The sequence below is a fragment of the Rathayibacter sp. AY1A5 genome (assembly GCF_002930875.1).
Classification (GTDB): domain Bacteria; phylum Actinomycetota; class Actinomycetes; order Actinomycetales; family Microbacteriaceae; genus Rathayibacter.
Map to the genome: position 1 here is coordinate 167,338 of NZ_PSTM01000002.1, position 57,671 is coordinate 225,008.

Below are 57,671 nucleotides of genomic sequence, written 5' to 3' on the forward strand. Positions count from 1 at the left end.
CCGCCCGCGCCGGAGTGGGGCGCGATGCTCTCGGCGGGCCGCACCTACCTCGCGAGCGCGTGGTGGCTGGCCGTGTTCCCGGGGCTGGCGATCGTGCTGACGACGATCGCGACGACGGTCCTCGGCGGGCGTCTGCGGGGTGCGCGGTGAGCGCGGTCGTCGTCGAGGGGCTCCGGGTCGCCTTCGACGGAGTCGAGGTGGTGCACGGGGTCTCGTTCCGCGTGGAGCCGGGGGAGTGCGTCGCGATCGTCGGCGAGTCCGGGTCCGGCAAGAGCGTCACCGCGCGAGCGCTGCTGGGGCTGAGCGGAGGCGCCGTGACCGGGAGCGTCCGCGTCGGCGGGACCGAGGTGGTCGGAGCGGGCGAGCGGGAGCTGCGGCGGCTGCGCGGCGGATCCGTCGGCTTCGTCCCGCAGGACGCGCTGCTCTCGCTCGACCCGCTGCGCCCGATCGGCCGCGAGATCGGCGACGTGCTCCGCCTCCACGGCCGCCTCCCCGCGGCCGAGCGCGCGCAGCGGACGGTCGAGGCCCTGGCGAGCGTCGGCATGCCGGAGCCGGCCGAGCGGATGCGGGAGCGCTCCGGCGACCTCTCCGGCGGGCTCCGCCAGCGCGCCCTCCTCGCGGCGGCCGTGGCGCTCGATCCGCCGCTGCTCGTCGCCGACGAGCCGACCACCGCGCTCGACGTCACCGTCCAGGCCCGCGTGCTCGAGCTCTTCGCCGAGCAGAAGGCGCGCGGCCGGGCGCTCGTCCTGGTCTCGCACGACCTCGCGGTGGTGGCGGGCCTCGCGGACCGCATCCTCGTGCTCGCCGACGGCCGCGTGGTGGAGGAGGGGACCGCGGCCGAGGTGCTGCGCGCGCCCCGCAGCCCCGAGGCCCGCGCGCTCGTGGCCGCTGTCCCCGCCGGGCGCCCGCGCGGCTCCCGGCTCACCGACCCGACCGCACCGGCGACCCCGCCCGAGACCCCCGGCGAGGTCGTGGTCGCGGCCCGCGGACTCGCCGCCCGCTTCCCGCTGCCCGGCGGAGGAGTGCGGGTCGCGGTCGACGACGTCGACCTCCGGCTGCGGCGCGGCGAGACCGTCGGGCTCGTCGGCGAGTCCGGGTCGGGCAAGAGCACGGTGGCCCGGCTCGTGCTGGCGCTGCGGCGTCCGGACGCGGGCGCCGTCGAGCTGTTCGGCGAGCCGTGGTCGGCAGCGACCGAGCGCTCCCGCCGTCCCCGCCGCCCGCGGATCGGCGCCGTCTACCAGGACAGCCTCTCCTCGTTCGACCCGCGCTGGAACGTCGGCCGCCTCCTCCGCGACGCCGGCGCCGCCTCCGTGCCCGCGCTGCTCGAGAGCGTGGGGCTCGACCCCGCCCTGGAGCGGCGCTCGCCGCGGACCCTCTCCGGCGGTCAGCGCCAGCGCGTCTCGATCGCCCGGGCGCTGGCGACGCGCCCCGACGTGCTGATCTGCGACGAGCCCGTCTCGGCCCTCGACGTGTCGGTGCAGGCGCAGATCCTCGACCTGCTCGACGACCTGCAGCGCCGTCACGGCCTCGCCCTCCTCCTCATCTCGCACGACCTCGGCGTGATCGCCCACATGAGCGATCGCATCGCCGTGATGCGCGAGGGTCGGATCGTCGAGGCGGGGCCGGCCGCGTCGCTCCTCGCCGCGCCGCAGGAGGAGTACACGCGCCGCCTGCTCGCCGCCGCCCCGCGCCTCGAGCGCTGAGCCGTCCGCGGCGCGCCCCCCGCGCAAGCCCGCGCCGCGAATCCGCCGCACCTCCACCACGTGTCGGACCTGCGGCGTAGCGTTGCCGAGGTGATGCGCCCGACGACCCAGACCCTCGGCCAGCTCCGTGCCTCCGGGCACGTGCAGAAGAGCCTCCGCACCGAGATCCGCGACAACCTGCTCGACGCCCTGCGCGAGGGCCGCGACCCCTGGCCGGGCCTGCACGGCTTCGCCGAGACGGTCATCCCGCAGGTCGAGCGCGCCGTCATCGCCGGCCACGACATCGTCCTGCTGGGCGAGCGCGGCCAGGGCAAGACCCGCCTCCTGCGCACCCTCGTCGGCCTGCTCGACGAGTGGACGCCCGTCATCGAGGGGTCCGAGCTCGGCGAGCACCCCTACGAGCCGATCACCACGGAGAGCCGCCGCCGCGCGGAGGAGCTGGGCGAGGACCTGCCCGTCGCGTGGAAGCCCCGCGAGGAGCGCTACGTCGAGAAGCTGGCCACCCCCGACACCAGCGTCGCCGACCTCATCGGCGACGTCGACCCGATGAAGGTGGCCGAGGGCCGCAGCCTGGGCGACCCGGAGACCATCCACTTCGGCCTCATCCCGCGCAGCCACCGCGGCATCGTCGCGATCAACGAGCTGCCGGACCTGGCCGAGCGGATCCAGGTCGCCATGCTCAACGTGATGGAGGAGCGCGACATCCAGATCCGCGGCTACGTCCTCCGCCTCCCCCTCGACGTCCTCGTCGTCGCGAGCGCGAACCCGGAGGACTACACGAACCGCGGCCGGATCATCACGCCGCTGAAGGACCGCTTCGGCGCCGAGATCCGCACCCACTACCCGACGGCTCTCGTCGACGAGGTCGCCGTCATCCGGCAGGAGGCGGACCTCGTCGCGACCGTGCCCGATGCGCTCATCGAGATCCTCGCCCGCTTCACGCGGGCCCTGCGCGAGTCGAGCTCCGTCGACCAGCGCAGCGGCGTCAGCGCCCGCTTCGCCATCGCCGGCGCCGAGACGATCGCCGCCGCCGCCCTGCACCGCGCCACCCGCCGCGGCGAGGAGGAGGCGGTCGCCCGCCCCATCGACCTCGAGACCGCCGTCGACGTGCTCGGCGGCAAGATCGAGTTCGAGTCGGGGGAGGAGGGCCGCGAGGACGAGATCCTCGACCACCTGCTCCGTCAGGCCACCGCCGAGACCGTCCGCGCCCACCTGCGCGGCGTCGACCTCGGGCCGCTCGTCGAGGCGGTCGAGAACGGCGCGATGATCACGACCGGCGAGCAGGTGACCGCCCGCGAGTTCCTGGCCGGCCTGCCGTTGCTGGGCGAGGCCCGCGTGTACGACGAGGTCGCCGAGCGCCTCGACGCCGTGGGGGAGGGGCGCCGCGCCGGAGCGGTCGAGCTCGCCCTCGAGGGCCTCTACCTCTCGCGCAAGCTGAGCAAGGAGACGGGCGGGGGCGAGGCCGTCTATGGCTGATGCTCCGCGCGGCAACCGGCGGCTGAAGCGCGACGCGCGCTACGCGAAGTACAACGGGGGACCCGATCCGCTCGCTCCTCCGGTCGACCTGAAGGAGGCCCTCGACGCGATCGGCGAGGACGTGATGGGCGGCACCTCGCCCGAGCGCGCCCTGCGCGAGTTCCTCCGCCGGGGCACCCGCGACCGCGAGGGCCTGGACGACCTGGCCGCCCGCGTCGCCGAGCGGCGTCGCGAGCTCACGCAGAGGAACAACCTCGACGGCACGCTCCGCGAGATCCGCGAGCTCCTCGACAAGGCCGTCCTCGCCGAGCGCAAGCAGCTCGCCCGCGACACGCAGATGGACGACGGCGACCGCGCGCTCGCAGAGATCCAGCTCGACAGCCTCCCGCCCTCGCCGGCCGCGGCCGTCTCGGAGCTCCGCGACTACCGCTGGCAGAGCCCCGAGGCGCGCGCCGACTTCGAGCGGATCCGCGAGCTCCTGGGCCGCGAGATGCTCGATCAGCGCTTCGAGGGGATGAAGCAGGCCCTCGAGAACGCGAGCGACGAGGACCGCGCCGCGATCGACGCGATGCTCCGCGACCTGAACGAGCTGCTCGAGGCGCACGCGCGCGGGGAGGACACCACCGAGCAGTTCGACGCCTTCATGGAGCAGCACGGCGAGTACTTCCCCGAGGGCCCGGAGTCGGTGGACGAGCTGATCGACGCGCTCGCCGCCCGCGCGGCGGCGGCTCAGCGGATGCGCAACTCGATGACCGCCGAGCAGCGCGCCGAGCTCGACGCCCTCGCCCAGGAGGCCTTCGGCACGCCGGAGCTCATGCAGTCCCTCGGCCGCCTCGACGAGACCCTGCGGGGGCTCCGTCCCGGCGAGGACTGGGGCGGCTCCGAGCGGATGGACGGCGAGCAGGGGCTCGGCCTCGGCGACGGGACGGGCGTGTTCCAGGAGCTGGCCGACCTCGACGCCCTCGCCGACCAGCTCGCGCAGACGGACCGCTCCTCCCTCGACGACCTCGACCTCGACCTGCTGGCGAAGCGCCTCGGCGAGGACGCCTCCGTCGACGCGCAGACGCTGAAGCGCCTGGAGCGGGCCCTGCGCGACTCCGGGACTTTGCGCCGCGGCTCCGACGGCCGCCTCGCCCTCAGCCCGAAGGCCATGCGCCAGCTCGGCAAAGCGCTCCTGCGCGACATCGCCGAGACCGTCTCCGGCCGTCAGGGCGCCCGCGACGTCCGGCGCGCGGGCGCGGCGGGCGAGCGCTCCGGAGCGACGCGCTCGTGGGAGTTCGGCGACACCGAGGCCTGGGACATCCCCCGCACGGTGACCAACGCCCTCACCCGCACCGCCGGCGAGGGCCGGCCGGTCGGCTCGGGGGTGCGCATCCTGATCGACGACGTCGAGGTGCAGGAGACGGAGGCGCGCACGCAGGCCTGTGTCGCGCTCCTCGTCGACACGTCGTTCTCGATGGCGATGGACGGCCGCTGGGTGCCGATGAAGCGCACCGCCCTCGCCCTGCACACCCTGATCAGCAGCCGGTTCCGCGGAGACGCGCTGCAGCTCGTCGCCTTCGGCCGACGCGCCGAGGTGATGGACGTCGAGCAGCTGGTGGGCCTGGACGCGGAGTGGGACAAGGGCACGAACCTGCACCACGCGCTGCTGCTGGCCAACCGGCACTTCCGCAAGCACCCGAACGCGCAGCCCGTGCTGCTCATCGTCACCGACGGCGAGCCGACCGCGCACCTCGAGCCCGACGGCGGCGTCTTCTTCGACTACCCGCCGGACCCGCTGACGGTCGCCGTCTCGGTCCGCGAGCTCGACGCGTCGCTCCGCCTCGGCGCGCACACCACGTTCTTCCGCCTGGGCGACGACCCGGGCCTCGCGCGCTTCATCGACTCGCTCGCCCGCCGGGTCGGCGGCTCGGTGGTGAACCCGGAGGCGGAGGACCTGGGAGCGGCCGTCGTCTCCTCCTACCTCGGCGCTCGCGGCGCGGGTCCGGGAGGCGGCGGAGCGCCCGGCGAGGAGCTGTTCGGCCGCGGCTGGAGCTTCTGAGCCGTTCAGGATGCAGGAGGGATCCGCTCCCGCGCCTGAGGATCAGCGCGTCTCCGCCGCTCCGGAGGCGTTCGTCCTGAGTTCCGACCGCGCCCGGCTCAGAACAGCGGCCAGGGCACCGCGGGCATCCCGCCCCGCGGGCCCGGGAAGCGGCCGAAGGAGCCGAGCCGCTCGCAGCGCTTCGCGAACGCGGCGACCTCGTCCTCGGTGAGCAGCTCCGAGAGCGCCTCGCCGAGCGGTCCGTCGATCTGCGCGCGCAGGAGCGCCAGCGCCGTCAGCTCCTCCTCGAGCAGCGGTTCGCCGATCCAGCCCCAGAGGACCGTGCGCAGCTTGTGCTCGGAGTGGAAGGTGAGGCCGTGGTCGACCCCGTAGCGGTGGCCGTCGGGCAGCGCGAGCACGTGCCCGCCCTTCCGGTCCGCGTTGTTGGCGACCACGTCGAACACGGCCATCCGGCGCAGCGCCGTCGAGTCCTCGTGCACGAGGGAGATATCGCGGTCCTCCTCGTCGCTGCCGTCGAGGACGTGCCGCCATCCGTCGGGCACGGCGTCGGCGGGCACCAGGTCGACCGCGTCCTGGTCCGGATCGATGTCCTGCCAGAGCTGGACCATGCCCGGCCCGAGCGGACCGTCGCGGAGCCACGTGCGCGGCACCACGTTCCAGCCGAGCGCCTCCGAGACGAGGTAGGCGGCGACCTCGCGGCCCGCGAGCACGCCGTCCGGGAAGTCCCACAGCGGCTTCTCGCCCGAGATCGGCTTGTAGACGACGGACGTCTCGCCGAGCTGCGCGAGGAACGTCGCGTTCGAGGCGATCGTGATCCGGCCGGCCAGCTCCAGCTCGCCGTCGAGCCCGCCCGGGTCGCTCATGCGAGCGGGCAGTCGTGCCCGTCGGGATCCATCGGCTCGCCGCAGCGGGGGCAGAGCGGACGTCCGGCGCCGACGACCTCGAGGGTTCGCTTCGCGAAGGCGCGCGCCGTGCCGACCGGGATCTTCACCTGCAGCATCTCGGTGGGCTCGGGCTCCTCCTCGGAGTCGTCCTCCGCCTCGGTCAGCGGGTAGGCCTCGATCACGATCTGCGCGGTGGACGGGTCCCAGCCGAGGCTGAGACCGCCGACGCGGAACTCGGGCTCCACGGGCTGGTCGAGCGGGTCGTTGTCGACGAGCTCCGGGGGAGTGCCGGCGGGGACGCTGACCGGGTTGCCCTGGGCGGTCATCAGCTGGTCGAGGATCTCGTCGATCTTCTCGGCGAGGAGGGCCGACTGCTGCTTCTCGAGGCCGACGCTGACCACGCGGGGCCCGGTCTTGGCCTGGAGGTAGAAGGAGCGCGAGCCGGGTGAGCCGACGGTCCCCACGACGACGCGATCGGGCCAGTCGAATCCGTGCACGATCGGAGGCATGCCCCCAGTCTACGAGCGCCCGCCTCCGCAGTGGCTGCGCGCGTCGGGCTCGGGCGGCCTGCTGATCGAGCAGCCGTCTCTTCTGCTGGCCGAGCCCCCCGCGGAGCGGGCGCATCGAGATCCATCGTCGGCGAGCACCCGCATCCCTGCCGCTCGATCGAGCCCTGAAGCGGCCCTCCCGAACCGCGCCTACTCGTGCCCCGCCCCGCCCCCCACGGCGGCGTCCGCCACGGGGGCCGCCTTCCGCAGCCAGCCCAGGTCCCCGGCGTCCGTGTTCATCGAGACGACCTCGGGCCGCCCCGCGCCGTAGCGGATGATCGACACCGACGCCGGTCCGACGCTGAGCCTCTGGAAGAGGTCGAGGTGCATGCCGAGCGCGTCCGCGAGGATCGCCTTGATCGTGTCTCCGTGGCTGACCGCCGCCCACACCGCGCCGGCCCCGTGCTCCTCCGCCACCGCCGCGTCGTGGCGGCGGATCGCCGACACGGCCCGGGCCTGCATCGCGAGCATCCCCTCGCCGCCGGGGAACACCACCGCGGAGGGCTGGTTCTGCACCGTCGCCCAGAGCGGCTCCGTCGCGAGATCCCGCAGCGAGCGCCCCGACCAGTCGCCGTAGTCGCACTCGGTGATGCCCTTGTCGATCACCGTCGCCGGCGATCCCGTCTGCCGCTCGAGGACGAAGCGCGTGGTCTGCCGGCACCGCTCGAGCGGGCTCGACACCACGGTCGCGAGCTCGACCGCCGCCAGCCGCTCCCCGGTGCGCGCCGCCTGCGTGCGTCCGACGTCGTCGAGCCGCACTCCGGCGGTGCGTCCGGCGAGGATCCCCGCGGTGTTCGCGGTGGTGCGTCCGTGCCGGACGAGGAGGAGCGTGGGCATGGGGCCAGCGTAGGCGGCCGCGCTCCCGCCCCGCCCCGCCGAGGGGCCGGGGTCGCGCCGGCGCGTTCCGCGCGACTCCATCGCGGGACGGATGCCCCGACCGCAGCGCCTGCCTAGGGTGGAGGAGCGGCCGCCCACCGCGGCCCGGAAGGGACACACATGGACGGGACGACGCCCCCCGGCATTCCCCAGGACGGCACGGACACCGAGAGCCCCGCCGCGCGCACCGCCGCCGACGGCACCGCTGCCGAGCACACCGACTCCGCGCACACCGACTCCGCGACCCCCGCGTGGGCCGCCCCCGAGGCCTCCGGCCGCCATGGCGAGGTCGCTCTGCGGATCCGCGGCCTCCGCAAGCGCTTCGGCGACAAGGAGGCCGTGAAGGACATCGACCTCGACGTCCCCGCCGGCTCCTTCTTCGGGCTCGTCGGCCCCAACGGCGCGGGCAAGACGACGACCCTCTCGATGGCCACGGCCCTGCTCCGCCCCGACAGCGGCGTCGTCACGATCCACGAGGTCGACGTCTGGAAGGACACTCTCGAGGCGAAGCGGTTGATCGGCGTCCTCGCCGACGGCGTCAAGCTGTTCGACCGCCTCACCGGTCTGCAGCTCGTCACCTACTACGGCCTGCTCTGCGGGCTCGAGCGCTCCGTCGTCGTCGAGCGGACCGACGACCTCCTCGCCCTGCTCGGCCTCGATCCGGCCGACCGCACGCTCGTCGTGGACTACTCCGCGGGCATGACCAAGAAGATCGCGCTCGCCTGCGCGCTCGTGCGCGCCCCGCGCCTCCTGGTGCTCGACGAGCCGTTCGAGTCGGTCGACCCGGTCTCGGCGGCGAACATCCGCGACATCCTGACCGGCTTCGTCGCGTCGGGCGGCACGGTCATCGTCTCGTCCCACTCCATGGACCTCGTCGAGCGGATGTGCGACCGCGTCGCCGTCATCGCCGACGGCCGCGTGCTCGCCTCCGGCACCCTCGAGGAGGTCCGCGCCGGCTCCAGCCTCGAGGAGCGCTTCGTCGAGCTGGTCGGCGGCCGCACCCACCAGGAGGGACCGGCATGGTTGCGCATCTCCTGAGGCTGCGGCTGCTCCTGCTCCGCAACTCGCTGACGCGGAACGTGTGGCAGCTGATCGGCGTGATCCTCGGCGGTCTCTACGCGATCGCAGTGCTCGGCCTGGTCGCGGCCGGCCTGGTCGCGCTCGGAGGCACGGACCCGGCGTTCGCGAACGTCGCGATCGTCCTCGGCGGCTCCGCTCTGATCCTCGGCTGGGTGCTCGGGCCGATCTTCCTGTCCGGCTCCGACCAGAGCCTCGACCTGCCCACCCTCGCGACCTTCCCGATCCCGCTGCGGACCCTCCTCCTCGGGCTCGCCGCCGCGGGCCTCGCGGGCATCCCCGGCGTGGTGACCACGCTCGGGGCGCTCGCCTCCGCGGCCGCCTGGTGGAGCCGTCCGATCGGCATCCTGCCCGGCCTCGTCGCCGCGGTGATCGGCGTCGCGACCTGCGTGGTCGCGTCCCGCCTGATCGGCGCGCTCACCACGGGCCTGGGCTCGAGCCGCCGCTACCGCGAGGTGATCGGCGGCGTCGTGCTCGTCGTCGTCATCCTGCTCGGACCGCTCTTCTTCGGCCTGACCAACGTGATCCGCGACGGCCTGGACGTCCTGCCCGTGATCGCGGGCGCCCTCGGCTGGTCGCCGCTCGGCGCGATCTGGGCCGTCCCCGGATCCGTCGTCGCGGGCGACTGGGTCGCGGCGATCGCGCGCCTGCTGATCGGGCTCGCGACGCTGGCCGTCCTCGTCTGGGCGTGGGCCCGGGCGCTGCGGCACGCGCTCGCGGAGCCCGCCGCGTCCGGCGCGCACTCCGCCTCCGGATCCGCGGGCCTCGGCCTGTTCGGGCGCTTCCCCGGCACCCCGACCGGCGCCGTCGCCGCGCGTGCCCTCGGCTACTGGTGGCGGGACCCGCGCTACAGCCGCGGGCTCCTCGTCATCCCCGCCGTCGTCGTCCTCGCGGTGTTCTACTCCGCGATCGGCAGCGGGGGCGACACCTTCGTGCTGCTCTCGGCCGTGCTCGTCGGCCTGATCTTCGGCGTGACCCTCTGCGCCGACGTGTCGTACGACGGCACCGCCTGGGCGGCGCACGTCAGCTCCGGAGTGACGGGGTCGGCCGACCGCGCCGGTCGCGTCGTCGCCGCCGCGATCATCGGCATCCCTGCGGTCGTCGTCGTGGCGGTGGGCACCGCGCTGTACGCGGGACGCGCCGACGCGATCCCGGCCGTGCTGGGCATGGCGCTGGCCCTCGTGCTCAGCGGGTTCGGAGTGTCGAGCGTCGCCTCGTCGCTCGTCGTCTACCCCGTGCCCGGGCCGGGGGACAGCCCGCTGAAGACGCCGCCGGGCTCCGGGATGATCTCGAGCGTCGTGATGCTGGGAAGCATGGCCGCGACCGGTCTGCTGGCGCTCCCGTCCATCGTCCTCGGCGCGATCTCGCTCATCGGCGGCGACCCGGCCTTCGGCCTGATCGGACTGGCGGCCGCCCTCGTGCTGGGCACCGTCTTCGCGCTGGTGGGCATCCGCGCCGGCGGTCGGATCGTCGACCGCCGAGCGCCGGAGCTGTTCGCCGCCCTCGTGACGATCGGCTGACGCGGGTGGCGGGGCGCGGGTGGGCGGTGCCCGCCCGCTCCCCGTCTCCGCCCCGCTCCCCGCCCCCGCGAGTGCGCGAAAGTCGTCGCACTCGAGCTCGAGTGCGACAACTCCTGCGTGCTTGCGAGTGCGACGACTCCTGCGCACTCGCGGGAGCCGACGAGGACCGCGCGCCCGCGAGTGGCCGCGCGCCCGCGAAGGCCCGCACACGGGAGCCGCGGCAGAATGTGGACATGCGCAGCCTCGAAGTCCTCCTCGATCCGGAGTCGGAGGCTCGCGTCCGCAGCCAGTGGGAGGCGCTCGAGGCGGCCGGCATCCCGAGCCTCGCACTGCACACGTCCGCCAGCAATCGCCCGCACCTCACCCTGGTCGCCGGGCCCGAGCTGACCGCTCCGGAGCCGGGCGCGCTCGGTCCGCTGCCGGCGACGGCCGACCTCGGTGCCGTCCTCCTCTTCCCGCACGCCGGGCGCTTCGTCCTCGCCTGGGGAGTGGTCCGCTCGCCCGCCCTCGACGCTCTGCACGATCGGGCCACGCGCCTCGTGCCGGGCGGCGTCGACACCTCGCTGCCGGACGCCTGGACGCCGCACATCAGCGTCTCTCGCCGCCTCCGCGCCGAGCAGCTCGGCGACGCCGTCCCCCTCCTCGGCGAGCCGTTCACCGTCGGCCTCGCGGGCGTCCGCTTCTGGGACGGCGACACCCGCACCCTCACCGACCTCTGATCCGGGCGCCGCAGAAGACCCCCGACCTCCCCGCAGCCGCCTCCCCAGCTCCCTCCCTGCAGCCCTTCTCCACAGTTCCCCGCACCCCCGGGGCGGCGTCGGAGGCGGCGGGTAGAGTTCCCCGGGTGACAGAGCCCACCGCGACAGCCCTCCCCGCCCCGCCGCTCGCCGACCCCTCGGCGGAGTCCCGCGGCGGCGTCCGGAGCGATGCGGCGAGCGGCGCCCCGGGATCCGGATCCTCCGAGGCGCAGGCGATCCTCGAGAAGGTCTTCGGCTACGGCTCCTTCCGCGGCGAGCAGCAGGCCATCGTCGAGCAGGTCATCGGAGGCGGTGACGCCGTCGTCCTCATGCCCACCGGCGGCGGCAAGTCGCTCTGCTACCAGATCCCCGCCATCGTGCGCCCCGGCACCGGCGTGGTCGTGTCCCCGCTCATCGCGCTGATGCAGGACCAGGTCGACGCCCTCCGCGCGAACGGCGTCCGCGCCGAGTTCCTCAACTCCACCCAGGACGCGGGCGAGCGCAGCCGCGTCGAGCGCGCCTACCTCGACGGCGAGCTCGACCTGCTCTACGTCGCCCCGGAGCGCCTGGGCAACGAGGGCATGAAGCAGTTCCTCGCCCGCGGCCGGATCGCCCTCTTCGCGATCGACGAGGCCCACTGCGTCAGCCAGTGGGGCCACGACTTCCGCCCCGACTACCTCGCACTGGGCGAGCTCGCCGAGCGCTGGCCCGACGTCCCGCGCATCGCCCTCACCGCGACCGCCACCGAGGCGACGCACCGCGAGATCACCTCGCGCCTGCACCTCGGCGCCGCCCGCCACTTCGTCTCGAGCTTCGACCGCCCGAACATCCAGTACCGGATCGTCAACAAGGTCGAGCCGCGCAAGCAGCTGATCGACTTCCTGCGGCGCGAGCACGCGCACGACGCGGGCATCGTCTACGCCCTCTCCCGCAAGAGCGTCGAGGCGACGGCCGAGGCGCTGCGCTCGGCGGGCTTCGACGCCGTCGCGTACCACGCGGGCCTCGACTCGCGGGTACGCGCCGCCGCCCAGTCGCGGTTCCTGCGCGAGGAGGGCGTCATCGTCTGCGCGACCATCGCCTTCGGCATGGGGATCGACAAGCCGGACGTGCGGTTCGTCGCACACATCGACCTGCCCAAGTCGGTCGAGGGCTACTACCAGGAGACGGGTCGCGCCGGCCGCGACGGACTGCCGTCCACCGCCTGGCTCGCCTACGGCCTGCAGGACGTGGTGCAGCAGCGCCGGATGATCGACGAGTCGCCGGGAGACCTGGCGCACCGTCGGCGGATGTCCGCGCACCTGGACGCGATGCTCGCGCTCTCCGAGACGGTCCAGTGCCGCCGGGTGAACCTGCTCGCCTACTTCGGCCAGGAGAGCACCGCCTGCGGCAACTGCGACACCTGCCTCGAGCCGCCCGCCTCCTGGGACGGCACGGTCGCGGCGCAGAAGTTCCTGTCGACGGTCGTCCGCCTCAAGCGCGAGCGCAACCAGCAGTTCGGCGCCGGTCACATCATCGACGTCCTCCGCGGCAAGACCACGCCGCGCACCACCCAGCACCAGCACGACGGCCTCGCCACCTGGGGCATCGGCGCCGAGCTCAGCGACACCCAGTGGCGCGGAGTCGCCCGCCAGCTCCTCGCCCAGGGCCTGCTCGGCGTCAACGACGACGGCTTCGGCACGCTCGTGCTCACGCCCGCGTCCGGCTCCGTCCTCAGCGGCGAGCGGAAGGTCGAGCTGCGGCAGGAGCCGGAGAAGCCGGCCCGCTCCAGCGGATCCTCCCGCTCCGGACGGTCCACCGTGGCCGAGCTGTCGGGCGAGGCTCAGCCGTTGTTCGAGCGGCTCCGGGAGTGGCGCGCCGCGCAGGCCCGCGCGCAGGCGGTCCCGGCCTACATCGTCTTCAACGACGCGACCCTCCGCGAGATCGCGACCGCCGAGCCGGCGACGATGGACGCGCTCAGCATCATCGGCGGCGTCGGCCAGAAGAAGCTGCTCACCTACGGCGAGGCCGTTCTCGCCGTCGTCGCGGGGGAGAGCCCCCAGATCGCCGTCCCGGAACCCGGTGAGGAGGCTCCCGCTCCCCGCCGCGCGCCGGCCGCCCGTGGCGGGTCGTCCCGCTCGCAAGGGGCGAAGCCCTCGTTCGGCCGCGAGTCGTCCGGTCCGCCGGTGTCCGCCGCTCAGCCGCCGGAGGACGACTGGGTGCCGCCGGACGAGCCCGACTGGGAGCCCGGCTGGGACAGCTACTGATCCGTCGCTGAGGCGCGCGGTTCACCACCCGCGACGGAGGTGGGCGCCGGCGCGGGCGGCCGTGTTCCGGGCTCCGCGTCGGCGATCGTGCCCATCTCGTCACCGACGCGAGCGTCCTCGGTCCGAGGCGTCGGCGAGCGCCCTCAGCCGCCCGCGCCCGTCGACGCCATCCACCCGCCGAGCAGCGTGCAGCAGAACGACACCGCGAGACCCGCCACCGGCACCCAGAACGCGATGCGCCGCCGCACCAGCAGCACGATCGAGACGACCAGCGCCGCGACGAACGGGACCCACACTCCTCCTGCGGCGAGGACCATCCCGCCCTCGATCAGGCCGATGTCGCAGGCGTTCGATCCGCCGCACGAGTCGCTGGCCATCGCGAAGAACAGCCCGAAGAACGACAGCAGCAGCGTCACCGCGGAGGCCACGAGGATCAGCACGATCGTCAGCACCAGGTCCCAGACGCGGACCGGGCGCCGATGCGGCACCCCGGATCCCGGCGCGGCCGGAGGCGCGGGAGGCGCGGCCGCGACGTCCACGGGCGGCGCACCCGGAGTCCCGGGAGGCGCGGGCGAGCCGACCACGGGCGGCCCGGCCGCCGGCTGTCGGGCGGGCGGAGGGGGAGGCAGCGGCGGCTCGCTCATGCCGAGAGACTAGCGAGGCGTCCTCCGGTGCGGCGTCCCTCCTCCGCAGAAGCAGCCCGCAGGGACAGTCCGTTCAGCACACGCACGAGCCGCCCCCTCCTCCGCTCCCGTCGCAGGGACAGCCCGTCCAGCGCACAGACGAGGCGCCCCGCCCCCGCCTGGTCGGTTCCGACAACGCGCTTCCGCCTCCGCCCGGCGCCGTTTGTGCCCGGGCGACGGAACGTTTCCGCCGCGCCGCCGCGCGACCTACCGTGCGAGGACCGCCTCCGCTGCCGCGCCCGTCGGCGCACGACGCACCGGGAGCGGCCCGAACCGCAGACGGTCGAAGGGACACGAACACCATGGTCAGCACCGCTCCCCACCCCCGCTCCGCCGCCGACGCCGCCGACCGGGCGGCCACCGGACGCACGCGGGCCCGGCGCTCCCGCTCGGGCTCCATCGCGCCCACGCCGCCGGTGGACTCCCTCGGCTCCGAGGTCGACGCGCGCCTGGACGAGGACGGCGCCCCCTCCGTCGACGTCGCCGCCCTCGGCGAGACCCTGCTCGGCGCCTGGCGCGAGCAGCGCCTCGCCAGCCGCGCCCTGACCGCCCGCCCCGAGCTGCACCGCACCGACGGCCTCCCGATGAAGGAGCACCGCCTCCGCGTCTCGGAGCAGATGCGCGTGCTCGCGGCCGAGGGCGGCGTGCACCGCGCCTTCCCGGTCGACCTCGGCGGCGAGGCCGACCACGGCGGCAACATCGCCGGCTTCGAGGAGCTGGTCACCGCCGACCCGTCGCTGCAGATCAAGTCCGGCGTGCAGTGGGGGCTCTTCGGCGCCGCGGTCCTGCACCTGGGCACCCGCCCGCACCACGAGAAGTGGCTGCCGGGGATCATGAGCCTCGAGATCCCGGGCGCCTTCGCGATGACCGAGACCGGGCACGGCTCCGACGTCGCGTCGATCGCCACGACCGCCACCTACGAGGACGGCGAGTTCGTGCTGCGGACGCCGTTCCGCGCGGCCTGGAAGGACTACCTCGGCAACGCGGCGGTGGACGGGCGCGCGGCGGTCGTCTTCGCGCAGCTGGTCACCCGCGGCGTGAACCACGGCGTTCACGCCTTCTTCGTCCCGATCCGCGACGAGCAGGGCGCGTTCCTGCCCGGCGTCGGCGGGGAGGACGACGGCCTCAAGGGCGGTCTGAACGGGATCGACAACGGCCGCCTCCACTTCGACGGGGTCCGCGTCCCGCGCGAGAACCTGCTGAACCGCTACGGCGACGTCGCCGCCGACGGCACCTACTCCTCGCCGATCGCGAGCCCGGGCCGCCGCTTCTTCACCATGCTCGGCACGCTGGTGCAGGGCCGCGTCTCGCTCGACGGAGCCTCGGTCGCCGCGGCGAAGATCGCGCTGACGGTCGCCGTCACCTACGGCGACCAGCGCCGCCAGTTCACCGGCGGCGGCGAGCGGGAGGAGGTGCTGCTCGACTACCAGCGGCACCAGCGCCGCCTCCTGCCGCGCCTGGCCACCACCTACGCCGCCGCCTTCGCGCACGAGAAGCTGCTGACGGCGTTCGACGAGGTCTTCTCCGGCGCGAACGACACCGAGCAGTCGCGGCAGGACCTCGAGACCCTCGCCGCGGGGCTGAAGGCGCTCTCGACCTGGCACGCTCTCGACACGCTGCAGGAGGCGCGCGAGGCCTGCGGAGGCGCGGGCTTCCTCGCGGAGAACCGGCTCACGCAGCTGCGCGCCGACCTCGACGTGTACGCGACCTTCGAGGGCGACAACACCGTGCTCCTCCAGCTGGTCGCCAAGCGCCTGCTGACCGACGTCGGACGCCGCTTCAAGGGCGCCCAGCCCGCGGAGCTGGCGCGGTACGCCGCCTCGCAGGTCGCGGGGGCGACCGTCGACAACTCGGGTCTGCGCCGTCTGGCCCAGGTCGTCGCCGATCGCGGATCGACGGCCCGCTCGGTCGGCCAGCTGCGGGAGGACGAGCGCGAGCTGCTCACCGGCCGCGTCGAGAGCATGGTCGCGGGGATCGCCTCACGGCTGCGCCCGGCGTCGAAGCTGCCCTCCGACGAGGCGGCCCGCCTGTTCAACGCGCACCAGAGCGAGCTCATCGAGGCGGCGCGCGCGCACGCCGAGCTGTTGCAGTGGGAGGCGTTCACGGAGGCGCTCGCCGGCGTCGAGGACGCGGGCACGCGCACCGTCCTCACCTGGCTCCGCGACCTGTTCGGCCTGGGCCTGATCGAGAAGCACCTCGACTGGTACCTCATCCACGGGCGCCTGTCGTCGCAGCGAGCGGTCGCGGTGACGTCCTACATCGACCGGCTGCTCGCCCGCATCCGCCCGCACGCCGCCGACCTGGTCGCGTCGTTCGGCTACGGGCCCGAGCACGTGCGCGCGGCGATCGCGACCGGCGCCGAGGCGGAGCGCCAGGAGGAGGCGCACGCCTGGTACGAGGCCGCCCGCGCCTCCGGCACCCTCCCCACTCCGGAGAAGCGCCGCTGAGCCCCTCCTCGAGATGCCGCTCCGGTAAGGGACACGTCGCGCGAGGCGCACCGGAGTGGCATCCCGTGGCGACAGGACGGGGAGGGGCGCGTCAGGACGCGAGGAACGCCAGCGCCTGGTCGCGCTCGGCGCGCAGCTCGAGCACGGACTCGTCGATCCGAGCGCGGGAGTGCGCGTCGATCTCGAGCCCCTCGATGATCCGCCACTCGCCGTCGACGGAGCGGACCGGGAACGAGGAGATCAGCCCCTCCTCCACCCCGTAGGAGCCGTCCGACTCGACGGCGGCCGAGGTCCAGGACGTGCCGTCGACCCAGTCGCGCACGTGGTCGATCGCGGCGGAGGCGGCGGACGCGGCCGAGGAGGCTCCGCGGACCTCGATGATCTCGGCGCCGCGCTTGGCGACCCGCGGCTCGAACTCCGTGTGCAGCCACTCGGCGTCGACCAGCTCGGGCACCGGACGTCCGCCGACGGTGGCGTGCGTCGCGTCGGGGTACTGCGAGGCGGAGTGGTTGCCCCAGATCGCGACGCCCTCGATCGCGTCGACGGGGGCGTCGAGCTTCGCGGCGAGCTGCGCGACCGCCCGGTTGTGGTCGAGTCGCGTCATCGCGGTGAAGCGGCCGGCAGGGATGTCCGGGGCGCTGCGCCGCGCGATCCAGGCGTTGGTGTTGGCCGGGTTGCCGACGACCAGCACGCGGATGTCGGAGGCGGCGTGCGCGTTCAGCGCGGCGCCCTGGGGTCCGAAGATGCCCGCGTTCGCGGCGAGCAGGTCGGCGCGCTCCATGCCCGCGCTGCGCGGCCGGGCGCCCACGAGGAGGGCGACGCTCGCGCCGTCGAACGCGGCGGCCGGGTCGTCCGTCGCCTCGATCCCGCGGAGGAGGGGGAAGGCGCCGTCCTGCAGCTCGAGCGCCGTGCCCGCGGCCGCGCGGAGGCCGGAGGGGATCTCGAGCAGGTTCAGGCGGACGGGGACGTCCGGCCCGAGGAGCTGACCCGAGGCGATGCGGAACAGGAGCGCGTAGCCGATGGCGCCTCCCGCTCCCGTGACCGTGACCGTGACCGGAGTGCGCTGCTGGTTCATGCGCCGAGCGTATTCCCGCCGGCTGGGGGAGGGGGAGGAATCAGCCGGACGGCGGGCCCTCGGCGGGAGGCGCCGTCGACCCGCGGAGCACGAGCTTGTTGCGCAGCCGCACGTGCTGCTCGGCCACGCTCCCGCCGTCGATCAGCGTCAGGAGCGCCCGGGCGGCCGCGCGCCCCACGCGGTGCAGCGGCTGCCTCACCGTCGTGAGCGCGGGGACCACCCGGGAGGCGTCGGGCACGTCGTCGTAGCCCACGACCGAAAGCTGCCCCGGCACCGAGAGGCCCAGCGCCCGGGCCGCCTCGATCACGGCGATGGCGGAGGCGTCGTTCGCGGCGAGGACCGCCGTCGGGCGGTCGGGCAGCAGCAGCAGCTCGTGGGCGGCGGCGAGGGAGGGGTCGTGCCGGTAGTAGCCGACCCGTACGAGCGCGGGGTCGTAGGGGAGGCCGGCGTCCGCGAGCGCCCGCTGGTAGCCGGCGCCGCGCCGGTGCGACGACTCCAGGTCGGGGCGGCCCGCGACGAAGCCGATGCGGCGGTGGCCGAGCCCGATCAGGTGGCTGGTCGCCAGCTGCGCTCCGCCGAAGTCGTCGGTCGCCACCGAATGCAGCTCGGTCTGCGCGGTCAGCGGATCCACGACGACGAGCGGCAGGTCCGACGAGGGGATCACGCCGGAGGGAGTCACCAGGATCGCCCCCGCTACGTGCGCCTCGGTGAGGCGCCGCAGGGACTCCTGCTCCCAGCCCGCCCGGCCCCGGCGGCTCGCCCCGCTGCCGGCGAGGAGATCGAACCGGGTCCCCCGCAGCGCCGTCGCCACTCCCTGCAGCACCTCCGTGCCGAACGGCTCGAAATCGCCCAGGAGCACGCCGATGACACCCGAGCGCTCCGCGCACTCCGTCGTCACGACCTCCTGCTCGGCCTCCGCCGTCGCCGCCCCTGCGGACATCCTCGTCCCCTCCCGCCGTCCCCGCCCGGCCGCGGCGGAACGCGGTGATCGCCTCGCTGCGCTGCTCCGGACGGTTGAGAACACGTCCTTGCAATCGGGAATGTTCCCGGTAACATTGCCCGCAAGACTAGCTGAGGGAAAGCTCAGCAGTCGAGAGAGACGAGTATCGGGCAGCCTTTCTCCCCTCAGTGCTGAGGGGGTCGAGAGCTGGAGCTCGCGTGGCCACGCTGTGGAAGCCGCCGCGCACGAGCCGTCCGCCGCTCTCCGCGCGTCCTGCGCTCCAGGCGCGGCCGAACGCCCCTCGGGCTGCGCCGCGCTCCGTCCTCTCGCGGCCTCGGGCCGCGCCACCACTCCGCGCCGTCCGGCGCTCGACCTGATCGGCGACGATGCCGATCGAGTGAGGAACACCATGTCCACGCGACGCACCCCCCGACCCCTCTGGCTCGTCCGCTCGGGCGCCGCTCTCGCCGGCTGCCTGCTCCTGTCCGGCGTCGCCGCCGCGGCCGCGGCCGCCGACACCGAGTACGGCTCCGACGACGTCGACGTGAACGTCAGCATCGAGGAGCTGGAGCAGCCCGGCGCCCTCTCGATGTCGATCGACGGCACCTCCGCCACGCTCACAGAGGAGGGCTCCACCCCGACCGTGCGCGCGTTCACCGGGCAGCTGCCCGACGTGACCGTGACGGACACCCGGACCGTCGACGAGATCCCGGCCGGAGCCGGCTGGTACGTCCTCGGCTCGGCGAGCGCCTTCACCGGCGACGCGGACCAGGAGGACATCTCCTCCGACCACCTCGGCTGGACGCCCGTCCTCGTGGACGGCGGCGAGTCGGGCCTCGTGTCCGAGGGCGACCCGGTCGACACGATCCTCGACGAGGGCGCCGACGCCGTGGGGCTGTTCGACCAGGAGCTGCTCGCGCTGTCGCTCGACTCGCAGGAGACCGCGACGGACGGGTCCTGGACCGTGTCCGCGGGCCTCACCCTGAAGACCGAGGCCGACGTCGCCCCCGGCGACTACTCCTCCGTCCTGACGCTGTCGCTGTTCGAATGACCCCGATGCGCGCAGTCGCCTCCACGGCGATCGGCGCCCTCCTCGCGGCGGGCCTGCTCGCCTCCGGCGCGGCTCCGGCGACCGCGGCCGGCGCGTGGTCGCCGAAGGCCTCCTACACGTCGACGGACCGCGGCGACGGCACCTACTCCGTGCCGCTGCTGAACGCCGACGTGCCCGACGTCAGCGTCGAGCGCGTGCCCGCGTCCGAGAACGACGAGGGCCGCGACATCTACTACATGATCAGCACCACGATGCACCTCAGCCCGGGCGCCCCGATCATGAAGTCCTACGACCTCGTCAACTGGGAGATCGTCAACTACGTCTTCGACCGGCTCGAGATCGGCGACCGCTTCTCGCTCCGCAACGGGCAGAACTCCTACGGCAACGGCCAGTGGGCCTCGTCGCTGCGGTACCACGACGGCCGCTACTACGCGGTCTTCAACACCAACAACCTCGGCGGCTCCTACCTCTACTCGACCGACGACATCGAGGACGGAGCCTGGACCCGCACAGCCCTCGGCCGCGCCTTCCACGACCCGTCGCTCTTCTTCGACGACGCGGACGGCGGCACGCCGTACATCTTCTACGGCTCCGGATCCACCAGCGCCGTGAAGCTGAGCGAGGACCTGACGACCGTCGTCGCCGAGTACCCGAACATCCTCCGCACCTCGGACTACCCGGGAGCCGGCTACCTCGGCGGCCTGTTCGAGGGCGCGCAGGTGCAGTACATCGACGGGCAGTACTACATCGTCATCATCACCTGGCCCTCGGGCCAGGGCCGCCAGGTGGCGCTGTTCCGCTCGTCCGAGCTGCTGGGCCGCTACGCGACCGCCGACGGCAGCAACCCCTACGAGGGCAGGGGCGTGCTGAACTCCAGCGGGTTCGCCCAGGGGAGCCTCGTGCCGATCGCGAAGGAGGACGGCTCGACCGCCTGGCACGGCATGTTCTTCCGCGACAGCTTCCCGACCGGCCGCATCCCCGGGCTCATCCCGGCGACGTGGAAGGACGGCTGGCCGACGTTCGGGACGAACGGCTCGGTGCCGGTGGGCGGGAGCTTCCCGAAGCCGATCCGCCTCAGCCCCGAGGAGGAGCTGTTCGAGCGGCAGAAGAGCATCGTCGTCTCGGACGACTTCGACAACGACGCCCCGGCGAAGGCCTACCAGGACGAGTCGTGGACGATCCCGCCCGCGCCCGCCTACGACGCGTCGCTGCTCGGCGTGCAGCTGCTCCAGAACCCGGGAGCGGAGTCGGGGACGGCGCCGTGGGCAGGCCAGTTCGGCGCGACGCTGTCGGCCGACACGACCGACCCGGCGTCCGGCACCGCCGCGCTCCGCGTGGGCACCCGCACGCTCAACGGCTCCGGCCCGAGCCAGGTGCTGGCGAACAAGCTGCAGCGCGGCGTGACCTACACCGTGTCCGCGAAGGTGAAGTACACGACCGGCCCCGCGTCGGTCCGCTTCAACCTCTGCGCCGACTTCGGCGCGGGACCCGTGACGATGGCCTCCGCCGCCGTCACGCAGGGGCAGTGGACGACGATCACGGGGACCTACACGGTGCCCGAGACCGCGAACGTCGGCAGCGTGAAGTTCGCCGTCGAGACGCCGTGGGGCAACCCGCAGCCGGCGTCCTCGAGCACCGAGTACCTGCTCGACGACGTCTCGCTCGTCGGCGCCGCCCCCACCCTCGAGCGCCCGACGGCCGCCGAGATCCAGCCGAACGGCTCGACCCTCGCCCTCCCCTGGCAGTGGAACCACGCCCCCGACAACCGCTACTGGTCGCTGACCGAGCGCGAGGGCTGGCTCCGCCTCACCAACGGGAAGGTGCTCAGCGGAACGGCCGCGCACACGCGTCTCTCGGGCTCGCCCGAGATGACGTACCTGGAGGAGGCGCGCAACACGCTCTCCCAGCGCATCGTGGCTCCGAAGCAGTCGGCGGAGGCGGCGTTCGACGTCTCCGGGATGAAGGACGGCGACGTCGCCGGCCTCGCGGCCTACAACCGCGGCTTCTCGTACGTCGCGGTCAAGCGCGTGGACGGCGTCACCACCGTCGGCGTCGTGAACCGCAGCCAGCCGTTCGCGACCACGTTCGATCAGGCGGCCGTCGAGTCCTTCCTCCCCGGCACCACCGCCGCCCTCGGCGACGCCTCGCAGGTGCGCCTGAAGGCCGATCTCGAGCTCTCGGCTCCGGCCGGACAGCTCTGGACGACCTTCTCGTACAGCCTCGACGGGACGAGCTGGACGAAGCTCGGCAGCCGCGTCGGCCCGCAGACCCTCGACGGTCAGCTCACGCACTTCATGGGCCACCGCCTCGGGCTGTTCAGCTACGCGACGAAGACCGCCGGCGGCCACGTCGACGTCGACGAGTTCCTCCTGAGCGACACCCTCTCCTCGGAGGGGAAGGCGCTCGACCGCTCGCAGCTCGACGCGGCCGTCGCCCACGCGGCGACGCTCCGCTCCGACGACTACCCGGCCGACGCCTGGTCCGACCTCCAGTCGGTCCTCGCGAAGGCGCAGGCGGTCGGCACCGCGGGATCGCAGAACCAGATCGACGCCCCGGAGCGCGCGCTCAGCTACCAGCTGGCGCGCCTCGGGACGCTGAAGGAGGCGTCGCTCGACGTGACCGCCGCCGCCGCGACCCGCTGCATCGCGGGGAAGGTCGTCGTGACCGTGCGGGCGACCAACGCCGACGACGTGCCCGTCGCCCTCCGGATGGAGAGCGCCTCCGGCACGAAGACGGTCGCCGCGCTCGCACCCGGCGCCACGACGAGCCACGCCTTCACCACGCGGGCGGCCTCGGTCCCCGCCGCCGAGGTGGTCGTGACCGCGACCGCCACCCTCGACGGCGAGCCGGTGACGACCACGGTGAGAGCGCCCCACCCGGCCGCGTCCTGCGGCTGAGCACCCCGGGGGCGGCCCGCGCGGCCGCCCCCGCCCCCGAACGCGTCAGCGGCACCCGTCGCCGACGATCTCCTGCACGACACGATCAAGGAGGATCCGTGAGATCACCACAACGAGAAGCCGCTCCGAAGGGGCGGTTGCGGCTGAGGCTGCTGGCCACGGCCGCGCTGACCGCGCTCCTGGTGGCACCCTTCGCCGCCCAGACCTCGTCCGCCGCTGAGGCGGAGCTCATCGTCAACGGCGGCTTCGAGAGCGGCATCAGCAGCTGGTTCGTCAACAACGGCAACGCCGCCGACGCCGGCACCATCGCGACGACCACGGACGCGCGCACCGGCACCGCCGCAGCGCTCGTCACCGGCCGCACGACCACCGGCGCGGGCGCCATGCAGGACCTCAGCGGCAAGGTCGTCGCCGGCCAGACCTACCAGGTCAAGGCGCAGATCAAGTACGAGAACGCCGCGAGCCCCGCGACCAAGCAGTTCTTCGCCACCATGCACTACGGCGGAGGCACCTACACGAACCTCGCGAGCGTCACCGCCACGAAGGGGCAGTGGGCGACGATCAACGGATCGTTCACCATCCCCGCCGGGCAGAGCGTCGCGACCGCGCGCCTCTTCTTCGAGACGCCGTGGACCGCGACTCCCTCGGCCGCGCCCGAGACGCATCTCATGGACTACAAGCTCGACGACGTCTCGCTGGTCGGAGCGGCGCCGCCCGCGCCCGCCTCGCGCACCATCGAGGTCGTGGGCAAGATCCCGGGCGACCACAACCCGCTCATGGGCTGGAAGTTCGGCGCCGACGGCTTCGGCTTCGTCGAGAACGGCCGCGTGTACATGTACATGACGAACGACACCCAGGGCTACGCTCCGAACCCCGCCACGGGCGTCTCGGCGGGCATCGACTACGGCAAGATCAACCAGATCACCGTGATCTCCTCGGACGACCTCGTCAACTGGACCGACCACGGCGAGATCCAGGTCGCCGGCTCCACCGGAGTCGCGCCCTACACCGGCAACTCGTGGGCTCCCGGCATGGCGAAGAAGACCGTGAACGGCGTCGACAAGTACTTCCTCTACTACGCCAACGGCGGCGGCTCCAGCAACGTGATCACCGGCGACTCGCCGGTGGGCCCGTGGACCAGCCAGCGCACCTCCACGCTCATCAACGCGTCCACCCCGGGCGCCGAGGCGGTCGCGTGGAAGTTCGACCCGGCACCGCTCGTCGACGACGACGGCCAGGGCTACCTGTTCTTCGGAGGCGGACCCGCCTCGACCGCGCTCCCCGCGGCCGAGCGCTTCAACAACCCGAAGAACATCCGCGTGATCGAGCTCGGCGACGACATGATCTCGACCCAGGGCACCTCGGCCGTCGTGGACGCGCCCGTCGCGTTCGAGGCGGCCCAGGTGTTCAAGCGCCAGGACAAGTACTACCTCTCGTACTCGTCCCACTTCGGCGGCAACGACTTCGGCGGCAACCAGACCCGCGAGCCCGGCTACCCGGGCGGCGGTGAGATCGGCTACATGATCTCGGACGACCCGATGTCCTGGCCCAAGGAGAACTACGCCGGCGTGATGTTCCCGAACCAGAGCCGCTTCTTCGGAGCCGGCACCGGCGGCAACAACCACCAGTCGGTCTTCGAGCTGGGCGGCAAGTACTACTTCACCTACCACGCGCCGACGCTCAACAAGCGGATCAACGGCGACACCACCCAGGGGTACCGCAGCCCGCACATCCAGGAGCTGCAGTTCAACGCCGACGGCACGGTGCAGCAGGTGGTCGGCGACTACAAGGGCGTCGACCAGGTGAAGGACTTCGATCCGTACCGCACCTTCCCGGCCGAGACCATCGGCTGGAGCAAGGGCATCGCGACGGCGCCGCTCGGCACCCCCGCCGCGGGCGCGACCCAGAACCTCGTGCTGAAGGACCTCGACAACGGCGACTGGACCGCGCTGTCGGCCGTCGACTTCGGGGACACCGGAGCCGCGACGTTCACCGCGAAGGCCAAGGCGCTGCAGGCCGGCGGCACCGTCACCGTCCGCCTCGACTCCGAGACCGGGCCCGTCGCGGGCACCGTCGCGGTGAACGGGACGACCGGTGAGTGGACCGACGTCAGCGCCGCGCTGACCGGAGCGACGGGAGTGCACGACGTGTACTTCAGCTACTCCGGACCCTCGGGCGACCTGTTCGAGCTCGACACCTTCGCCTTCACCGAGGGCGAGGCTGCTCCGGCGCTCGACATCACGGCGAGCGCTGCGACCCGCTGCATCGCGGGCAAGGCGATCGTCACCGTCCAGGCGAGCAACGGCTCCGACGTCCCCGTCGGCGTGACCTTCACGTCGATGTCCGGCACGAAGTCGTTCACCTCGGTGGCGCCCGGCAAGACCGTGTCGCACGCCTTCACCACCCGTCAGGCGAACCTGCCCGCCGGTGCGGTGACCGTCGAGGCCACGGCCACGATGAACGGCGCCCCCGTCGAGACGGAGGTGAGCGCTCCGTACGCGGCGCGCCCGTGCTCGTAGCGCACGGCTGAACCACCGGGGAGCGCCCCCGGCCCAGCGGGGCCAGGGGCGCTCCTGCGCGTGCGGGGATCTCGATGCGCCCCTCCGGGGCTGCTCGATCAGCATGTTCGCCGTACTGCTGGTCGAGCAGCGGCGCCTCGAGACCCCAGCTCGGTCAGCGGGCGTCGGCCAGGCGCATCGTTCCGCCGGCCTGGGCGGCGAAGGCGCGGGCGGTCGCCGCGATGGTGCGCTGCATGACCCGCGCCGCGGCGGTCGGCGCGAGGTCCGCCGGGCGCGCGAGGCTGATCGTCCGGGTCAGGGTGGGCTTCTCGAGCGTCGGCTCCTCGAGGCGGATCGAGCGCAGCCCCGGGCGCCCCTGCAGCACCATCGCCGGGACGACCGCGACGCCGAGGCCCCGCTCGGCGAAGCGCAGCACCGCGTCCATCTCGGCGCCCTCCAGCACCACGTCCGGCTCCAGGCCCGCGGCGGCGAACGCGGCGTCGGTCGTGCGGCGCAGGTCGTAGCTGGAGTTGAAGACGATCTGCGGGAGGCGGGCGACCGCCGCCAGGTCGAGCGCACCGGTCGCGGCGAGGGGAGGCTCCGCGGCGGAGGAGACCACGACGAGCTCCTCGACGAGCAGCGGCGTCACCGTGAAGGCGCCGGGAGCGGCCGCGGTCGAGGTCGTCACCAGCGCCAGGTCGAGCTCGCCCCGTGCCAGCCGGTCGAAGAGGCTCCGCGACCCGTCCTCGGCGAGGTGCAGCTCCACGGCGGGATGCGCGGAGTGGAACGCGTGCAGCACCTCCGCGACGAGGCTGATGCAGAGCGTCGGCGTCGCGCCGAACCGCACCCGGCCGCGCTCGAGTCCGGCCAGCTCGGCCAGCTCGCGGCGCACCGATCCGGCGTCGGCGAGCATGCGCCGGGCGAGCGGCAGCAGCAGCTCCCCGGCCGGTGTGAGGGTGCTGCCGGAACGCGCCCGGTGGAAGAGCTCGGAGCCGAGGTCCTGCTCCAGCGCGGCGATCCGGCGGCTCAGCGAGGGCTGCGCGAGATGCAGCTCCTCGGCGGCGCGGGTGAAGCTGCCGAGGCGGGCGACCTCGACGAATCCGGTGAGCTGCTCGAGATCCATATGCATACCCTATGCGCATGGCCGTGCCCAGCATTATGCATTGGAGTAATCGAAGCGCCGTGCCTAGCGTGGAGGCATGGCCACTTCAGAGACCACCGCACCGGAGCGCCGGATCTCCACCTCAGTCCTCGTCATCGGCACCGGCGGATCGGGCCTGCGCGCCGCGATCGAGCTCGCCGAGGCGGGCGTCGACGTCCTCGCACTCGGCAAGCGCTCGAAGTCGGACGCGCACACCTCCCTCGCTGCCGGCGGCATCAACGCCGCCCTCGCCACGATGGACCCCGACGACAGCTGGCAGCAGCACGCGGCCGACACCATCACCGAGTCCTACCAGCTCGCCAACCCGCACACGGTCGAGATCGTCACCTCCAACGCCGCCCGCGGCATCCAGGACCTCGAGCGCTACGGCATGCCGTTCGCCCGCGAGGACGACGGCCGCATCTCGCAGCGCTTCTTCGGCGCGCACACCTACCGCCGGACCGCCTTCGCGGGCGACTACACCGGCCTCGAGATCCAGCGCACGCTCGTCAACCGGGCCGCCCAGCTCGAGATCCCGATCCTGGACACCGTGTACGTCACGCGCATCCTCGTCAACGAGGACGGAGCCGTGTTCGGCGCCTACGGCTTCGACCTCGTCGACGGCACCCGCTACCTGATCCACGCGGATGCGGTGATCCTCGCCGCGGGCGGGCACAACCGCATCTGGCGCCGCACCTCCTCCCGCCGGGACGAGAACACGGGCGACTCGTTCCGCCTGGCCGTCGAGGCCGGCGGGCGGCTGCGCGACCCGGAGCTGGTCCAGTTCCACCCGTCGGGCATCATCGAGCCCGAGAACGCGGCGGGCACGCTGATCTCCGAGGCCGCGCGCGGCGAGGGCGGCATCCTCCGCAACGGCCTCGGCGAGCGCTTCATGGGCAAGTACGACGCCGAGCGCCTCGAGCTCTCGACCCGCGACCGCGTCGCCCTCGCCTGCTACACCGAGATCAAGGAGGGTCGCGGCACGCCGAACGGCGGGGTCTGGCTCGACGTCTCGCACCTGCCGCGCGAGACGATCATGACCCGGCTGCCGCGGGTGTACCAGACGATGCTCGAGCTGCAGATGCTCGACATCACGAAGGACCCGATCGAGATCGCGCCCACGGCGCACTACTCGATGGGCGGGGTCTGGGTGCGCTCGGACGACCACAGCACCGACGTCCCCGGGCTCTACGCGATCGGAGAGGCCTCCAGCGGACTGCACGGCGCCAACCGCCTCGGCGGCAACTCGCTGATCGAGCTGCTGGTGTTCGGCCGGATCGTCGGGCAGGCGGCGGCGGAGTACTCCGCCTCGCTGACCGCCCAGACCCGCTCGGCCGCGTCCGTTCAGGTCGCCCGCGACGAGATCGCCGGCCTGCTCGCGGCCGACGGCACCGAGAACGTCCGCGCCCTGCAGCGCGCGATCCGCAACACGATGACCGAGCACGCCGGAGTCGTCCGCGACGAGGAGGGCCTGCTCGCCGGGCTCGCCGAGCTGGACGCGATCGAGGCGCGCATCGCCGACATCGGCGTGCACCCGGACATCGCCGGCTTCCAGGACCTCGCCCACGCCTTCGACCTCAAGTCGGCCGCGATGGCCGCGCGGGCCACCCTCGAGGCAGCGCTCGAGCGCCGGGAGAGCCGCGGCTGCCACAACCGCAGCGACTACCCGGACATCGACCCGGCCCTCCAGGTGAACCTCGTCTGGTCGCCCTCCACGGGGATCACGCGCGAGGAGATCCCCGCGGTGCCGGAGGAGATCCAGGCGCTGATCAGCGGCGAGGTCGCCACCGCGGGCAAGCTGCTCGAGTAGCAGGAACCGCGACGGCACGACGCCGGTCGCCCTCACCGCCTGCTCGCCGGGCACCACCGGCGCCCAGGCGCCCCCCGGGATCCTCCTGGGGACCACGGACAAGGTCACCGCCCTGGATCCCGCCGGCTCCTGGGATCTCGGCTCGGCGACGCTTCAGAACCAGGTCTTCTCCTGGCTGCTGACCTCCGCCCCCGGATCGACGGATCCCGTGCCGGACCTCGCGGCCTCGGCCGAGTTCACCGACCCGACCCACTACCGCGTCGCCCTGCGCGAGGACGCCGCCTTCGCCAACGGCAATCCGCTCACCGCCTCGGACGTGGTCTTCACCTTCGAGCGCCAGGTGGCGATCGCCGCTCCGAACGGCCCCTCGTCGCTGCTCTCGGACATGGTCTCGGTCGAGGCGGAGGACGACTCCACCGTCGTCTTCACACTGGCCACCCCGGACAACGCCCTCTGGCCCCAGATCCTCACCAGCCCCGCCGCCGCGATCGTCGACGAGGACGTCTTCTCGGCCGACTCCCTCACCACCGACGACGACATCGTCGCCGGCGACGCCTTCAGCGGGCAGTACTCCATCACGAGCTACACGCTGAACTCGCTCGTGCAGCTCACCCGCAACGACTCCTACGACGGCCTCCTCGGCGCCGCCGCCAACGAGTCCGTGATCGTCCGCTACTACGCGGACGAGAGCAACCTCAAGCTCGACATCCAGCGCGGCGAGATCGCGGTCGCCTACCGCACGCTGAACGCGACCGACACCGAGGACCTCCGCGGCGAGGAGGGCCTGACGGTGCACTCCGGTCCCGGTGCCGAGATGCGCTTCCTGGTCTTCAACCCCGAGACCATGCCCTACGGCTCCGCCACCTCCGAGGCCGACGCCGACAAGGCGCTCGCCGTCCGCACCGCCGTCGCCGACCTGATCGACCGCGACGAGCTGTCGGACCAGGTCTACAAGGGCACCTACGCGCCGGTCTACTCGATCGTCCCCAGCGCCCTGACCGGATCGACGCCGGCGTACGAGCAGGCCTTCGGCGACGGGAGCGGCGGTCCCAGCGCGGACGAGGCCGCCGCCGCGCTCCAGGCGGCCGGGATCACCGGTCCCGTCGACCTCAAGCTGCAGTACAACACCGACCACTACGGCTCCAGCACCTCGGACGAGTACGCGCTCATCAAGAACCAGCTCGAGCGCAGCGGGCTGTTCACGGTCGACCTGCAGTCGACGGAGTGGACGCAGTACGTGAAGGAGAAGTCGACCTCCTACCCGCTCTACCAGCAGGGCTGGTTCGCGGACTACCCGGACTCGGACAACTACCTGAACCTGCTCTACGGCACCGACGAGGCCCCCTCCATCCTCGGCGCCGCCGTGAAGGACGACGCCTACAACGAGGTCGTGCTGCGCGAGCGGAGCCTGGCCCCCGGCGACGAGCGCACCGCGGCGATCGAGGAGGCGCAGCGCCTCGCGGCGGAGAAGGCGATCACCGCGCCGCTCCTCGAGGGCACGGAGACCGTCATCGCCTCCTCCACGATCTCGGGCATCGACGACACGCTCGACGGCTCCGGTCGGTTCCGCTTCGGGCTGCTCCGGAGCGAGTGATCGGGACGCGCTGATCGGCCGGACGGGCCGCGGCGCCGCAGAGGGGGAGACCCTCGGCGGCCGCCGCGGCCCGTCCGTGCGTCCGGGGGTGGCTCTGCGAGGACGGCTCTGCGAGGACGGGGCACCCGGATCGATCAGCGCGCCAGCGCCGCCAGCTCCGCCCGGGTGCGGGCCCCGGCCTTGCGCAGCAGGTTCGACACGTGGAACTTCACGGTGTTGCCGCTGATGCCGAGGTCGTCCGCGATCCGCTGGTTCGAGGCGCCGAGCGTGATCAGGTTCAGCACCTCCCGCTCGCGGGCGCTGAGCTCGGCGAGGTCGAGCCCGTCGGGCTGCGCCGGCGGATCGAGGGGGAGGCGGATCGACAGGGTCGACCCCCAGCCCGCGGTCGACGCGACCGAGAGCTCCCCGTCGAGCCCGCGGACGCGCTCGGCGATCGGGCGCAGGGCGTCGTCGCGGGTCGTCAGCTCGCCCCGGCCGTCGTCGCGGATCTCGATGAGCAGGTTGAGCCCGTCGCAGTCCCACTGGATCCGCACCCGGCGCGTCTGCTCCGACTCCACGAAGGCCAGCACGGCGCTCCGCACGATCGCGCGGGCCGCGTGCGCCACCTCGCCGGGGAGGGCGCGCCCGGTGGCGGGCGGCTCGACGAACTGCACGTCGAGGTCGCCGAAGCGCACGAGCGGACGCAGGTCACTCCGGAGCCGCGCGAACGCGCCCACGACGGGCTCCAGCATCGCGCTGCGCTGCTCGTCCGAGGCGGTGCGCAGCTCGACCAGGGCGTTCGCGGCGATGTCGATCGCGATGGTGCGGGCCGCACGGTCGTCGAGGCGCTCGGCGCGCAGGGCGGCGAGCACCGACTCCAGCGCCACCGCGTGCCGGTCGGCCTGCTCGGCCACTGTGCGGGCGTGCTGCTGCAGCAGGGTGCGGGAGGCGGGGGACTCGGCGGGATTCATCCCCCGAACCTACCCGTCCTACCCGCGAGCGGCACCGCCCACCCGATCGGGTAGGTGGGCCTCCTCGATCAGGTGGCGCGCGGATCCGGTCGCCGGGCGCACTGTGGACCCATGCCCGCTGACGACCGCACCACCGACCCCGCAGAGGCGCTCGCCGTGATCGCCGCCGAGGTGTCCGCCGCGACCGCCTCGCTGACGACCGACCGGCTCGAGCCCGTCCTCGAGCTGCTCGCCGGCGCCGACCGCGTCTTCGTCCACGGCGCCGGCCGCTCCGGCCTCGCCCTGCGGATGACCGCCATGCGCCTCATGCACCTCGGACTCGTGGTGCACGTAGTCGGCGACGTGACGACCCCGGCGATCCGCGGCGGCGACGTGCTGCTCACCGCGAGCGGCTCCGGCACCACCGGGGGCATCGTCCGCGCCGCGCAGGCCGCCGTCGACGCCGGAGCGCGGGTCGCGGCGATCACGACCGCCGCCGACTCCCCGCTGGCCGGGCTCGCCTCCGCCGTGGTGGTCGTGCCCGCCGCCGACAAGCTCGACCGCTCCGGCGCCGCCTCGGCGCAGTACTCCGGCGGGCTCTTCGAGCAGGTCGTCGTGCTCACCGGCGACGCCCTGTTCCACGCGCTCTGGCAGCGCCGCGGCGACAGCGCCGACGAGCTCTGGCCGCGCCACGCGAACCTCGAATGACCCGACTCCCCACCTCGACAGGAAGAAGAACCCCGTGAAGCTCCAGTTCGCCATGGACACCCTCAGCACCGACGCCGCCCTCGAGCTCGCCGCTGCCGCCGCCCCGCACGTCGACATCCTCGAGCTGGGCACCCCGCTCATCAAGAGCGCCGGCCTCTCCGCCATCACCGCCATCAAGGAGGCGCACCCCGACAAGACGGTCTTCGCCGACCTCAAGACGATGGACGCGGGCGAGCTCGAGGCCGACATGGCCTTCGCGGCCGGCGCCGACCTCGTGACGGTCCTCGGCGTCGCCGGCGACAGCACCATCGCCGGCGCGATCGCCGCCGGGAGGAAGCACGGCAAGGGCGTCGTCGTCGACCTCATCGGCGTGCCCGACAAGGCCGCCCGCGCCCGCGAGGTCGTCGCCCTCGGCGCCGAGTTCGTCGAGATGCACGCCGGTCTGGACGAGCAGGCAGAGGAGGGCTTCACCTTCGAGACCCTGCTGCGCGACGGCGAGTCCTCCGGCGTGCCGTTCTCGGTCGCGGGCGGCGTGAGCACCGCCACCATCGAGTCGGTGCAGCGCGCCGGCGCCCTCGTGGCCGTCGCGGGCGGGGCCATCTACGGCGCCCCGGACGTCGGCGAGGCCGCCGCGGCCCTCCGCGCCGCCATCGTCTGACCCGTCGGCGCCGCCGCCCCCGAGGCCCGCTGATCCGGGTCGCGAGGGCGGCGGCGCCCGCGTCCGCGCGGGAGGCGGCAGCGCATCCCCGCCGGACGCCCGGCCCCTCTCGACTCGCCGACGGCGCGGTCCTACAGTGGCTGCGACGACCCTCGACTCCCGCCGCGGGACCGACGGCGCCGTCGCGAGCGGAGGGAAGCCGTGTCCTCGACCGCCCCCGTGCCCGGACCCGCCGTCGACGCCTCGACGAGGCTCCGCGACTTCCACCAGATCCTCCTCAACACCGCCGTCGCGAACGTGACGACGAGCTTCCTCTGGTTCGCGCTCACGTTCTGGGTGTACCTCGAGACGCGCTCCGTCCTGGCGACCGGGATCATCGGCGGCGCCTACATGCTGCTCGTCGCGGTCTTCGCGATGGCCTTCGGCACGATCGTGGACCGGCACCGCAAGTTCCGCGTCATGGTGTTCGCCGGCGCGGTCACGCTGGTGTCCTTCGGCGTCGCGGGCGGTCTCTTCCTCGCGCTGCCCGAGGCGGCGCTCCTGGACTTCCGCGCCCCCTGGTTCTGGGTGTTCTCGGGCACGATCCTCTTCGGCGCCGTCATCGAGAACATGCGCAACATCGCCCTGTCCACGACGGTGACCCTGCTGGTCCCGGTGGAGGGGCACGCCCGCGCGAACGGCCTCGTCGGCACGGTGCAGGGCCTCGCCTTCGTGGTGACGAGCGTCTTCAGCGGGCTCGCCATCGGCCTGCTCGGCATGGGGTGGACGCTGGTGATCGCGATCGGCCTCTCCGCCGCCGCGCTCCTGCACCTCCTCTTCCTGCGCATCCTGGAGGACCGGCCCGCGCCGACGGGGGAGAGGGCGCCGCTGATCGATCTCCGCGGCAGCATCACCGCGGTGCGGGCGGCGACCGGGCTGTTCGCGCTCATCGTCTTCTCGACGTTCAACAACCTGATCGGCGGCGTCTACATGGCGCTGATGGACCCGTACGGCCTCGAGCTGTTCCCGGTCGAGCTGTGGGGCGTGGTGCTCGGAGTGACGGCGAGCGGCTTCGTCATCGGCGGTCTGCTCGTCGCGAGGTTCGGTCTCGGGAGGAACCCGATCCGGACGATGCTGCTGCTCGTGATGGCGATGGGCCTGATCGGCGCGGTCTTCACCCTCCGCGACTGGTGGTGGCTCTACGCCGGCGGCATCTGGATCTACATGACCCTGATCCCGGCGGTCGAGGCCGCCGAGCAGACGGTGATCCAGAAGGTCGTCCCCTTCGAGACCCAGGGGCGCGTCTTCGGCTTCGCGGCGGCGTTCGAGTCGGCCGCCGCTCCGATCACGTCGTTCCTCATCGCCCCGATCGCCGAGTTCGCGCTCATCCCGTACATGGAGTCGCCGGCCGGGCGCTCGGCGTTCGGCGGGCTGCTCGGCGACGGCATCGGCCGGGGGATCGCGCTGGTGTTCCTGGTCGGCGGAGTCGTCATGATCATCGCGGCCGGCGCGGCGATGCTCACCCGCTCCTACCGCGTCATGTCGGCGCAGTACCTGCGGGAGGCCGCGGCGAGCGGGGAGGCGGAGCCCGTCGGCACGGAGGCGCCGGAGACGCACCGGACCGCGCCGAGCACCGTCGAGCAGAACCGCTAGCGCCCGCAGACGCCGCCCGTCATGCGCCTCCGGGGGGGTCCGGCGGACCGGACGGCGCGGACACGAGGAAGACGTGCCGGACGCCCCCTCCCCAGGGTGCGGCGTCCGGCACGTCGGCTGCGACCACCCGGTCGAGGGGCCCTCCTCGACTCCCGAGCGCTCCGCTGCCCCGCGCCTCCGGAGGGAGACATCGGGGCATGCGGCGCCGGCGGGGTGGAGGGCTCTGGTTCCCCGCCCCGCCGGCGCCGGCCGCCCGCGAGGGGCGGCGAGGATGCTCGTTCGGGCGTGCCTCGAGTGACGGCTACATGCCGTCACTGAGCATGGACTGCACCAGCTTCACGTGGCGATCGAGGTTCAGCTGGCTGAACTCGCTGTTGTAGTTGAGGCCGTAGTTCAAGATGTGACCCGGGGTGCACTGGATCGTCGCGTCCGGTCCGTCCCAGGTGCGCAGCAGTGCCAGGGCCGAGTCCCAGCTGCTGTTCTCGCAGTTCGTGTTGAAGGTGGTCGACGTGCCCAAGCCCACGGTGTGCGAGATCTCGTGCATGGCGGTGCCCTCCACCATGTAGACGCGCTCCTTGCCGAAGCGGATCTGGCCGTAGATGTTCGCATCGGCCGTCGGGGTTCCGGGGCTGTACGAGACGGTCAGGGAGCGGGAGATGTTGCTGAGGCGGTTGTAGCGGGCCACGGCGCGGTCCATCGCGTCGGTGATGCGGGCGTAGGCGTCGGCCTCGTCAGCGGTCGGGCTCGCGACGCGGTTCAGCGTCCAGGTGATCTTCTGCACGGTCGGATCGGTCAGTGCCCAGCGCTGGGCCTTGGAGCCGGTGCAGGTCCACTGCTGAATGGGGGAGCCGTCGAGCTGGCGGAAGTCGTTATTGTCGAGGCAGAGGTCGCTGTGCCGATTGGCGATCTCGGCGTAGCCTCCGCCGACGGAGGTGATCCGCCACTGCTGGGCGGTGCTGCCGTTGCAGCTCCACTGCCGCACCTCCGAGCCCGGGGTGGTGCCGAAGTCGAAGTTGTCGAGGCAGAGGTTGCTGAAGGTGTTCTTGATCTCGGCGTAGCCTGTGCCGAGGTCGGTGACCTGCCAGCGCTGGTTGCTCCCCTCGGTGCAGCTCCACTGCCGCACCTCGGCTCCGGGCTGAGTGCCGAAGTCGAAGTCGTCGAGACACATGCTGCTGTGCTGGTTGCGGATCTCCTGCGCCGATCCGAGGCCGACCGGGGCGGTGGCTGCAGAGGCGGGCGAGCTGATGCCGAAGGTCGTGATGCCGACGACGGCCGCGATCAGGGCGCCGATCAGGCGCTTGGAGGGGTGGGACTTCGTTGTCCGGGACATGGGTGCCTTTCACAGACATCCGGCGTCCCCGGAGGGACGCGGGTGAGGGTCGCAGGAAGGAGCCGTGTCCGAAGGGGTCGGAGCACGGCAGAGGATGCGCCGGAGCGACCGGGATGGTGATCCGGTCGTCCCGCCGCGGGACGCGTCAGCGCCGACGCTCCGAGTGGGATGGGAAGCTGATCACGACCTGCATGTTGACGTGGACAACCATCGACCGGTCGCGGAGCCGGTGTCAAGTGCCGGTCTCGAGCGGATCCGGTCCGAGCCCCGCCGGGCGAGGGTGATCCGTCGACGCGGATCCCCGTGCTCGCAGGGAGAGAGCGCTCACACTCGCCGCTGCTGCGGCATCCCCGGGAATCCGCCATTGTTACCGTTAACAAAAGTCGGTACGGTGTCACCTGAAGTGGGCAAGCGCGTCCTCGCGCCTCGCGTCCCACTCCGACCGGTTCGAAGGCGAACCTGAGAGGAACGTCGATGATGACGACAGCACCACCCTCCCGCCGCACCCTCCCGCCGCAGGCCCACGCCCGGCCCCGATGACTGTCGGCCCCGCCGACACCTCCCACGCGGTGACCGCGGTCGGCGCCCGCAGCGCGCGACGTCCCGTCCTCGCACGCACGTCGACCTCCGCCTCCCGATCACGGGTCGCCAGGCCCGCGTCCCGGGCCGCCTCCCGGCGATTCCCTCCCCGCCAGACGGACGCCGGACACACCACTCCGCCGGCCGATCGCGCGGGCTCCGTCCTCCCCCTCCGACCCCTCACCTGAAGGACCCCCCCATGTCACGAACCCCCCGGCAGGAGCGCACCCGGCGCTCACGCCTCCCTCGAGCGGGCGCCGCGCTGACGCTCGCCATCGCCTGCCTCGGCGGCGTCCTCGGACCGATCGGGGCCGCCGGTGCCGCCGAGACGGTCCCCGCTCCTGCGCTGCAGTACTCGTTCGACGGCATCGGCGCGACGCTCGCCAACGGAGCCGTCGTCGCCGACTCCGCTCCGGGCAACCACCCCGGGACCCTGATCAACTCCGGCGCGACCAGCGTCGCGGGCCCCTCCGGCGCCTCCACCGACCGCGCTCTCTCGCTCCCGGGCGGATCGAGCACGTCGGCCGCGCCGCACGTCCGGATCGCTCCGGGCCTGATCCCCGCCGGCACGCAGGACGTCACGATGTCCGCCTGGCTGCGCTGGAGCGGTGCTCCGGACTGCACCTGGCCCTTCACGCTCGGCTCCAGCGTCGACTCCCACGTCCTCTCCACCACGAAGTGCGGACCGGCCGGCTTCGGCGCGATCAAGAGCGGCTCCGAGGTGCGGGCCGCAGGCAACACTCCGGTCGCCGCGAACCGCTGGGTGCACATGGCGGTCGTCGTCAAGGGCGGCCAGTCGGTCTCGACCTACTTCGACGGAGCTCTCGTCGGCCAGGGCAGCACGACCTTCACCGCCGCCTCGGCGATCGGCACCTCCACGTTCTCCGGCTTCCTCGGCAAGTCCTTCTACGGCGCGGACGCCTACTGGGCCGGCGCGATCGACGACATGCAGGTCTGGACCTCCGCGCTCACCGCCGGCCAGGTGCAGCAGAGCGCCGCGTCCGTGCACTCGGTGCTCGCGAACCAGGACGCCGCCGTCTCGCTCGGCGACACCTCGAACGTGACCTCGAACCTCGCCCTCCCCACGACCGGCGCCAACGGCTCCACGATCACCTGGACGTCGAGCGCCCCCGGCGTCGTCAGCACCAGCGGCGTCGTCACCCGGCCCGCCGCGGGCAGCCCTGACGCCACCGTCACGCTGACCCCGACCGCCGTCCACGGCGGCATCACCGTCGTCGGCCGTGCCACCACCGTGTTCGTCCCGGCGTACGCCGCCGGTGACAGCGCCGAGGCCGAGCTCGCCCGGGCCGTCGCCGACGGCATCAGCAACGATCCCGCTCTCGCCGGACCGGTGCGCGGCAGCCTGAACCTGCCCTCGACCGGAGCCGACGTCGCCGCCACCGCCGCGCGCGCGAACAGCTCCAGCGCCGTGGTCAGCTGGACCTCGTCGAACGAGGCCGTCATCACCTCCGCCGACAAGGGCACCGCGCCGAACGTCGTCGCGAAGGGCTCGCTCACGCGTCCGTCCGCCGACACCACCGTCACCCTCACCGCGACGGTCACGGTGCCCGGCACCACGCCCCTCGTGCGGACGCTCACGCGCACCGTTCCGGCCGCGGCTCCCGTGGCCGCGAGTGACCTCGACGCGTACCTGTTCGCGTACTTCACCGGCGACAGCATCGAAGGCGAGAAGATCCGCTTCGCGACCTCCGACGGCAACGACTCGCTCACGTGGAAGACCCTGAACGACGCCCAGCCGATCCTCACCTCCACCATGGGCACGAAGGGGCTGCGCGACCCGTTCGTCTTCCGCTCGAAGGAGGGCGACCGCTTCTTCCTGATGGCCACCGACCTCTCCGTCGGCACCACCGGCTTCGGCGGATCGACCAACCGCGGCAGCCGCTACCTCGAGATCTGGGAGTCCACGGACCTCGTCAACTGGGGCCAGCAGCGCCACGTCGAGGTCAACCTGCCCAACGCGGGCATGACCTGGGCACCGGAGGCCACCTACGACCCCACCATCGACGCCTACGTCGTCTACTGGACCTCGGCCCTCTTCACCGACAGCACGCGCAACGTCGAGGACGGCAACGGACCGCAGATCCTCACGTCCACCACCCGCGACTTCCGCGACTTCACCACCCCCGAGGTCTGGTTCAAGGCGGCTGACGTCCCCTCGCTCAACAAGAGCAACGGACTGATCGACGCCACGATGCTCAAGGACGGCGACACCTACTACCGCTTCACGAAGGCGACCCAGACCAGCGGCTGCCCCTCGCCCGACATCATCGGACAGAAGTCGACGAACCTCCGCGCCACCACCGCCTCCGGTGCGTGGAGCCTCATCGACACCTGCATCGGCCGCACCGCCGGAACGCCGGAGGTCGAGGGTCCCGAGATCTTCAAGACCAACGAGGGCGACCGGGCGGGGTACAAGTACTTCCTCTGGACCGACAACTACGGCGGACGCGGCTACATCCCGCTCGGCACGAACTCGCTCGAGGGCGACATCCAGTGGACGATCCCCAGCAGCTTCTCGCTGCCGACGTCGCCCCGCCACGGATCCGTCGTCTCCATCACTGCGAAGGAGCGCGACGGGCTCGCCGCGAAGTGGAACCCGTCGCTCCTGGTGACCTCGATCGACGCCGTGGCGCGGACCGTTCAGGCCGGATCGACCACCGTCGACCTGCCCGCCACGGTGGGCGCGACGTTCAAGGACGGCCACCGCGAGACGGTCGCCGTGACGTGGGCGACCGCCGATCTCAGCTCGCTGAAGAAGGCGGGCGACACCGTGCAGGTGCGCGGACAGCTCGCCAACTCGGCAGCGACGCCGGCCATCGCCACCATCACCGCCACGGCTCCTCCCGGACCGTCGCTGACGGCCTCGGCCGCGAGCCGCTGCGTCGCCGGCAAGGTGACGGTCACCGCGACCGGCACCAACACGAGCGGCTCCACGGTCGAGATGACCGTCGGCTCGCAGTGGGGGAGCAGGACCTTCGCCGGGGTCGCTCCCGGCAAGTCCGTGTCCGCCGCCTTCACCACCCGGGCGGCCTCGGTCACCGCGGGCGAGGTGAGCGTCGCCTCGAAGGACGCGAACGGCACCAGGACGGCCACCGCGCCGTACTCGGCGCTCACCTGCCGCTAGGCCGGTGACAGGGGAGGGGCGGCGTCCAGCCGCCCCTCCCCTGACCTCCTCCGTTCCGGGGCCTCCGGCCACCGGAGCAGGGGAGCATGGACCCTGGGTCCGTGCTCCCCGCATCCACCTCTCCCACGGAAGTAGACGAACAATGCGGTTCCGACGCACGACGGCCCTCCTGGTCGCCGCGAGCCTGACAGCGGGAGGGGCTGCGCTCGGCGCGGCACCCGCACAGGCCGCGGTGCCCAGCCCGGTCCTCTCCTACGACTTCTCCTCGTCCGCCGCCGTCGGCTCCGCCGTGGGCGCGGGCACGACCCTGACCGACTCCGCTGCGGGCCGCTCCGCCACCGTACGCGGGACCGGAGCGACGACCGTCGCCGGTCCGCGCGGCGGCACCGACCGCGCACTCCGCCTCCCCGGCGGCGCCGCAGGCAGCTCCGCCGCCTACGCCGAGATCGCGCCGGGACTGACCACGGCGGCCACCACCGACGTGACCATGTCGGCCTGGCTGCGCTGGGAGGGGAACCAGAACTGCAGCTGGGCGTACGCGCTCGGGCAGTCGACCGAGCGGTACCTCTTCACCACGCCCCAGTGTGGAAGCAGCCTGATCGGTGCCGTGAAGAACGGCTCGGAGCAGCGCGCGGCCGACTCCGGTCCCGCCGCCACCGGCCGCTGGAGCCACGTCGCCGTGGTCCTGCGCAGCGGCGTCAGCGTCTCGACCTACGTCGACGGCCGGCTCGCCCAGACCACCCCGACCTCCGCGACCGGAGCGGCGACTGTCGGCACCTCCGCCTTCTCCGGCCTCCTCGGCAAGTCGTTCTACGGCCCCGACCCTCTCTTCGCCGGGGCGATGGACGACGTGCACGTCTACTCCTCCGCACTGACCCAGGACCAGGTGCGCGAGGACGCGGCTCCGGCCGCTGCCGCGATCGCTGCATCGGACGCCGCCGCGGCGACCATCGCCGTGACCGGACCCGTCACCAGCGACCTCTCCCTCCCGACCCGCGGCGCGGGCGGCTCCGTCCTCACCTGGGCGAGCAGCGACCCCGCGGTGATCGGCACCGACGGCTCCGTGCGCCGCCCGGCACCCGGCTCGGCGAACGCCACCGTGACCCTGACCCCGACCGCGACGTTCGCCGGATCCGCCGCCACCGGCACCGCGCGAACCGTCACCGTCGCCGCCGACACCGAGGCCGACGCCACGGCGCGCCTGCGCACCGCCCTCGTCGTCCCGCCGACCGTCGCCTCCGGAACCGCTCTTCCCACGGTCGCCGGCTACACCGTGTCGTGGAGCGCGGACGGTGCCGGCCTGTCCGGCAGCCGCCTCGTGAACGACTCGGCGACCGACCGGGCACTCGCGCTCACCGCCTCCGTGAAGGTCGGCGCCACCACGCTGACGAAGACCTTCCGCACCACCGTCCTCAGCGCCTCCACGGCGAAGACCGTGGTGTCGTACACCCGGACGCCGACCGGCGAGGACAAGGCGAACCAGGACACGATCGCCCGCGGCCTCCACCTGGCACTCGGCTCGTCCGTCGCCGACGCAGCACCGCTCTCGGGCAACTCGGGAGTCCTCTTCGCCGACGGGGTCTTCCTCGGAACCGACAAGGCCGACAACCGCGGCCTCGCGAACCCCTCGCTGTTCACCTTCGCCGACGGCACCGTCGGCGTGATCGCCACGCGCGTCCTGCAGTCGGGCGCGTCCGACGGCACCGGGGCCTCGAGCGCTCTGATCTTCAAGGCCACGGACGCCACCGCGTCCGACTTCACCGAGCTCGGCCTCATCGACCTCGGCACCACCGGCGGCGTCGTCGCGCCGAAGGCCGTCTTCGACACGGACCAGAACCGCTACCTCGTCTCCTGGACGGACTCCTCCGGGGCGGCGAAGTACACGACCGTCACGGACCTCGCCCGCACCGAGCTCCGCGCGCAGGCGTTCTGGCCGAAGGACGGCGGCCGTCGCAGCGTCGTCGTGACCGACGGGAACCGCGGTGCGGTCCTCGGAGGAAGCCCCGCCACCGTCGCCGCTCCCGACCTCTCCGGAGTCCCGGGCCGCGTCGCCGACGCTCTGCCGGGCGGCGCGCTGACGGTCTCCGGCTCCGTCGCCGACTCGCTCGTGAAGAGGTTCGGCCGCACGGTCAACACCGGATCCTCGGTCGCACCGCAGACGATCGATCAGGGCGATACCTCCGCCCTGTCCGGAGTGAAGGCGCAGCTCTCCTACAACGACGGCTCGACCGGCAGCCTCGGCATCGACTGGAACCAGCAGCAGCTCGCCGACCTCGCCGCGAAGGGCCCGGGAACGTACGACCTCTCCGGGACCGTCCGCCAGCGGCAGTACAACGAGCCGTTCGCCTACAACCGCGCGGATCCGACGATCTACCGCTACGAGCGCAACGGGAAGACGCAGTACCTCTTCACCGCCACGGACGACACGAACAACAACAACGTCGCCTCGCAGCACCTGCCGATCCGGGTCGCCGACAGCATCGACCAGCTCAGCGACGACAACGGCGGACGGGCCCGTGAGGTGGACCTCCTCAACCGCACCACGCGGATGGACCGCACCGCCGAGGGCAAGGTGATCGCGGGCTGCTACTGGGCCCCCGAGATCCACGAGATCGGCGGCAAGCTCTCCATCCTGTTCGCCCCGTGCTTCAACCCGGACAACGACCAGTCGAACCAGAACGGTCAGTGGTTCACGGTGCAGGCGCACATCATGCAGCTGCGCGACGGCGGAGACCCCGCGAACCCCTCCGACTGGAGCGCGCCGCGCGCCGTCGTGAAGAGCGATGGGAGCGCCCTCGGACGCCCCGGCACGGGACGCAACATCAGCCTCGACATGACCTACTTCGAGTCCGGTGGAACTGCGTACTACGCCTGGTCCCAGCGCTACGTCGACAACGGAGTGAGCGACCCGGCGACCTGGATCGCCAAGGTCGATCCCGCGAACCCCACCCGCGTCATCGGCGAGCCGACCCCGATCATCGTGCCCTCGCTGACGTTCGAGGACCACCTGTCCGAGGGAGCGTTCGCGATCCAGCGCGACGGGAGGATCACGCTCGTCTACTCCAGCAGCGGCGTCAGCCCGAAGTACATCGTGGGCGGCGCCTGGGCGAAGGAGGGCAGTGACCTGACCGACATCGCGAGCTGGACCAAGTACGACGCCCCGCTCCTGCAGAGCGTTCCTATGCCCGACGGCGTCCTCGACTACCGCACTTACGAGCAGGGTCCCGGCCACGGAGCCGTCACCCAGGACGAGGACGGCAACGACGTGTACGTCTACCACACCTGGGGCAACGGAGTCGGGGGTGACGGCCGCGACACCCGTCTCGCCCGCATCCACTACGCCGCCGACGGCCGGCCGGTCTTCGACCTGACGCCGACGGAGGAGGTCGCACCCGCGAACCGGACTGTGACCGCCAAGGTCACCGTCACGTCGCCCCTGACCGTGACCGCCACGGCGTCGACCCGCTGCGTCAGCGGGAAGGTCGTCCTGACCACTGTGGTCAAGAACGACAGCCGCTCGATCATGGACATCACGACCGTCACCGCCTTCGGCTCGAAGACCGTGACCGGAGTCGCGCCGGGATCGTCCGCGTCGAGCGCCGTCACCACCCGAGCGGTCTCGATCCCCGCGGGGTCGGTGGCCGCGACAGGAAAGGCCGTCGTCGACGGGAAGACGGTCAGCACGCAGACGAGCGTCGACTACCCGGCGCGCAGCTGCCGCTGAGATGGTGAGGGAGCGGGCGCCACGATCGCCCGCTCCCTCGTCGCCCCGCCCCCGACCGGCACTGCGCCGCCCTGCAGTGCCGCCACCTCAGAAGGACGACCGACGAGATGCACCACAGAGTGAGAACCGGGACGGTCCCGACCATCGGGCCCGTGCTGACGAAGGTCGCGCAGTCGCACACCCTCACCGAGGAGAAGGACGACGGAGCGGCCGGCAGCGCAGCTGCGGTCGGAGGACACGACCTCCTGCTGATCAACGGCAACGCCCTCCCTCTCTCCTGAGCCCCCCTGCGCCGTACGGACGGGTCCTCGACCCTGATCGCCCGACGATCCCGCCGCGGCGGCATCACCACCGGCTGCGGACCGGGGCGGCGATCGGGCCGTATCCTGCTGTCCGGACCGATCGCTGATGTGCGAACCTCTCCTGAGCGGACTCCCGGATGCGGGCCGACCGTGACCGGTCCGGCCCGTTCCTCTCGTTGCAGCAGGAGACCGCCGTTCCCCAGGAGACACCCGTGATGCGCCTCGATCGATTCCTCGTGTCCCTGGCACGCTCTGCGCGGTGCACGAACCGCTGCGGAGCCTGCGGGCTCGACTGCAGCACCGACGTCTTCATCCTGATCGCGCTCGCGACCGGCGAGAACCGCGGCGAGTCCCGCCTCCGAGAGGTTCTCGACCACCGCTCCGGTGACCGTGTCGATGTCGTCGAGGTGCGCAAGCGCCTCCTGCGGCTCTCCCGCCGGGGTCTGGTGCTCCTCGAGAGAGGCAGGAGGACCCCGCTGCAGCGCATCGAGCGCTTCTCGATCACGCGCGACGGCCGGGCCTTCCTGGCGTCCCACGCCAGAGCACTGGACCTCCTCGCCGAGGAGATCCACGTCGCGCTGCTGTCCCGCTGACGAGCCGAGTGCCTGTGCGGGCGCACGCGGGACGTCTCCTGGTCGGCCGTCGTCGGATCGGTCGTGTCGGTGACGCTCCACGTGGCGCGACTTCGACATGGACGTCGCCTCCGGCTGCGTCCTGGGCGCTCCGGGGCAGCACGAGGCGTCGCCGACCATCCTGGGCGCCGCGTTCGCGACCGTGCTGCCGTGGCGCGACGCGATGGCGGCGCTCCTCGAGGAGGCCGTCACTGCTGCATCCTCAGCAGTGCGAGGCCGGCCTGGGGCTCGCCTCGACCCAGGAGCCGGGTCCGGGGACAGGCCTGTCCTGATCCTCGACCGCAGAAGGAAGAGTCTCGGTCCCGGTCGAGCTCCTCCGACCGGGATCCGCCTCGCGCCGGAAAGTGCCCTTCGTGCATCACCCCGGGCTGGAGAGCTGGACGATCTCGGAGATCACCGCGGCTCGAGTGTCGTCCGGTATCCGATCGCCTCCGAGGGAGTGGTGCGACCACAGGCCGTCAGCCGCAAGGCAGGCGATGAACTGGCGGAGAGCAATCGGATCGGTCGCGGTCTCCTCTGCGGAGGGCGTCCACCTTCGGCGCACCTCCGCTACCGGCGCTCGGAGAGCGGTGTCGCTGCCCGTGGCCTGGAGGAGTCCGATCTGCATGTGCGTCGACGGCGTCAGGGCGACGGTGACGTAGGCACTCACGCGCTCCGTCAAGGTGGCCTCGTCCGCGGTCTTCCCCGCGACGTCGATCAGCTGGGCTTCCCAGCCGGCCGCGACGTGCTCCTGGAGAGCATGGGCGAGATCGGCTCGATCGCGGAAGTGGTACATCATTCCACCGCGTGTCAGCCCAGCCTCTTCGGCAGTCGCTTCGAGCGTGACGCGAACAGAACCTTCCCTCGCCGCGACACGGACCGCTGCGTCGAGGATCCGAGTCCGGTTGTTGGGTCGCGTCGCGCGAGGAGACGTCCGAGGAGAAGCCAGGACCCCCTCACCGCTGGGCGGGTTCGGTTCCATGTCGTGATCGATTCCGCCGCTCCCTCGGTCCGAGTGAGCGGCTAGGGACGGCGGGTGCTGAGGCGCCCGGAGGGTGTCGACGCGTCACCGCACGAGCGGGTGCGACAGCGTCGGCCGCCAGTCTGCCATCCTCTCCTGCCGACGTCGGAAGGCGAGGCTCGACCCCCTCGGTGTCGAGCCGTCCTGACGACGGACTGCAGCCGGAGGGACGGCTGTCACGGTCGACGAATCAGGAAGCAACTGTACATTCATGATTGTACAGTTGTGGTACGGTAACGACCTGCCCAGCTTCGGAGCTGCGGGCGGTCAGATGCACTGCCGGTGCGGGATCCGAGGCTGAAAACCTCCAGCGACTTCATTCCTCAGAAGCCTGGAGGTTTCTTCATGTCCAGAATCGCGGACAAGCCGAACGCCCGCTGGTGGGCGCTCGCCGTTCTCGCCATGACCCAGCTCGTCGTCGTCCTCGACACGATGATCGTCACCATCGCCCTGCCTCAGGCCCAACTGGATCTCGGGATGAGCGACAGCCTGCGCCAGTGGGTCGTCACCGCCTACGCCCTCGCTTTCGGAGCACTTCTCCTTCTGGGCGGTCGGATCGCCGATTACTGGGGCCGCAAGCGCACCTTCATGGTCGGAATGATCGGCTTCGGAGCGGCCTCGCTCTGGGCCGGACTGTCGCAGAGCGGCATGGAACTCGTCATCGCTCGCGGCGTCCAGGGCGCCTTCGCGGCACTGCTCGCCCCCGCCGCACTCGCCATGCTCACCGTGACGTTCGCCCACGGCAAGGAGCGCAATCTCGCCTTCGCCGTCTTCGGCACGGTCGCCGGATCCGGAGCCGCAATCGGCCTGATCCTGGGCGGCGTGCTCACCGAATTCACCGACTGGCGCTGGTGCCTCTTCGTCAACCTCATCTTCGTCGCCTTCGGCCTCGTCGGCGGGGCTCTCGTGCTTCGCGAGAGCAAGGCGGAAGGAGACAACCGCTACGACGTCTGGGGAACCGTCACCGTGACCCTGGGACTGGGCGCGATCGTCTACGGGTTCACCCGAGCCGAGCACGGATGGGGCGCGATCGACACCGTCGCCTTCCTCGCACTCGGCATCGTCCTGCTGACCGTCTTCGTGCTCATCGAACGCACGGTCGACCAGCCGTTGCTGCCCCTGCGCGTCATCCTGCGTCGTGTGCGAGGCGGCGCGATCCTGATCCAGGCCGCCAATGGCGCCGTGATGATCGGGGCCATCCTCTATCTCGCGTTCTACTTCCAGATCGTGCTCGGAATGGGACCGCTGATGGCAGGACTCGCGAACCTCGCCATGACCGTCGCGATCATGGCGTTCTCGCCCGTCACCACGAAGATCCTCAACACGTTCGGCCCCCGACCCCTGATGATCGTCGGGCCGCTCGTCTCGGCAGCAGGGCTCTTCCTGCTCCTCGGCATCACCCCGGACGGGAACTACTTCCTCCAGGTCCTGCCCGCCCTGGTCGTGCTCGGAATCGGACTCTCCATGCTCTTCGTGCCCGTCCAGAACCTCGCCCTTCTCGGGGTCGAGAACGAGGACGCCGGAGTGGCCTCCGCCGTCGTCAACTCCGTCTTCCACATCGGCGGGTCCATCGGTCTCGCGGTGTTCACCGTGTTCTACGCGAGCACCGCGGACTCCGCCATCGCGTCCGGAACGGCCGAGCTCACCGCATTCACCGACGGCTACAAGGCCGTGTTCCTGGCCGCAGCAGTGACCATGGTCGCGGCCTCTCTCACCGGATTCCTCCTCATCCGAGGGAAGAAGGAAGACCTGAACCCCGCCTGGGACGAGGCGGAGGCCGCCCTCGTCCACTGAGACGATGCCGAAGGGGCGGGCCGGTTCGTGCAGCAGCGGCAGACCGGCTCGCCTCTTCCCGTCCGACTCACGACACCCCGTACGTCGCCGACCGACGACCTCCCCTCGATGGGGAGTCGTTCGTGGATCGCAACGGTCCGGTCGTCCGACGCGGCCGCGTCATCCGGTGGGTCTTCTCCCGCGATGCCGGCTGCACCGCCGAGATCATCGAGGGTCGCGACCCGGTCGCCCGGCACATCACCGCAGACCGGAACGACGACGCCCGGCCGCCCTCAGGTGAGAGGCGGCCGGGCGTCGTCGGTCGGAGGACCCGGTCAGGTCAGCCGCAGCGGAGCGCCGGGTAGGCGGCGCTCACCGGAGCGGAGGCGCTGCCGACGGTGGCGACCCCCTGGACGGTGCCGGCGGCGACCGAGGCGGCCCGCGTGGTCACGGCCAGCGAGGCGGTCCGGCCCGCATCGATCTGCTGCGTCTTCGCGCCCCACAGGGTGTTCCAGCGGAGGTCGGCGGTCGACGCGGCCTTGTTGACAGTGGTCAGCGTGACCACCACCTTGCCCGCGACGCAGCGAGCCGCTGCAGTGGCGGTGACGGGCACAGCCGGCGCCTTCACGGTGATCGTCGCCGTGACGGTGCGGTTGGCCGAGGCCACCTCCTGCTCCTTCGAGAGCGAGAGGTCGAGCCGGCCGCTCGCGCGGATGTTCACGCCCTTGAACCAGGTGTTGCGGTCCGAATCGAACAGGCCGCCCGCGTTCTGCGGATCGGTCGCCGTGTGCGGGTCCGGGTAGGGGCGGGCGTGGTAGGCGAGGAGCAGGTTGCCCGACTCGTCCTCGACGAACGAGTTGTGCCCGGTGCCGGCCTGCTGGCGCGAGAAGTACTGCGTCTCGTCCGCGCCGAGGCGGCCCAGGTAGGTGTCCTCGGTGTCCAGCACGGGGAACGCGGTCTGCGTCCACGTCGCGGGGTTGAGGAGGTCGGCACTCGCGTCGGCCGTGAGCAGGCCGAGCGAGTAGTACTTGTCGACCGTTCCGCCCGAGTAGGTGAGGTACATGCGTCCCCCCTTGGACACGATGAACGGTGCCTCGACGACGCCCTGGTCGTTGCCCTCGGTGGTGTCGGACGGGGTCGGCGAGCGCTTGCCCGACTCCCACGGCTGGCTCTCGCCGTAGATGCGGGTGACCGCACCGGTCACCAGCGGGACGGTGCCCTTGGGCCCCATCGTCGCCTTGGCGAGGGAGAGCGTGTTGCCGTTGGGCAGGACCCAGTAGCCCTGGGTGGCGCCGTTCTCCTGGCGGTCGATGTAGCTGACGTCGAAGGCCGCGCCCTCGAGGACGACCGGCTCGCCCCACTTCGTCTGGTCGAGGAATCCGCCCTCGGCGATCGAGGCGTCGGTCCCGGTGTAGGGGATCAGGACGGTGTTGTCGCACCAGCCGCCCACGGGCGCGTAGCCCTTGTTCATGCCGGCGACGATCCACCAGGTGCCGTTGATCTTGTGGAACTCCTGCGCCCAGATGTATCCGCCCCAGCCGTAGAAGGTGTTCGGGTACTGGCTCTGGCGACCGGGCGTGCCGGCGTCGGGGTCGATCACGATCTGCTCGGGAGCGGAGTCGAGACCGGCGATGGTCTTCGAGCGCTTGAGCCCGATCTTGCGGTAGCTGGAGCTCTCCTCGATCGGGCCGAGCGAGTCCTGACCGTAGTGCGAGCCCGTGAGGTAGTAGTAGCCGTCGTCCTCGTTGAAGAAGACGTGCGGATCCGCGCGGGCCTCGTTGACCATCGCCTCGGGGTCCTGCTGGACGGAGCCGGTGACCCGGTAGGTCCCGGGACGCGAGGTGTCGACGGCGGTGGTCAGATCGTCCTGCCAGTCGACGTTGAGCGACTTGGTCGAGCCGTCGTTGTACTCCATCACGGCCTGCCCCGGGAGCGCTGCGGCGATCGCAGCGGATCCGGCGCCGGAGTCGACGGAGCCGCTGAGCGACTTCACACCGGTGTTCTTCAGGTCGACGTATTCGCGGTAGAACGTGCTGAACTCGGTCGAGGTCAGCGCCGTCTCGCCGGCCTGGCCCTGGGTGAACCCGGCGGGGAGACCCGAGCCCTGGACACCGGGGACGCGGGCGTCGGCGCGGGTGGTCGCTCCGGGAGCGGTGCCGGAGGCGAGGTCCGTGAACAGCGTCACGCGGCCCTCGGTGGTGAGCAGATCGGTCCAGAACAGCTTGTAGACGCCGAGGGCGGAGTCGAAGACGATCCGCGGGTCGGTCACGACCGAGCCCGGCGCGACCCGGAGGACGCGCTGGTCGCGGAACGTGCGGCCGTCGGCGGAGCTCCAGAGGTAGACGGAGTCCGTGGCGTTGTTCTGCGACGAGACCGCGCCGAGCGAGCCGTCCTTCGAGCGGAACAGCAGCGGCGAGCCCATCTGGGCGTTCGGGCGCTGCGCCTGATCGCCGTCCTTGAGGACGGAGAGGATCGACTGCGAGCGGTTCAGCGGCTCCCAGGTGGTCGCGCCGGCGGGCAGTGCGGCCGTGAAGAGCGAGTCCGCGCGGCGGTCGTCGTTGTACGCCAGCGGGTCGTCCTTCACTCCGTTCGTCGTGGTGACGGTCTTGACGGAGGTGGCGATGCGCCCGCCGGGCACGGCGAGGGTGCTGTCCCACGCGTAGGTCTGCCCGGCGACGGCTGCCTGGAGGCGGACGGCGACGGGAGCGGTGAGGCCCGAGAGGTTCACGGCGCCGGTGGAGGAGACGCGCGCGGCGCCGGCGCCGGAGGCGGTCCACGTCACGGTGTTCCCGAGGACCTGCGCGGGCAGGTCGCCGAGCACGGTCGTGGGGACGTCGAGGGCGGCGCGCAGGTCGGTTGCCACGGTGCTGCTCGTCGCGCCCAGCTCGGCCCCGGTCAGGGCGCGGTCGTAAACGCGCAGATTGTCGAGGAGTCCGGCGAAGTACTCCCCGCCGCCCCAGTTGGCCTTGCCGACCTGAAGGACTCCGCCGGTCGATCCGAGGACCGTCGCGAGGGAGGGGCCGGCCGTCGTGACGGCGACGGGCTTCGCGTCGACGTAGAGGCGGGCGGTGCCGGCGCTCAGCACGAGATCGACGTGCTTCCACTCCGTGCTGCTCGGGCCGGTGAGGTTGCCCGAGGAGTCGCGGGCGCCGCTGTTGGCGTACCGCTCGACGGTGATGCCGTTCGTCCTGTCGAGGACGCCGACGTACTTCTCCTGGGCGTAGTCCTGGGTCGCGGCCGAGCGAGCGGCGAAGACCGACCAGCCGACGTTGTCCGCGGCGGCGGGCTTGGAGTCGTACGACAGAGTGACGGAGTCGCGACCCTTCAGCAGCGGCTGCCCGTCGGTCGCAGTGAGGTCGAGCCAGAACAAGGACGACAGCGAGACGGCGCTGCCCTGCCCGGTGCGGCCGGCGACGAGGGTCGGCGTGCCCTTCACGGCGGCGCGGGTCGACCTGTCGGTGAAGGCGCCTCCACTCGGGGCGGTGTCGAAGGTGAAGTCCGCGAGCAGGCTCTGCGCGGGAGTGGTCGCCGCTGTCGCGGCGACGGCGACCGGCACGGCGGCGCCGGCGGCGAGGGCGATCGTCGCGGATGCGGCGAGGGTGGCGGCGAGCAGGCGCGAGGGCCTGCCTCCGCCCGGGGGTCGTGACGTCATCGTCGACGTGTCCTCTCGGGTTCTGCAGCGAACCGGTGGGCGGACGGGGGATCCCGCCAGCGGTATGGTCTTCGCACGGTACCGGCGATTGTTCACGGTAACAAGGGAGCACGACCATCGGTTGCGAAACTCCCACACCCGTCGGACATCCGGGCGAGCAGAACGCCGAAGCGGGAGGGCCGGCAGCCTCTGCCCCCGCCCCGCCCGGTCAGTGCCCGCGCGCGATCCACTCCTCGCGGTGCGGCGCCTCCGCTCCGATCGTGGTCGAGTCGCCGTGGCCGGTCCGGACCACCGTCTCGGCGGGCAGCGTCAGCAGGCGCTCCGTGATCGAGTCGATGATCGTCGGGAAGTCGCTGTACGAGCGGCCGGTGGCCCCCGGCCCGCCCTGGAAGAGGGTGTCGCCGGTGAACACCGTGCCGAGCGCCTCGGCGACGAAGCAGACGGCGCCGGGGGTGTGGCCCGGGGTGTGCCGCACCTCGAGCTCGACGCCGGCGACGGGCACGATCCGCCCGTCGACCAGGGCGCCGCTCGGGGCCGTGCCGGGGTGCACGGCGTCCCACAGCATCCGGTCGGCCTCGTGGAGCAGCACCGGGGCGCCGGTCGCAGCGCGGACTCCCTCGACCGCGTCGAGGTGGTCGTCGTGCCCGTGGGTCAGCAGCACGGCGAGGAGCCGGCGCTCGCCGACGGCCGCGAGGATCGCGTCCGCGTCGTGGGCCGCGTCGATGACGACGCACTCGGAGTCGTCGCCGACGATCCACACGTTGTTGTCGACGTCCCAGGTGCCGCCGTCGAGGCTGAAGGTGCCGCTCGTGACGAGCTGCTCGATCCGCGCGCCCATCAGAGCACCACCACCGAGCGGAGCACGTCGCCGCCGGCCATCGTGGCGAAGGCCTCCTCGATGTCCTCGATCCCGATCCGCTCGCTCACGAACTCGTCCAGGGGCAGGCGGCCCTGGAGGTAGAGGCCGGTCAGCATCGGGAAGTCCCTCTCCGGCAGGCAGTCGCCGTACCAGCTCGACTTCAGCGAGCCGCCGCGGCCGAAGACGTCGAGCAGGGGGATCTCGAGCGTCATCTCGGGAGTCGGCACCCCGACCAGCACCACGGTCCCGGCGAGGTCGCGGGCGTAGAACGCCTGGCGCCAGGTCTCGGGGCGGCCCACGGCGTCGATGACGACGTCCGCTCCGAAGCCGTTCGTCAGGGCCTGCACCGCCGCGACGACGCCCGCCTCGTCGAGGCCGCTGGAGTCGATGACGTGCGTGGCGCCGAGCTTCTCGGCCGCGACCAGCTTCTTGGGGTCCCGGTCGATCGCGATGACCGTGCCGGCGCCCGCGAGAGCGGCGCCGACCACGGCGGCCGTGCCGACTCCTCCGCAGCCGATGACCGCGACGGAGTCGCCGCGCGTCACGTTCCCGGTGTTCATCGCCGCGCCGAGGCCGGCCATGATCCCGCAGCCGAGCAGGCCCACCGCGGCGGGGTCCGCCTCCGGATCGACCTTCGTGCACTGCTTCGCGTGCACGAGGGTCTTCTCGGCGAAGGCGCCGATCCCGAGGGCGGGGCTGAGCTCGGTGCCGTCCTCCAGGGTCATCCGCTGCGTCGCGTTGAAGGTGTCGAAGCAGTACCAGGGCTCGGCCCGGGTGCAGGCCCGGCACTCGCCGCAGACCGCGCGCCAGTTGAGGACCACGAAGTCGCCGACCGCGACATGGGTGACTCCCTCTCCGATCGCGCTGACCCGTCCGGCCGCCTCGTGACCGAGGAGGAAGGGGAAGTCGTCGCTGATCCCGCCCTCGCGGTAGTGGAAGTCGGTGTGGCAGACACCGCAGGTCTCGATGTCGACCACGGCCTCGCCCGGGCCCGGATCGGGGACGACGATGTCGACGAGCTCCACGGGAGCGCCCTTCGACCGGGCGATGACGCCGCGCACAGTGGTGGGCATGGGGGCTCCTTCGACGGGGGCGTGCAGGTCCGATCCACAGTAACGACCGCGGGAGGCGGGTGCGCCGGGTGGACGCGGGCGCTCCCGCCCACTCCGGGGCCGGGCCGCCCGCCTCGCGGACCGCGACCCTGACAGTCGGTAGGGTGCGGGCCATGCGCACTCTGTACCCCGAGATCGAGCCCCACGACTCCGGCATGCTCGACGTCGGCGACGGCCACTCGCTGTATTGGGAGGTCTCGGGCAACCCCGAGGGCAAGCCCGTCGTGTTCCTGCACGGCGGCCCCGGCGCCGGCACCTCGCCCGCCCACCGGCGGCTGTTCGACCCCGAGAAGTACCGCATCGTGCTGTTCGACCAGCGGATGTGCGGCCGCTCCACCCCGCACGCCGGCGAGCCGGAGGCCGACCTCTCGACCAACACCACCTGGTACCTGGTCGCCGACATCGAGCGCCTCCGCGAGTACCTCGGGGTCGAGCGCTGGCTCGTGCTCGGCGGCTCCTGGGGCTCGACCCTCGCCCTCGCCTACGCCGAGACCCACCCCGAGCGGGTCAGCGAGATCGTCCTCCGCGGGATCTTCACCCTCCGCCGCGCCGAGCTCGAGTGGTTCTACGAGGGCGGCGCCGCCGCGGTCTACCCGGACCTCTGGGAGGGCTACACCTCCGTCGTCCCGGCCGGCGAGCGGGGCAGCCTCATCGAGGCGTACTACCGCCTGCTCCACGACGCGGACCCCGCCGTGCACGGCCCCGCCGGCGTCGCCTGGACCACCTGGGAGGCGTCGACCATCACCCTCGTGCAGAAGCCGGAGCTGATCGCGGACTGGTCCGATCCCGTCTTCGCGCTCGCCTTCGCCCGCATCGAGAACCACTTCTTCGTGCACAGGGGCTGGCTGGAGGAGGGGCAGCTGATCCGCGACGCCGGTGTCCTCCGCGACATCCCGGCCGTCATCGTGCAGGGCCGCTACGACATGTGCACCCCGGCCTTCACCGCCTGGGACCTGCACCGGGCCTGGCCCGAGGCCGACTTCCGGATGATCGCCGACGCGGGCCACGCCTTCGACGAGCCGGGGATCCTCGACGCGCTGATCGAGGCGACGGACCGCTTCGCGTCCTGACGCGCGGGGCGGTCCGCGCCTCGCGGCCGGGATGCCCGGGCGCCCGTGCCTGAGCGTCCCGCGCCCGGTGCCGTCGTGTCCCGGGAGCGGGTCTACCCTGATCAGATGCGCGCGGACGACGCCTCCGGGATGGAGGACTGGCCCACCGGCCGGCTGCTCTCCACCGCCTCCCGGATGGTCGAGCACGCCTGGCACGGCGCCCTCGCCGAGATCGGCCTCACCCACGCCGGCCTGATCGTGCTGCACCTCCTGCAGGCGGGCCCCGTCGCGCAGAAGGAGCTGGCCGCCGCGGCCCACGTCGAGGTGCAGACCATGTCGCGCACCATCGAGCGCCTCGAGCGCGAGGGCCACGTCTCGCGCACCACGGATCCGTCGGACCGCCGCCGGCAGCTCGTCGCGCTCACCGACGCGGGCGGCGAGGCCTGGCGCCGGGCGCACCGCCTCGAGGTCGACATGTTCCCGGGCTCGCTCGAGCACGGCCCCCTGCGCGAGGCGCTGCTCGAGATCATCCGCTCGGCCAGCGAGTCGCGCTGGGGCTGACCGCAAGCCCGAGCGGAGCCCGTCCGCGGAGCGCTAGCTTCGTCGGCATGACCTTCAACGACGACTCCCAGCTCAGCGGCGGCAAGGTCCGCCGCCGCGGCCGCACCACCGGCATCGCCGTCGGCGGGGGCGCGGTGGGCGTGGTCGTGCTCGCGCTGCTCTCGCAGCTGCTCGGCGTGAACCTCTCGGGCCTCGGCGAGGTGTTCGGCGGAGGCGGGTCCTCGCCGGAGGGCGTCACCTCCACCGCGGTGGCCTGCGACAGCGGCGCCGACGCGAACACGCAGGTCGACTGCCGCCTCGAGGGTGCGGCCGAGTCGCTCGACCGCTACTGGGGCGAGCAGACTCCGACTCTCGGAGTCGCCTACACGACCCCGACCGGCGTCGACCTGTTCGAGGACAGCACCACCACCGGCTGCGGGAGCGCGACCGCCGCGGTCGGCCCGTTCTACTGCCCGCCGGATCGGACGATCTACCTCGACACCGACTTCTTCGACGAGCTGCGCACCCGGTTCGACACCTCGGGCGGATCGCTCGCGCAGATGTACATCCTCGCCCACGAGTGGGGCCACCACATCCAGAACCTGACCGGCGCGATGGAGTCGGCGGACCGCTCCGGCACCGGCCCCGAGTCGGACTCGGTGCGCCTCGAGCTGCAGGCCGACTGCTTCGCCGGAGCCTGGGTGGGCGACGCCTCGACGGTGCCCGACGAGACCGGCACGCCCTACCTCAAGCCGGTGACGGCGCAGGAGTACCAGGACGCGCTCGGCGCCGCGGCCGCCGTCGGCGACGACCGCATCCAGGAGCAGGCCACCGGCACCGTCGATCCGGAGGGATGGACGCACGGCTCGGCCGAGCAGCGGCAGCGCTGGTTCCAGGCCGGCTTCGAGGGCGACGCCACCAGCTGCGACACCTTCGCGGCCGCGCAGCTCTGACCGGGCGCCGCTGAGGACTCCTCGCCGCTCCCTGGGGACCCGCGCGGGTCAGGACACGGAGTCGGCCGGCTCCTCCATGTACCACTCGGTGAACGAGCGCGCCCGCCCGTCGGGGGCGAAGCGGATGACCCAGAGGTTCAGGTAGGTGCGGTCGCCCGGGTAGACGGTGCGCCCCTCCACCACGGCGGTCTCCTCCGTCAGCGCGACCAGGCCCCACGCGAACGTCGGGTCGGCGGGCTCCTCCTCCGCCAGCCACCACTCGACGATCGCGTCGCGCGGAGTGATCGCGTCGCGGTGCGGCGCCGTGAAGTACTCGGCGTCCTCGGTGAACAGTGCGGCCACGTCGGCCGCGTCGTCCGTGGCCCAGGCCTTCTCGTAGCCGGTGATCCAGCTCTCGATGTCGATCATCCGCCCATCCTCGTCCTGCCCGACGCGCGCGGGAAGGAGGAGGAGGGAACAAAGCGGCGGCCCGCGCTGTTGAGCCCCGAGCCGGTCGAAAGCAGAGCCGAGCGATACGATCCCGCCGACGACGGCCCGCCCGCCGCCGCGGTCCGGGTGCGCGTCCGCCGCCGACACGAAGGACCGCCGTGCCCGACTCCGACAGACGCTCCCTGACCCGCTCGCCGGACCCGCGCCTCATCACCGCCGTCCTCGCCTTCGCGGGCATGAGCGCCTCCTTCATGCAGACGCTGGTCGTCCCGATCCAGTCCGAGCTGCCGACGCTGCTCGGCGCCGACCGCACCGAGACCGCGTGGGTGATCACCGCGACGCTGCTGAGCGCCTGCATCCTCACCCCGGTCTCGGGCCGCCTCGGCGACCTCTACGGCAAGCGGCGGATGGCCGTGGCCGCGCTGGTCGTGCTCGTGATCGGCTCGATCGTCTGCGCCTTCGCGGGCGACGTGTGGACGCTGGTCGTGGGCCGGGCCCTCCAGGGCGCGGTGATGGGCGTCATCCCGCTCGGCATCTCGATCCTCCGCGACACCCTCCACCGCGACCGGCTCCCCGGCGCGATCGCCCTGGTCAGCGCGACCCTCGGCATCGGCGGCGCGCTCGGCCTGCCGCTCAGCGCCCTCATCGCGCAGAACACCGACTGGCACGTCCTGTTCTGGATGTCCGCAGGCCTCGGCGTCCTCGACATCGTCCTCGTCCTCCTGGTCGTGCCGGTGTCGACGCTGCGCTCGGCCGGCACCTTCGACGTGGTCGGCACGATCGGCCTCGCCCTCGGACTGAGCGGCGTGCTGATCGCCGTCTCGCGCGGCAACGACTCCGGCTGGACGAGCCCCGCGATCCTCGGCTCCGGCCTCGGCGGCATCGCCGTCCTGCTCCTCTGGGGCTGGTACGAGCTGCGGCAGGAGAGCCCGCTCGTCGACCTCCGGGTGGCCGCCCGCCCCGCCGTGCTCTTCACCAACCTCGCCTCGGTGGCGGTCGGCTTCGCGTTCTTCGGCGCCCAGATCACGCTGCCGCAGCGCCTCGAGCTGCCGGCCGCGTCGGGCGTCGGCTTCGGCCTGAGCCTGATCGTGGCGAGCCTCGTGCTCGCGCCCTCGGGCCTGGCGATGATGGCCACGTCCCCCCTCGCCGCCCGCCTCTCGGCGCAGTCCGGGCCGCGGCTCGTGCTGATCGCCGGCTCCGGGCTGATCGCGGTCTCGTACCTGCTGATCCTCCCGTTCGGCGGCGAGGTGTGGCAGATCCTGGTGATCAACGCCCTCATCGGGGTCGGCCTGGGCCTCGCCTACGCCGCGATGCCGACACTCATCATGCACGCCGTCCCCGCCTCGGAGACCGCGGCCGCGAACGGGCTGAACTCGCTGATGCGCACCCTCGGCACGACGCTCTCCTCCGCCGTGACCGCGGGCGTGCTCGCGCAGCTGACCGTGTCCGTCGGCGACGTGCAGCTGCCGAGCTCGCAGGGCTTCGAGACCACGTTCGTGATCGGCGCGATCGGAGCGCTGGTCGCCGTCGCCCTCGGCCTGCTCATCCCGCGGGCGCCCCGCCCGGAGGCGCGACCCGCTCTGCCCTGACCGGACCGCGTCGTCGGCCGCGAGTGCTCCTCGCTGAGGAGACCTGGTCCCGGCCGGCGACGCGCGGCCCGCTACTCGTCCTCGAGCAGCATCCGCTCGATCTGCAGCTCGCGCAGCCTCGTCGAGGCCTGCAGGTTCTCGCGCGCGGCGAGCACCAGGCGGCACAGCAGCACCAGCAGCACGATCGCGAGCACCGCGACGGCCGTCACGACGACTCCGTACAGCGCGGTCAGGACTCCCCAGGTCTGGATCATCCCTCGACGCAACGGAGCCGCGCCCGCCCTCGCGTCCCCCGCTCGGCGGAGAGCGCGGGGCGGGGCGGGCAGCCGGTGCAGGGGCAGTGGACGCGCAGAGCCCGGCCCGCGACGGCTCAGCCCGCGAACGCCCCGCGGTACGCCCGCGCCGGGTGCGTCGCCGGCAGCTCGTCCGTCCCGAACAGCTTGCGGCGCAGCGTCCCCTCGGCGTACTCGGTCTGCGCGAGGCCCCGCTCCTGGAGCACCGGCATCACCCTGTCGACGAACTCCTCGTAGCTGCCGGGCAGGATCCAGTTGACGACGTTGATCCCATCGATCCCCGCGTCGCGCCAGCCCGCCAGGTGGTCGGCGATCTGCTCCGGAGTGCCGACGACCCGTCCGCGCAGCTTCGCCGAGAGCCGGGCCAGATCGCGGACGGTCGGCTCGCGGTCGGGGGAGGCGTCGCGGATCCACTGCAGGTGGCTCTGGCCGGCGTAGGTCTCGATCGCCGAGAGCGGCAGGTCGGGGTCGAGCCTCTCGCCCGTCGCCGGGTCGAAGCCGAGGTTCGAGTGCACGAGGAAGGCGTCGGAGGAGAGGTACTCGTCGATCTCGCGCTCGGCGCGGCGCGCCTCCTCCTCCGTGTCGCCGGTGATGAAGGAGAGCCCCAGGTAGAAGGAGGGTGCTCCCGCTCCGCGACCGGCCGCCGCGGCGAGGGCCCGCGTGTCCTCGATCAGCTCGCGGGTCTTCTCCGGCGACCCCGAGAACACGAACTGCGCCTCCGCGTTCCGCGCGGCGAAGCGCCGTCCCGCGGGGGAGGAGCCGGCCTGGAAGAGCACGGGCGTGCGCTGGGGCGACGGAGCCGAGAGGTGCGGCCCCTGCACGCGGTAGCGCTTCCCGACGTGGTCGATGCGGTGGATGCGCGCCGGGTCGGCGAAGGAGCCGCTCTTGTCGCGCAGGAGCGCGCCGTCATCCCACGAGCCCTCCCACAGCTTGTAGACCACGTCGAGGTACTCCTGCGCCCAGGCGTAGCGCTCGTCGTGCTCCTCGAGCCGGTCGTAGCCGAAGTTGCGGGCCGCGCCGTCGAGGGCGCTGGTGACGATGTTCCAGGCGATCCGCCCCTTCGAGAGGTGGTCGAGGGTCGAGACCTTCCGGGCGAAGTCGAACGGATGCGACTGCAGCACCGAGCTCGTGAACGCGAAGCCGAGGTGCTCGGTGCTCACCGCCAGGGCCGAGAGCAGCACCGACGGGTCGTTGCTGGGCAGCTGCAGCCCCTCGCGGGCGTTGACGTCCCAGTCGCCGTCCGCCGGACCGTAGAGCCCCGCCACGTCGGCGAAGAACATCGCGTCGAAGCGGCCGCGCTCCAGCGTCCGGGCGAGGTCGATCCAGAGCTGCACGTCGTCGAACTCGTGCTGCCGGGCGTCGGGGTGGCGCCAGAGGCCGTGCTGGATGTGGGAGGCGGTGTTCATGACGAACGCGCAGAAGCGCAGCGGGCGGGGCTCGGTGATCACGCTCCCAGGCTAGGCCGGGCGCCTACCACCGGTCTCGAACGACTCCGCGCGTAGGGTGTCCGACTGTGGAATCCCGCATCCCCGAACCCGCGCA

42 protein-coding genes (1 of these 42 running past the window's edge) are annotated in these 57,671 nt (G+C 72.5%); 26 read left to right on the forward strand and 16 right to left on the reverse strand.

Features of this window, described 5'->3' with window-relative positions; translation table 11 throughout:
* From C5B98_RS02065 to C5B98_RS02080, 4 genes are all read left to right on the forward strand, one after another.
* A protein-coding gene (locus tag C5B98_RS02065) for an ABC transporter permease (RefSeq protein WP_104327222.1) crosses the window boundary here: on the forward strand, nucleotides 1-150 show its end. The gene continues 690 nt to the left of window position 1, outside the view; the window shows 150 of its 840 coding nt (coding positions 691-840); its start codon lies off the left edge, out of view; its stop codon occupies nucleotides 148-150.
* The gene (locus tag C5B98_RS02070) at nucleotides 147-1,703 is read left to right on the forward strand and encodes an ABC transporter ATP-binding protein (protein ID WP_104327223.1); all 1,557 of its coding nucleotides are present in this window, start codon (nucleotides 147-149) and stop codon (nucleotides 1,701-1,703) included. The genes C5B98_RS02065 and C5B98_RS02070 overlap by 4 nt, the downstream gene beginning before the upstream one ends.
* A gap of 93 nt (nucleotides 1,704-1,796) precedes the next feature.
* Nucleotides 1,797-3,179: a magnesium chelatase gene (locus C5B98_RS02075; RefSeq protein WP_104262318.1), complete on the forward strand. Its 1,383-nt coding sequence runs from the start codon at nucleotides 1,797-1,799 to the stop codon at nucleotides 3,177-3,179.
* Nucleotides 3,172-5,220, forward strand: a complete 2,049-nt coding sequence (locus C5B98_RS02080; RefSeq protein WP_104308066.1) for a VWA domain-containing protein — start codon at nucleotides 3,172-3,174, stop codon at nucleotides 5,218-5,220. The genes C5B98_RS02075 and C5B98_RS02080 overlap by 8 nt, the downstream gene beginning before the upstream one ends.
* A 98-nt stretch (nucleotides 5,221-5,318) precedes the next feature.
* On the opposite strand, the gene C5B98_RS02085 is transcribed toward C5B98_RS02080, so the two are convergent.
* The 3 genes from C5B98_RS02085 to C5B98_RS02095 form a co-directional block, all read right to left on the reverse strand.
* Nucleotides 5,319-6,083 (reverse strand): SCO1664 family protein, encoded by a 765-nt coding sequence (locus C5B98_RS02085; protein ID WP_104226043.1) that lies wholly within the window; start codon nucleotides 6,081-6,083, stop codon nucleotides 5,319-5,321.
* Nucleotides 6,080-6,613: a DUF3090 domain-containing protein gene (locus C5B98_RS02090; protein WP_104225051.1), complete on the reverse strand. Its 534-nt coding sequence runs from the start codon at nucleotides 6,611-6,613 to the stop codon at nucleotides 6,080-6,082. Before C5B98_RS02090 ends, C5B98_RS02085 begins: the two co-directional genes overlap by 4 nt.
* A gap of 189 nt (nucleotides 6,614-6,802) precedes the next feature.
* On the reverse strand, nucleotides 6,803-7,489 hold the full coding sequence (locus C5B98_RS02095) for a histidine phosphatase family protein (RefSeq protein ID WP_104238837.1): 687 nt from the start codon (nucleotides 7,487-7,489) through the stop codon (nucleotides 6,803-6,805).
* A 159-nt stretch (nucleotides 7,490-7,648) separates the two neighbouring features.
* Here C5B98_RS02095 and C5B98_RS02100 point away from each other — a divergent pair, with 159 nt between their 5' ends.
* The 4 genes from C5B98_RS02100 (at nucleotide 7,649) to recQ (ending at nucleotide 13,105) form a co-directional block, all read left to right on the forward strand.
* Nucleotides 7,649-8,566, forward strand: coding sequence for an ABC transporter ATP-binding protein (locus tag C5B98_RS02100; protein ID WP_104225053.1), 918 nt, complete (start codon nucleotides 7,649-7,651; stop codon nucleotides 8,564-8,566).
* Entirely contained in the window at nucleotides 8,548-10,125 is a 1,578-nt protein-coding gene (locus C5B98_RS02105) for a transporter (protein WP_104327224.1), read from the forward strand. The genes C5B98_RS02100 and C5B98_RS02105 overlap by 19 nt, the downstream gene beginning before the upstream one ends.
* A 233-nt stretch (nucleotides 10,126-10,358) precedes the next feature.
* Entirely contained in the window at nucleotides 10,359-10,844 is a 486-nt protein-coding gene (locus C5B98_RS16790; RefSeq protein ID WP_104226039.1) for a 2'-5' RNA ligase family protein, read from the forward strand.
* Nucleotides 10,845-10,969: 125 nt separating this feature from the next.
* Nucleotides 10,970-13,105, forward strand: a complete 2,136-nt coding sequence (gene recQ, locus C5B98_RS02110; protein WP_181065436.1) for a DNA helicase RecQ — start codon at nucleotides 10,970-10,972, stop codon at nucleotides 13,103-13,105.
* 143 nt (nucleotides 13,106-13,248) lie between these two features.
* Here recQ and C5B98_RS16795 read toward each other — a convergent pair whose 3' ends face one another.
* A complete protein-coding gene (locus tag C5B98_RS16795; RefSeq protein ID WP_219814424.1) occupies nucleotides 13,249-13,749 on the reverse strand; it encodes a DUF6264 family protein in 501 nt (166 codons plus the stop codon).
* 341 nt (nucleotides 13,750-14,090) lie between these two features.
* Here C5B98_RS16795 and C5B98_RS02120 point away from each other — a divergent pair, with 341 nt between their 5' ends.
* Entirely contained in the window at nucleotides 14,091-16,235 is a 2,145-nt protein-coding gene (locus tag C5B98_RS02120; protein ID WP_104327225.1) for an acyl-CoA dehydrogenase, read from the forward strand.
* 91 nt (nucleotides 16,236-16,326) lie between these two features.
* On the opposite strand, the gene C5B98_RS02125 is transcribed toward C5B98_RS02120, so the two are convergent.
* Together C5B98_RS02125 and C5B98_RS02130 are read right to left on the reverse strand one after the other, a co-directional pair.
* Entirely contained in the window at nucleotides 16,327-17,310 is a 984-nt protein-coding gene (locus C5B98_RS02125) for a malate dehydrogenase (protein ID WP_104224379.1), read from the reverse strand.
* Between the two features lie 40 nt (nucleotides 17,311-17,350).
* Entirely contained in the window at nucleotides 17,351-18,250 is a 900-nt protein-coding gene (locus tag C5B98_RS02130) for a LacI family DNA-binding transcriptional regulator (RefSeq protein ID WP_104226034.1), read from the reverse strand.
* 409 nt (nucleotides 18,251-18,659) lie between these two features.
* On the opposite strand from C5B98_RS02130, the gene C5B98_RS02135 reads away from it, so the two are divergent.
* From C5B98_RS02135 to C5B98_RS02145, 3 genes are all read left to right on the forward strand, one after another.
* The gene (locus C5B98_RS02135; protein ID WP_104224406.1) at nucleotides 18,660-19,301 is read left to right on the forward strand and encodes a hypothetical protein; all 642 of its coding nucleotides are present in this window, start codon (nucleotides 18,660-18,662) and stop codon (nucleotides 19,299-19,301) included.
* 5 nt (nucleotides 19,302-19,306) lie between these two features.
* Nucleotides 19,307-22,198, forward strand: a complete 2,892-nt coding sequence (locus C5B98_RS02140; protein ID WP_258063413.1) for a family 43 glycosylhydrolase — start codon at nucleotides 19,307-19,309, stop codon at nucleotides 22,196-22,198.
* 98 nt (nucleotides 22,199-22,296) lie between these two features.
* A complete protein-coding gene (locus C5B98_RS02145; RefSeq protein ID WP_219814425.1) occupies nucleotides 22,297-24,717 on the forward strand; it encodes a family 43 glycosylhydrolase in 2,421 nt (806 codons plus the stop codon).
* A 154-nt stretch (nucleotides 24,718-24,871) separates the two neighbouring features.
* Here C5B98_RS02145 and C5B98_RS02150 read toward each other — a convergent pair whose 3' ends face one another.
* Nucleotides 24,872-25,825, reverse strand: coding sequence for a LysR family transcriptional regulator (locus C5B98_RS02150; RefSeq protein ID WP_104327228.1), 954 nt, complete (start codon nucleotides 25,823-25,825; stop codon nucleotides 24,872-24,874).
* A gap of 70 nt (nucleotides 25,826-25,895) precedes the next feature.
* Here C5B98_RS02150 and C5B98_RS02155 point away from each other — a divergent pair, with 70 nt between their 5' ends.
* Entirely contained in the window at nucleotides 25,896-27,647 is a 1,752-nt protein-coding gene (locus C5B98_RS02155; protein WP_104327229.1) for an L-aspartate oxidase, read from the forward strand.
* Nucleotides 27,648-27,855: 208 nt separating this feature from the next.
* Nucleotides 27,856-29,241, forward strand: a complete 1,386-nt coding sequence (locus C5B98_RS02160; RefSeq protein ID WP_258063414.1) for an ABC transporter substrate-binding protein — start codon at nucleotides 27,856-27,858, stop codon at nucleotides 29,239-29,241.
* 134 nt (nucleotides 29,242-29,375) lie between these two features.
* Here C5B98_RS02160 and C5B98_RS02165 read toward each other — a convergent pair whose 3' ends face one another.
* Nucleotides 29,376-30,191: a response regulator transcription factor family protein gene (locus C5B98_RS02165; protein WP_104327231.1), complete on the reverse strand. Its 816-nt coding sequence runs from the start codon at nucleotides 30,189-30,191 to the stop codon at nucleotides 29,376-29,378.
* Between the two features lie 111 nt (nucleotides 30,192-30,302).
* On the opposite strand from C5B98_RS02165, the gene hxlB reads away from it, so the two are divergent.
* The 3 genes from hxlB (at nucleotide 30,303) to C5B98_RS02180 (ending at nucleotide 33,168) form a co-directional block, all read left to right on the forward strand.
* On the forward strand, nucleotides 30,303-30,878 hold the full coding sequence (gene hxlB, locus C5B98_RS02170; RefSeq protein WP_104249685.1) for a 6-phospho-3-hexuloisomerase: 576 nt from the start codon (nucleotides 30,303-30,305) through the stop codon (nucleotides 30,876-30,878).
* 34 nt (nucleotides 30,879-30,912) lie between these two features.
* Nucleotides 30,913-31,536: a 3-hexulose-6-phosphate synthase gene (hxlA, locus tag C5B98_RS02175; protein ID WP_104224387.1), complete on the forward strand. Its 624-nt coding sequence runs from the start codon at nucleotides 30,913-30,915 to the stop codon at nucleotides 31,534-31,536.
* 201 nt (nucleotides 31,537-31,737) lie between these two features.
* A complete protein-coding gene (locus C5B98_RS02180; protein WP_104327232.1) occupies nucleotides 31,738-33,168 on the forward strand; it encodes an MFS transporter in 1,431 nt (476 codons plus the stop codon).
* Between the two features lie 301 nt (nucleotides 33,169-33,469).
* On the opposite strand, the gene C5B98_RS02185 is transcribed toward C5B98_RS02180, so the two are convergent.
* Entirely contained in the window at nucleotides 33,470-34,498 is a 1,029-nt protein-coding gene (locus C5B98_RS02185) for an RICIN domain-containing protein (protein ID WP_104327233.1), read from the reverse strand.
* Between the two features lie 778 nt (nucleotides 34,499-35,276).
* Here C5B98_RS02185 and C5B98_RS02190 point away from each other — a divergent pair.
* The 4 genes from C5B98_RS02190 to C5B98_RS02200 all read left to right on the forward strand — a co-directional run bounded on the left by C5B98_RS02190 (nucleotide 35,277) and on the right by C5B98_RS02200 (nucleotide 42,841).
* Nucleotides 35,277-38,222, forward strand: coding sequence for an immunoglobulin-like domain-containing protein (locus C5B98_RS02190; RefSeq protein WP_104327234.1), 2,946 nt, complete (start codon nucleotides 35,277-35,279; stop codon nucleotides 38,220-38,222).
* A 142-nt stretch (nucleotides 38,223-38,364) separates the two neighbouring features.
* Nucleotides 38,365-41,946 (forward strand): family 43 glycosylhydrolase, encoded by a 3,582-nt coding sequence (locus C5B98_RS02195; protein WP_104224391.1) that lies wholly within the window; start codon nucleotides 38,365-38,367, stop codon nucleotides 41,944-41,946.
* 152 nt (nucleotides 41,947-42,098) lie between these two features.
* Nucleotides 42,099-42,227 (forward strand): hypothetical protein, encoded by a 129-nt coding sequence (locus tag C5B98_RS17180; protein WP_258059766.1) that lies wholly within the window; start codon nucleotides 42,099-42,101, stop codon nucleotides 42,225-42,227.
* Nucleotides 42,228-42,460: 233 nt separating this feature from the next.
* Entirely contained in the window at nucleotides 42,461-42,841 is a 381-nt protein-coding gene (locus C5B98_RS02200; protein ID WP_146076480.1) for a hypothetical protein, read from the forward strand.
* Nucleotides 42,842-43,238: 397 nt separating this feature from the next.
* On the opposite strand, the gene C5B98_RS02205 is transcribed toward C5B98_RS02200, so the two are convergent.
* Nucleotides 43,239-43,841, reverse strand: a complete 603-nt coding sequence (locus C5B98_RS02205) for a TetR/AcrR family transcriptional regulator (RefSeq protein ID WP_104327235.1) — start codon at nucleotides 43,839-43,841, stop codon at nucleotides 43,239-43,241.
* 384 nt (nucleotides 43,842-44,225) lie between these two features.
* On the opposite strand from C5B98_RS02205, the gene C5B98_RS02210 reads away from it, so the two are divergent.
* A complete protein-coding gene (locus C5B98_RS02210) occupies nucleotides 44,226-45,674 on the forward strand; it encodes an MFS transporter (protein WP_104226024.1) in 1,449 nt (482 codons plus the stop codon).
* 319 nt (nucleotides 45,675-45,993) lie between these two features.
* On the opposite strand, the gene C5B98_RS02215 is transcribed toward C5B98_RS02210, so the two are convergent.
* From C5B98_RS02215 to C5B98_RS02225, 3 genes are all read right to left on the reverse strand, one after another.
* Entirely contained in the window at nucleotides 45,994-49,305 is a 3,312-nt protein-coding gene (locus tag C5B98_RS02215) for a family 43 glycosylhydrolase (protein ID WP_104327236.1), read from the reverse strand.
* A 208-nt stretch (nucleotides 49,306-49,513) separates the two neighbouring features.
* Nucleotides 49,514-50,143, reverse strand: coding sequence for an MBL fold metallo-hydrolase (locus C5B98_RS02220; protein ID WP_104247850.1), 630 nt, complete (start codon nucleotides 50,141-50,143; stop codon nucleotides 49,514-49,516).
* Nucleotides 50,143-51,237, reverse strand: a complete 1,095-nt coding sequence (locus tag C5B98_RS02225; RefSeq protein ID WP_104226021.1) for an S-(hydroxymethyl)mycothiol dehydrogenase — start codon at nucleotides 51,235-51,237, stop codon at nucleotides 50,143-50,145. Before C5B98_RS02225 ends, C5B98_RS02220 begins: the two co-directional genes overlap by 1 nt.
* Nucleotides 51,238-51,389: 152 nt before the next feature.
* Here C5B98_RS02225 and pip point away from each other — a divergent pair, with 152 nt between their 5' ends.
* The 3 genes from pip to C5B98_RS02240 all read left to right on the forward strand — a co-directional run bounded on the left by pip (nucleotide 51,390) and on the right by C5B98_RS02240 (nucleotide 53,818).
* Entirely contained in the window at nucleotides 51,390-52,346 is a 957-nt protein-coding gene (gene pip / locus C5B98_RS02230; protein ID WP_104327237.1) for a prolyl aminopeptidase, read from the forward strand.
* Nucleotides 52,347-52,451: 105 nt separating this feature from the next.
* Nucleotides 52,452-52,886 carry a MarR family winged helix-turn-helix transcriptional regulator gene (locus tag C5B98_RS02235; protein WP_104224399.1) on the forward strand — a complete coding sequence of 145 codons (435 nt, stop codon included), beginning with the start codon at nucleotides 52,452-52,454 and terminating at the stop codon, nucleotides 52,884-52,886.
* A 47-nt stretch (nucleotides 52,887-52,933) separates the two neighbouring features.
* The gene (locus C5B98_RS02240) at nucleotides 52,934-53,818 is read left to right on the forward strand and encodes a neutral zinc metallopeptidase (RefSeq protein ID WP_104224400.1); all 885 of its coding nucleotides are present in this window, start codon (nucleotides 52,934-52,936) and stop codon (nucleotides 53,816-53,818) included.
* A 48-nt stretch (nucleotides 53,819-53,866) separates the two neighbouring features.
* Here the strand turns inward: C5B98_RS02240 and C5B98_RS02245 are convergent, their stop codons facing one another.
* Nucleotides 53,867-54,226: a nuclear transport factor 2 family protein gene (locus tag C5B98_RS02245; RefSeq protein ID WP_104224401.1), complete on the reverse strand. Its 360-nt coding sequence runs from the start codon at nucleotides 54,224-54,226 to the stop codon at nucleotides 53,867-53,869.
* A 179-nt stretch (nucleotides 54,227-54,405) separates the two neighbouring features.
* Here C5B98_RS02245 and C5B98_RS02250 point away from each other — a divergent pair, with 179 nt between their 5' ends.
* A complete protein-coding gene (locus C5B98_RS02250; RefSeq protein WP_258063415.1) occupies nucleotides 54,406-55,836 on the forward strand; it encodes an MFS transporter in 1,431 nt (476 codons plus the stop codon).
* Between the two features lie 71 nt (nucleotides 55,837-55,907).
* Here C5B98_RS02250 and C5B98_RS02255 read toward each other — a convergent pair whose 3' ends face one another.
* Nucleotides 55,908-56,090 carry a hypothetical protein gene (locus C5B98_RS02255; RefSeq protein WP_104224402.1) on the reverse strand — a complete coding sequence of 61 codons (183 nt, stop codon included), beginning with the start codon at nucleotides 56,088-56,090 and terminating at the stop codon, nucleotides 55,908-55,910.
* A 116-nt stretch (nucleotides 56,091-56,206) separates the two neighbouring features.
* Nucleotides 56,207-57,535 (reverse strand): NtaA/DmoA family FMN-dependent monooxygenase, encoded by a 1,329-nt coding sequence (locus tag C5B98_RS02260; protein WP_374953044.1) that lies wholly within the window; start codon nucleotides 57,533-57,535, stop codon nucleotides 56,207-56,209.
* Nucleotides 57,536-57,671: the final 136 nt, after the last annotated feature.

What these genes read in the sequence shown, in the direction of transcription:
- C5B98_RS02075 (WP_104262318.1), top strand. Translation starts at nt 1,797, where the DNA reads ATGCGCCCGACGACCCAGACCCTCGGCCAGCTCCGTGCCTCCGGGCAC.
- C5B98_RS02080 (WP_104308066.1), top strand. Translation starts at nt 3,172, where the DNA reads ATGGCTGATGCTCCGCGCGGCAACCGGCGGCTGAAGCGCGACGCGCGC.
- C5B98_RS02085 (WP_104226043.1), bottom strand. Translation starts at nt 6,083, where the DNA reads ATGAGCGACCCGGGCGGGCTCGACGGCGAGCTGGAGCTGGCCGGCCGG.
- C5B98_RS02090 (WP_104225051.1), bottom strand. Translation starts at nt 6,613, where the DNA reads ATGCCTCCGATCGTGCACGGATTCGACTGGCCCGATCGCGTCGTCGTG.
- C5B98_RS02095 (WP_104238837.1), bottom strand. Translation starts at nt 7,489, where the DNA reads ATGCCCACGCTCCTCCTCGTCCGGCACGGACGCACCACCGCGAACACC.
- C5B98_RS02100 (WP_104225053.1), top strand. Translation starts at nt 7,649, where the DNA reads ATGGACGGGACGACGCCCCCCGGCATTCCCCAGGACGGCACGGACACC.
- C5B98_RS02105 (WP_104327224.1), top strand. Translation starts at nt 8,548, where the DNA reads ATGGTTGCGCATCTCCTGAGGCTGCGGCTGCTCCTGCTCCGCAACTCG.
- C5B98_RS16790 (WP_104226039.1), top strand. Translation starts at nt 10,359, where the DNA reads ATGCGCAGCCTCGAAGTCCTCCTCGATCCGGAGTCGGAGGCTCGCGTC.
- C5B98_RS16795 (WP_219814424.1), bottom strand. Translation starts at nt 13,749, where the DNA reads ATGAGCGAGCCGCCGCTGCCTCCCCCTCCGCCCGCCCGACAGCCGGCG.
- C5B98_RS02120 (WP_104327225.1), top strand. Translation starts at nt 14,091, where the DNA reads ATGGTCAGCACCGCTCCCCACCCCCGCTCCGCCGCCGACGCCGCCGAC.
- C5B98_RS02125 (WP_104224379.1), bottom strand. Translation starts at nt 17,310, where the DNA reads ATGAACCAGCAGCGCACTCCGGTCACGGTCACGGTCACGGGAGCGGGA.
- C5B98_RS02130 (WP_104226034.1), bottom strand. Translation starts at nt 18,250, where the DNA reads ATGTCCGCAGGGGCGGCGACGGCGGAGGCCGAGCAGGAGGTCGTGACG.
- C5B98_RS02135 (WP_104224406.1), top strand. Translation starts at nt 18,660, where the DNA reads ATGTCCACGCGACGCACCCCCCGACCCCTCTGGCTCGTCCGCTCGGGC.
- C5B98_RS02140 (WP_258063413.1), top strand. Translation starts at nt 19,307, where the DNA reads ATGCGCGCAGTCGCCTCCACGGCGATCGGCGCCCTCCTCGCGGCGGGC.
- C5B98_RS02150 (WP_104327228.1), bottom strand. Translation starts at nt 25,825, where the DNA reads ATGCATATGGATCTCGAGCAGCTCACCGGATTCGTCGAGGTCGCCCGC.
- C5B98_RS02155 (WP_104327229.1), top strand. Translation starts at nt 25,896, where the DNA reads ATGGCCACTTCAGAGACCACCGCACCGGAGCGCCGGATCTCCACCTCA.
- C5B98_RS02165 (WP_104327231.1), bottom strand. Translation starts at nt 30,191, where the DNA reads ATGAATCCCGCCGAGTCCCCCGCCTCCCGCACCCTGCTGCAGCAGCAC.
- hxlB (WP_104249685.1), top strand. Translation starts at nt 30,303, where the DNA reads ATGCCCGCTGACGACCGCACCACCGACCCCGCAGAGGCGCTCGCCGTG.
- C5B98_RS02185 (WP_104327233.1), bottom strand. Translation starts at nt 34,498, where the DNA reads ATGTCCCGGACAACGAAGTCCCACCCCTCCAAGCGCCTGATCGGCGCC.
- C5B98_RS02190 (WP_104327234.1), top strand. Translation starts at nt 35,277, where the DNA reads ATGTCACGAACCCCCCGGCAGGAGCGCACCCGGCGCTCACGCCTCCCT.
- C5B98_RS02195 (WP_104224391.1), top strand. Translation starts at nt 38,365, where the DNA reads ATGCGGTTCCGACGCACGACGGCCCTCCTGGTCGCCGCGAGCCTGACA.
- C5B98_RS02205 (WP_104327235.1), bottom strand. Translation starts at nt 43,841, where the DNA reads ATGGAACCGAACCCGCCCAGCGGTGAGGGGGTCCTGGCTTCTCCTCGG.
- C5B98_RS02210 (WP_104226024.1), top strand. Translation starts at nt 44,226, where the DNA reads ATGTCCAGAATCGCGGACAAGCCGAACGCCCGCTGGTGGGCGCTCGCC.
- C5B98_RS02215 (WP_104327236.1), bottom strand. Translation starts at nt 49,305, where the DNA reads ATGACGTCACGACCCCCGGGCGGAGGCAGGCCCTCGCGCCTGCTCGCC.
- C5B98_RS02220 (WP_104247850.1), bottom strand. Translation starts at nt 50,143, where the DNA reads ATGGGCGCGCGGATCGAGCAGCTCGTCACGAGCGGCACCTTCAGCCTC.
- C5B98_RS02225 (WP_104226021.1), bottom strand. Translation starts at nt 51,237, where the DNA reads ATGCCCACCACTGTGCGCGGCGTCATCGCCCGGTCGAAGGGCGCTCCC.
- pip (WP_104327237.1), top strand. Translation starts at nt 51,390, where the DNA reads ATGCGCACTCTGTACCCCGAGATCGAGCCCCACGACTCCGGCATGCTC.
- C5B98_RS02235 (WP_104224399.1), top strand. Translation starts at nt 52,452, where the DNA reads ATGCGCGCGGACGACGCCTCCGGGATGGAGGACTGGCCCACCGGCCGG.
- C5B98_RS02240 (WP_104224400.1), top strand. Translation starts at nt 52,934, where the DNA reads ATGACCTTCAACGACGACTCCCAGCTCAGCGGCGGCAAGGTCCGCCGC.
- C5B98_RS02245 (WP_104224401.1), bottom strand. Translation starts at nt 54,226, where the DNA reads ATGATCGACATCGAGAGCTGGATCACCGGCTACGAGAAGGCCTGGGCC.
- C5B98_RS02255 (WP_104224402.1), bottom strand. Translation starts at nt 56,090, where the DNA reads ATGATCCAGACCTGGGGAGTCCTGACCGCGCTGTACGGAGTCGTCGTG.
- C5B98_RS02260 (WP_374953044.1), bottom strand. Translation starts at nt 57,535, where the DNA reads ATGAACACCGCCTCCCACATCCAGCACGGCCTCTGGCGCCACCCCGAC.